At 50.6% G+C, this 56,754-nt stretch carries 57 protein-coding genes and 6 pseudogenes (1 of these 63 only partly in view); 24 read left to right on the top strand and 39 right to left on the bottom strand.

The genetic code is table 11. The features are described 5' to 3' along the window. The 5 genes from excA to GFB57_RS24815 form a co-directional block, all read left to right on the top strand. Positions 1-194, top strand: partial view of a plasmid IncI1-type surface exclusion protein ExcA gene (gene excA / locus GFB57_RS24835; protein WP_153754030.1) — the 3' portion only. Its footprint begins 439 nt before the window's first position; the window shows 194 of its 633 coding nt (coding positions 440-633); the start codon falls outside the window, past its left edge; it ends in the stop codon at positions 192-194. A gap of 310 nt (positions 195-504) precedes the next feature. Then, positions 505-1,713, top strand: coding sequence for a conjugal transfer protein TrbA (locus tag GFB57_RS24830; protein ID WP_153754029.1), 1,209 nt, complete (start codon positions 505-507; stop codon positions 1,711-1,713). Between the two features lie 52 nt (positions 1,714-1,765). After that, a complete protein-coding gene (locus GFB57_RS24825) occupies positions 1,766-2,965 on the top strand; it encodes a thioredoxin fold domain-containing protein (RefSeq protein WP_153754028.1) in 1,200 nt (399 codons plus the stop codon). A 3-nt stretch (positions 2,966-2,968) separates the two neighbouring features. Then, the gene (gene trbC, locus GFB57_RS24820) at positions 2,969-5,269 is read left to right on the top strand and encodes an F-type conjugative transfer protein TrbC (RefSeq protein WP_115490298.1); all 2,301 of its coding nucleotides are present in this window, start codon (positions 2,969-2,971) and stop codon (positions 5,267-5,269) included. A gap of 72 nt (positions 5,270-5,341) precedes the next feature. Further along, positions 5,342-5,611, top strand: a complete 270-nt coding sequence (locus GFB57_RS24815; RefSeq protein ID WP_115490299.1) for a hypothetical protein — start codon at positions 5,342-5,344, stop codon at positions 5,609-5,611. Positions 5,612-5,673: 62 nt separating this feature from the next. Here the strand turns inward: GFB57_RS24815 and GFB57_RS24810 are convergent, their stop codons facing one another. The 4 genes from GFB57_RS24810 to mobA all read right to left on the bottom strand — a co-directional run bounded on the left by GFB57_RS24810 (position 5,674) and on the right by mobA (position 9,592). Beyond that, positions 5,674-6,189: a type II toxin-antitoxin system YafO family toxin gene (locus GFB57_RS24810; protein ID WP_167335593.1), complete on the bottom strand. Its 516-nt coding sequence runs from the start codon at positions 6,187-6,189 to the stop codon at positions 5,674-5,676. Positions 6,190-6,209: 20 nt separating this feature from the next. Beyond that, a complete protein-coding gene (locus GFB57_RS24805) occupies positions 6,210-6,443 on the bottom strand; it encodes a hypothetical protein (RefSeq protein WP_040231217.1) in 234 nt (77 codons plus the stop codon). Between the two features lie 92 nt (positions 6,444-6,535). After that, a complete protein-coding gene (locus GFB57_RS24800) occupies positions 6,536-9,235 on the bottom strand; it encodes a relaxase/mobilization nuclease domain-containing protein (RefSeq protein WP_153754027.1) in 2,700 nt (899 codons plus the stop codon). A gap of 21 nt (positions 9,236-9,256) precedes the next feature. Continuing rightward, positions 9,257-9,592 carry a plasmid mobilization protein MobA gene (gene mobA / locus GFB57_RS24795; RefSeq protein ID WP_115490302.1) on the bottom strand — a complete coding sequence of 112 codons (336 nt, stop codon included), beginning with the start codon at positions 9,590-9,592 and terminating at the stop codon, positions 9,257-9,259. Positions 9,593-9,822: 230 nt separating this feature from the next. Here mobA and GFB57_RS24790 point away from each other — a divergent pair, with 230 nt between their 5' ends. Beyond that, complete coding sequence (locus tag GFB57_RS24790; protein ID WP_115490312.1) at positions 9,823-10,131, top strand: molybdopterin-guanine dinucleotide biosynthesis protein MobC; 309 nt, start codon at positions 9,823-9,825, stop codon at positions 10,129-10,131. Positions 10,132-10,210: 79 nt separating this feature from the next. Here GFB57_RS24790 and GFB57_RS24785 read toward each other — a convergent pair whose 3' ends face one another. The 3 genes from GFB57_RS24785 to GFB57_RS24775 form a co-directional block, all read right to left on the bottom strand. Next, a complete protein-coding gene (locus GFB57_RS24785) occupies positions 10,211-11,044 on the bottom strand; it encodes a DUF932 domain-containing protein (protein ID WP_115490303.1) in 834 nt (277 codons plus the stop codon). A 406-nt stretch (positions 11,045-11,450) separates the two neighbouring features. Continuing rightward, a complete protein-coding gene (locus GFB57_RS24780; RefSeq protein WP_115490304.1) occupies positions 11,451-12,020 on the bottom strand; it encodes a DUF5983 family protein in 570 nt (189 codons plus the stop codon). A 54-nt stretch (positions 12,021-12,074) separates the two neighbouring features. Beyond that, positions 12,075-12,221 (bottom strand): hypothetical protein, encoded by a 147-nt coding sequence (locus GFB57_RS24775; protein ID WP_048227658.1) that lies wholly within the window; start codon positions 12,219-12,221, stop codon positions 12,075-12,077. Positions 12,222-12,975: 754 nt separating this feature from the next. On the opposite strand from GFB57_RS24775, the gene GFB57_RS24770 reads away from it, so the two are divergent. Beyond that, a complete protein-coding gene (locus tag GFB57_RS24770) occupies positions 12,976-13,233 on the top strand; it encodes a helix-turn-helix transcriptional regulator (protein WP_040231225.1) in 258 nt (85 codons plus the stop codon). Here GFB57_RS24770 and GFB57_RS24765 read toward each other — a convergent pair. From GFB57_RS24765 to GFB57_RS24685, 17 genes and pseudogenes are all read right to left on the bottom strand, one after another. Further along, complete coding sequence (locus tag GFB57_RS24765) at positions 13,230-13,532, bottom strand: DUF957 domain-containing protein (protein ID WP_040231226.1); 303 nt, start codon at positions 13,530-13,532, stop codon at positions 13,230-13,232. The two genes, GFB57_RS24770 and GFB57_RS24765, sit on opposite strands and share 4 nt — an antisense overlap. Positions 13,533-13,576: 44 nt before the next feature. Continuing rightward, positions 13,577-14,068: an antirestriction protein gene (locus GFB57_RS24760; RefSeq protein ID WP_115490306.1), complete on the bottom strand. Its 492-nt coding sequence runs from the start codon at positions 14,066-14,068 to the stop codon at positions 13,577-13,579. A 79-nt stretch (positions 14,069-14,147) separates the two neighbouring features. Then, a complete protein-coding gene (locus GFB57_RS24755) occupies positions 14,148-14,966 on the bottom strand; it encodes an N-6 DNA methylase (protein ID WP_087879592.1) in 819 nt (272 codons plus the stop codon). A gap of 42 nt (positions 14,967-15,008) precedes the next feature. Continuing rightward, positions 15,009-15,365: a hypothetical protein gene (locus tag GFB57_RS24750; protein ID WP_040231230.1), complete on the bottom strand. Its 357-nt coding sequence runs from the start codon at positions 15,363-15,365 to the stop codon at positions 15,009-15,011. 902 nt (positions 15,366-16,267) lie between these two features. Beyond that, entirely contained in the window at positions 16,268-16,393 is a 126-nt protein-coding gene (locus tag GFB57_RS24745; protein WP_228553300.1) for a type I toxin-antitoxin system Hok family toxin, read from the bottom strand. Then, positions 16,335-16,484 (bottom strand): annotated as a pseudogene (locus GFB57_RS24740) (DUF5431 family protein); the annotation flags it as partial. The gene GFB57_RS24745 and the pseudogene GFB57_RS24740, both read right to left, overlap by 59 nt. A 174-nt stretch (positions 16,485-16,658) precedes the next feature. Next, positions 16,659-16,895 (bottom strand): hypothetical protein, encoded by a 237-nt coding sequence (locus GFB57_RS24735; RefSeq protein ID WP_040231234.1) that lies wholly within the window; start codon positions 16,893-16,895, stop codon positions 16,659-16,661. Next, positions 16,892-17,626 carry a plasmid SOS inhibition protein A gene (locus GFB57_RS24730; protein ID WP_115490308.1) on the bottom strand — a complete coding sequence of 245 codons (735 nt, stop codon included), beginning with the start codon at positions 17,624-17,626 and terminating at the stop codon, positions 16,892-16,894. The genes GFB57_RS24735 and GFB57_RS24730 overlap by 4 nt, the downstream gene beginning before the upstream one ends. After that, the gene (psiB, locus tag GFB57_RS24725) at positions 17,623-18,048 is read right to left on the bottom strand and encodes a conjugation system SOS inhibitor PsiB (protein ID WP_153754026.1); all 426 of its coding nucleotides are present in this window, start codon (positions 18,046-18,048) and stop codon (positions 17,623-17,625) included. The genes GFB57_RS24730 and psiB overlap by 4 nt, the downstream gene beginning before the upstream one ends. A gap of 43 nt (positions 18,049-18,091) precedes the next feature. Further along, positions 18,092-20,080 carry a ParB/RepB/Spo0J family partition protein gene (locus tag GFB57_RS24720; protein ID WP_153754025.1) on the bottom strand — a complete coding sequence of 663 codons (1,989 nt, stop codon included), beginning with the start codon at positions 20,078-20,080 and terminating at the stop codon, positions 18,092-18,094. Between the two features lie 67 nt (positions 20,081-20,147). Continuing rightward, on the bottom strand, positions 20,148-20,480 hold the full coding sequence (locus tag GFB57_RS24715; protein ID WP_077223967.1) for a DUF905 family protein: 333 nt from the start codon (positions 20,478-20,480) through the stop codon (positions 20,148-20,150). 792 nt (positions 20,481-21,272) lie between these two features. After that, positions 21,273-21,461 (bottom strand): hypothetical protein, encoded by a 189-nt coding sequence (locus tag GFB57_RS24710; RefSeq protein WP_048227667.1) that lies wholly within the window; start codon positions 21,459-21,461, stop codon positions 21,273-21,275. A gap of 42 nt (positions 21,462-21,503) precedes the next feature. Continuing rightward, positions 21,504-22,010 (bottom strand): antirestriction protein ArdA, encoded by a 507-nt coding sequence (locus GFB57_RS24705; RefSeq protein ID WP_115490274.1) that lies wholly within the window; start codon positions 22,008-22,010, stop codon positions 21,504-21,506. Between the two features lie 407 nt (positions 22,011-22,417). Beyond that, positions 22,418-23,197, bottom strand: a complete 780-nt coding sequence (locus GFB57_RS24700; RefSeq protein ID WP_153754023.1) for a hypothetical protein — start codon at positions 23,195-23,197, stop codon at positions 22,418-22,420. 364 nt (positions 23,198-23,561) lie between these two features. After that, positions 23,562-23,900 (bottom strand): hypothetical protein, encoded by a 339-nt coding sequence (locus GFB57_RS24695; RefSeq protein ID WP_110498935.1) that lies wholly within the window; start codon positions 23,898-23,900, stop codon positions 23,562-23,564. Continuing rightward, positions 23,900-24,361, bottom strand: coding sequence for a hypothetical protein (locus GFB57_RS24690; protein ID WP_110498936.1), 462 nt, complete (start codon positions 24,359-24,361; stop codon positions 23,900-23,902). The genes GFB57_RS24695 and GFB57_RS24690 overlap by 1 nt, the downstream gene beginning before the upstream one ends. A 354-nt stretch (positions 24,362-24,715) precedes the next feature. Further along, on the bottom strand, positions 24,716-25,459 hold the full coding sequence (locus GFB57_RS24685; protein ID WP_153754022.1) for a hypothetical protein: 744 nt from the start codon (positions 25,457-25,459) through the stop codon (positions 24,716-24,718). Between the two features lie 455 nt (positions 25,460-25,914). Here GFB57_RS24685 and umuD point away from each other — a divergent pair, with 455 nt between their 5' ends. Further along, positions 25,915-26,343: a translesion error-prone DNA polymerase V autoproteolytic subunit gene (gene umuD, locus GFB57_RS24680; protein ID WP_087879554.1), complete on the top strand. Its 429-nt coding sequence runs from the start codon at positions 25,915-25,917 to the stop codon at positions 26,341-26,343. Next, positions 26,343-27,614, top strand: a complete 1,272-nt coding sequence (locus GFB57_RS24675; protein WP_153754052.1) for a Y-family DNA polymerase — start codon at positions 26,343-26,345, stop codon at positions 27,612-27,614. The genes umuD and GFB57_RS24675 overlap by 1 nt, the downstream gene beginning before the upstream one ends. A 3-nt stretch (positions 27,615-27,617) precedes the next feature. On the opposite strand, the gene GFB57_RS24670 is transcribed toward GFB57_RS24675, so the two are convergent. Continuing rightward, positions 27,618-28,007, bottom strand: a complete 390-nt coding sequence (locus GFB57_RS24670; protein ID WP_115490269.1) for a plasmid partitioning/stability family protein — start codon at positions 28,005-28,007, stop codon at positions 27,618-27,620. Positions 28,008-28,011: 4 nt separating this feature from the next. Beyond that, complete coding sequence (gene parM, locus GFB57_RS24665) at positions 28,012-28,983, bottom strand: plasmid segregation protein ParM domain-containing protein (protein ID WP_115490268.1); 972 nt, start codon at positions 28,981-28,983, stop codon at positions 28,012-28,014. A 277-nt stretch (positions 28,984-29,260) separates the two neighbouring features. On the opposite strand from parM, the gene GFB57_RS24660 reads away from it, so the two are divergent. Together GFB57_RS24660 and GFB57_RS24655 are read left to right on the top strand one after the other, a co-directional pair. Next, positions 29,261-29,914 (top strand): AAA family ATPase, encoded by a 654-nt coding sequence (locus GFB57_RS24660; RefSeq protein WP_115490267.1) that lies wholly within the window; start codon positions 29,261-29,263, stop codon positions 29,912-29,914. Positions 29,915-29,961: 47 nt separating this feature from the next. After that, positions 29,962-30,246, top strand: coding sequence for a ribbon-helix-helix protein, CopG family (locus tag GFB57_RS24655; RefSeq protein ID WP_087879547.1), 285 nt, complete (start codon positions 29,962-29,964; stop codon positions 30,244-30,246). A 93-nt stretch (positions 30,247-30,339) separates the two neighbouring features. Here the strand turns inward: GFB57_RS24655 and GFB57_RS24650 are convergent, their stop codons facing one another. From GFB57_RS24650 to GFB57_RS24640, 3 genes are read right to left on the bottom strand one after another with little or no spacing between them, the layout of a single operon-like run. Continuing rightward, positions 30,340-31,116 carry a site-specific integrase gene (locus GFB57_RS24650; RefSeq protein ID WP_115490266.1) on the bottom strand — a complete coding sequence of 259 codons (777 nt, stop codon included), beginning with the start codon at positions 31,114-31,116 and terminating at the stop codon, positions 30,340-30,342. Next, positions 31,116-31,937, bottom strand: a complete 822-nt coding sequence (locus GFB57_RS24645; RefSeq protein ID WP_115490265.1) for a hypothetical protein — start codon at positions 31,935-31,937, stop codon at positions 31,116-31,118. Before GFB57_RS24645 ends, GFB57_RS24650 begins: the two co-directional genes overlap by 1 nt. 58 nt (positions 31,938-31,995) lie before the next feature. Then, positions 31,996-32,346: a hypothetical protein gene (locus GFB57_RS24640; RefSeq protein ID WP_115490264.1), complete on the bottom strand. Its 351-nt coding sequence runs from the start codon at positions 32,344-32,346 to the stop codon at positions 31,996-31,998. A 686-nt stretch (positions 32,347-33,032) separates the two neighbouring features. Here GFB57_RS24640 and GFB57_RS24635 point away from each other — a divergent pair. The 9 genes and pseudogenes from GFB57_RS24635 (at position 33,033) to virK (ending at position 45,175) form a co-directional block, all read left to right on the top strand. Beyond that, positions 33,033-35,654, top strand: coding sequence for a TrlF family AAA-like ATPase (locus GFB57_RS24635; RefSeq protein WP_153754021.1), 2,622 nt, complete (start codon positions 33,033-33,035; stop codon positions 35,652-35,654). 499 nt (positions 35,655-36,153) lie between these two features. Beyond that, positions 36,154-38,151, top strand: a complete 1,998-nt coding sequence (gene betT / locus GFB57_RS24630; protein WP_153754020.1) for a choline BCCT transporter BetT — start codon at positions 36,154-36,156, stop codon at positions 38,149-38,151. 63 nt (positions 38,152-38,214) lie between these two features. Then, positions 38,215-39,492, top strand: a complete 1,278-nt coding sequence (locus GFB57_RS24625) for a DUF2254 domain-containing protein (protein ID WP_153754019.1) — start codon at positions 38,215-38,217, stop codon at positions 39,490-39,492. Positions 39,493-39,745: 253 nt separating this feature from the next. After that, a pseudogene (locus tag GFB57_RS24620) lies at positions 39,746-40,642 on the top strand (Tn3 family transposase); the annotation flags it as partial. A gap of 1 nt (position 40,643) precedes the next feature. Beyond that, positions 40,644-40,763, top strand: a pseudogene (locus GFB57_RS24615) (hypothetical protein); the annotation flags it as partial. Between the two features lie 7 nt (positions 40,764-40,770). Next, positions 40,771-41,964 (top strand): IS91 family transposase, encoded by a 1,194-nt coding sequence (locus GFB57_RS24610; RefSeq protein ID WP_228553295.1) that lies wholly within the window; start codon positions 40,771-40,773, stop codon positions 41,962-41,964. A 367-nt stretch (positions 41,965-42,331) separates the two neighbouring features. After that, the gene (locus GFB57_RS24605; RefSeq protein WP_172694119.1) at positions 42,332-43,123 is read left to right on the top strand and encodes a polysaccharide deacetylase family protein; all 792 of its coding nucleotides are present in this window, start codon (positions 42,332-42,334) and stop codon (positions 43,121-43,123) included. Positions 43,124-43,125: 2 nt separating this feature from the next. Beyond that, entirely contained in the window at positions 43,126-44,214 is a 1,089-nt protein-coding gene (capU, locus tag GFB57_RS24600) for a putative hexosyltransferase CapU (protein ID WP_153754016.1), read from the top strand. A 4-nt stretch (positions 44,215-44,218) separates the two neighbouring features. After that, positions 44,219-45,175 carry a virulence factor VirK gene (gene virK, locus GFB57_RS24595; protein WP_153754015.1) on the top strand — a complete coding sequence of 319 codons (957 nt, stop codon included), beginning with the start codon at positions 44,219-44,221 and terminating at the stop codon, positions 45,173-45,175. A 363-nt stretch (positions 45,176-45,538) separates the two neighbouring features. On the opposite strand, the gene GFB57_RS24590 is transcribed toward virK, so the two are convergent. From GFB57_RS24590 to GFB57_RS24580, 3 genes and pseudogenes are all read right to left on the bottom strand, one after another. Next, the gene (locus tag GFB57_RS24590) at positions 45,539-46,543 is read right to left on the bottom strand and encodes an IS110-like element IS4321 family transposase (protein ID WP_000427623.1); all 1,005 of its coding nucleotides are present in this window, start codon (positions 46,541-46,543) and stop codon (positions 45,539-45,541) included. 99 nt (positions 46,544-46,642) lie between these two features. Next, positions 46,643-46,932 (bottom strand): annotated as a pseudogene (locus GFB57_RS24585) (Tn3 family transposase); the annotation flags it as partial. Positions 46,933-46,982: 50 nt separating this feature from the next. After that, on the bottom strand, positions 46,983-47,735 hold the full coding sequence (locus GFB57_RS24580) for an alpha/beta hydrolase (protein ID WP_004729622.1): 753 nt from the start codon (positions 47,733-47,735) through the stop codon (positions 46,983-46,985). 240 nt (positions 47,736-47,975) lie between these two features. Between GFB57_RS24580 and GFB57_RS24575 the strand changes: the two are divergent. After that, positions 47,976-48,323, top strand: a pseudogene (locus tag GFB57_RS24575) (EamA family transporter); the annotation flags it as partial. Between the two features lie 210 nt (positions 48,324-48,533). Here GFB57_RS24575 and GFB57_RS24570 read toward each other — a convergent pair. The 3 genes from GFB57_RS24570 to GFB57_RS24560 all read right to left on the bottom strand — a co-directional run bounded on the left by GFB57_RS24570 (position 48,534) and on the right by GFB57_RS24560 (position 51,246). Next, positions 48,534-49,307: an SDR family oxidoreductase gene (locus GFB57_RS24570; RefSeq protein WP_004729618.1), complete on the bottom strand. Its 774-nt coding sequence runs from the start codon at positions 49,305-49,307 to the stop codon at positions 48,534-48,536. A gap of 65 nt (positions 49,308-49,372) precedes the next feature. Further along, positions 49,373-50,074 carry a DsbA family oxidoreductase gene (locus GFB57_RS24565; RefSeq protein ID WP_001194072.1) on the bottom strand — a complete coding sequence of 234 codons (702 nt, stop codon included), beginning with the start codon at positions 50,072-50,074 and terminating at the stop codon, positions 49,373-49,375. A gap of 65 nt (positions 50,075-50,139) precedes the next feature. Next, positions 50,140-51,246 carry an alkene reductase gene (locus GFB57_RS24560; protein ID WP_006687059.1) on the bottom strand — a complete coding sequence of 369 codons (1,107 nt, stop codon included), beginning with the start codon at positions 51,244-51,246 and terminating at the stop codon, positions 50,140-50,142. Positions 51,247-51,459: 213 nt separating this feature from the next. Between GFB57_RS24560 and GFB57_RS24555 the strand changes: the two genes are divergently transcribed. Beyond that, on the top strand, positions 51,460-51,789 hold the full coding sequence (locus GFB57_RS24555; RefSeq protein ID WP_002431133.1) for a thioredoxin family protein: 330 nt from the start codon (positions 51,460-51,462) through the stop codon (positions 51,787-51,789). Between the two features lie 29 nt (positions 51,790-51,818). Here GFB57_RS24555 and GFB57_RS24550 read toward each other — a convergent pair whose 3' ends face one another. From GFB57_RS24550 to GFB57_RS24535, 4 genes are all read right to left on the bottom strand, one after another. Then, positions 51,819-52,157 carry a carboxymuconolactone decarboxylase family protein gene (locus tag GFB57_RS24550; protein WP_000888080.1) on the bottom strand — a complete coding sequence of 113 codons (339 nt, stop codon included), beginning with the start codon at positions 52,155-52,157 and terminating at the stop codon, positions 51,819-51,821. A gap of 4 nt (positions 52,158-52,161) precedes the next feature. Next, positions 52,162-52,743: a TetR/AcrR family transcriptional regulator gene (locus GFB57_RS24545; protein WP_000210409.1), complete on the bottom strand. Its 582-nt coding sequence runs from the start codon at positions 52,741-52,743 to the stop codon at positions 52,162-52,164. A gap of 141 nt (positions 52,744-52,884) precedes the next feature. Continuing rightward, complete coding sequence (locus GFB57_RS24540; protein ID WP_153754014.1) at positions 52,885-53,442, bottom strand: OsmC family protein; 558 nt, start codon at positions 53,440-53,442, stop codon at positions 52,885-52,887. Positions 53,443-53,627: 185 nt separating this feature from the next. Next, positions 53,628-54,212: a recombinase family protein gene (locus GFB57_RS24535; RefSeq protein ID WP_012695450.1), complete on the bottom strand. Its 585-nt coding sequence runs from the start codon at positions 54,210-54,212 to the stop codon at positions 53,628-53,630. Between the two features lie 159 nt (positions 54,213-54,371). Between GFB57_RS24535 and GFB57_RS24530 the strand changes: the two are divergent. Then, a pseudogene (locus GFB57_RS24530) lies at positions 54,372-55,256 on the top strand (DUF4158 domain-containing protein); the annotation flags it as partial. A gap of 1,016 nt (positions 55,257-56,272) precedes the next feature. Beyond that, on the top strand, positions 56,273-56,593 hold the full coding sequence (locus GFB57_RS24525) for a FlxA-like family protein (protein ID WP_049040620.1): 321 nt from the start codon (positions 56,273-56,275) through the stop codon (positions 56,591-56,593). Positions 56,594-56,754 lie beyond the last annotated feature (161 nt).

The following is a 56,754-nucleotide window of genomic DNA, read 5'->3' as shown; positions in this document are numbered from 1 at the left end:
TGCGCCTGTTCACAAAGTTCACATCGTTACCGATGATTCCTATTGATACCGGCGCTGCATCCAATATTGCTAACCATTTGCACGCAATGAACAATAAAGGGTACAGCTATAACTTTAACTTCAACGATGTCGTGAATAAAAAACGTGCCGAGATCGAAGCTCTGACAGGACTACCAGTTCCCGTTCTTGCCTGAAACACATCAACCACCCTCCAATAAATAGCCGGTTTAATTACCGGCTATTTTTATTTGCGTAGATCATTGCCCTGAAAATTCACCATAAAACAGACAATGATAATAAAACAACAATCAAGCTCCTTATTGATCACCACTCAAATAAAGGAGATCCATATCAGATCCACAATAATTTAATATTTGACCAATCAATATATTTTCACCTTCCGTTGTCACCAGTAAACACGCCTGCAGACTTTAGATAAGCCCAGGCGTTGTTGCCCTCTTTTATTCAGTTAGTCTTCATCGTTCTTATTTAGGGAGTTTATCCATGACATCCGCTCGCGCGGGAATGACTGACCCGCTTGAATTTCTCGGCGCCCTCGCCATCCTGGGTATTATGATTCTGCTTGTCGCATGGCTGTATCTGCCCGAGTTTGTGTACTGGTCATGTTTTATTTTGCATATCCTGTGGGGGATGGCGGACTTTGGCCCCTTCCACACCTGGGCCGCGCCGCGCTATAACCTGCTGGCCGTCACCGCCAACAATGCCGAATACGTCACGTACGATCAGTGGATCAATGTGATGAAGCAAACGACGGGGATCTTGATGATATTCCTCATTCCCCTGTCCACCGCATCCCTGTGGAGCTGGTTACACCATCCAGCCCGCAACTGGCAAACACGACGGGTACTCAACATAAGTACATTGCCGTTCGCCATGGAATCTATTTCTCCTGCAATTGCCCCCATCCTTAATGAGGGAGATGCCAGTCGCCTCTTACTGGATAAACGTCGTCCGGAAAGACGTCCGGCACAAACCCCGGAGGGTTTTGCAGAAGAACATCAACTCATCAGTAACATGCAGCTCGATGTTGCCCGCTGCCGCGCGGTTTTCATGGCGCAGCTGGGACGCCCTCTGAATGGATGGAAAAGCCTCGCGCCTCACGAAAAAACGCTGTTCGCAATCTTCGGCCTTCAGTTTTTCCTGGACGATCGCCCGGCCGCAACAGCGCTGATGGATGACCTGAACCGTTCCTGCCGTCTCAAAAGTCGCCGCGATAAGGGTAAATTTTCAGTACCAGTCTATGCGCTGGCCCGAACAGCCTTTAAGCGTGTCATCCAGAGTGAAGGAGCGAAACAGTGGCTGCATGAACATCATTACGTCAGAAGTGGCATGGTCTGGCTGTACGCACATGATTTACGACTGACACCACCTAACTGGTTATGGCTCAAGGGAGTGGACCGCCCCCTCTTCTATGCCCTGCACCGGGCAAACACCACCAAAGGATTTATTGAAGGAGCGGGTATCGTCGCCGTCGCCCGCACCGAGAGTGAGGCTATACGACTTGGCCTGCCCTGCCCGCAAGCCTGCGTCGATGAAGCCATTGAGGGGCTGCGCATCGATATGCTGTCCCTGGGTCTAATCTGGGATGAACCTCAGCCAGATCGAGACCGCAAGCGTCGCATCCGGACCAACTGGTCACTGACGGAAGATGTCATCACTCGCCCGGGAGGCGACGATGATCCCATCTTCTGAAAATCCGAACATATCTAACGCGAATTAACATACCGTCTACTGGAGTCTCCTTATGTCACAGAAAAGCACCTACACCACCTTTCGTTGTAACGATTTCATTTACGACACAATTGTGGTTTTACATCAAAGCGGAGACGGCGATCCTCAGGCCCTGCTCATATTCCGCGAACCACAGCGTATGGCCATTCATGATAAAAAACTCATTGCCTTTTATGAGCTTTCAAAAGAAGCCGTGACACTTCTTGATGACCCGATGCACGATGCGGTAGAAGTCTTCAACACCATTGCACTGCAACTCAAAACTCAGAGTAAGGCGGTGATAAAACGGCGAATTAAAGCCCTTGTCCTGTTTGTTGGCGGTGCGTTGATTGCGTCCTCGTTATGGTTCATGGGTACAAGCAACCATACCTCACTTAATTTCAGTGGCACAGAACTGACAATACCTGAAGGGCCTGTCCCTGTTCAGCCACGACAGTCTGCCGCTATTCAGGGACAACCTAAAATGACGGTTCTCCCGTCGACTGACAATACAGTCAGCCACGCTGTACAGGCTGAATCCGCCAACATGCAGAATATTATGAAGGAAAGCCATGAATCCTTGCCGGCCTCTCCTGCTGAAGCATTGCAGACGGCAGCAACACCGATAACTCCACCCACGCCAGTAACAACAGAAGCGACGGAACAGTCAGCCCGACAGAAGATGGTAGCCATACTGAAGCGCAGCGCCGATCGGGGTCTGTTCACAATCCCGCTCTCAACCGGGCATGAACGTACGCTGTATGCATTCCTCGATCCAACCTGTGCGGTTTGCAAAAGCATGGAACCAGAGATCGAACAGCTGGCACAACATTACAACGTGATCATTTTTCCTGTATCTGTAGTCAATGACGGTGGCGATGCCGTAGATAAAATCGTTCCGGTATTGTGCGAGAAAGACCTGACTGCCCGTGCTGTAGCATGGAGCGATCTTTTCCGCCCGGACGCTGGCATGCAGGTTCCTGGACAGGCGGCCTCTCAACAGGTGAGTTCAGACTGTTCCGTGTCGTCTCAAGCCGTAGTGGCCGTAAACGATACAGGCTTCCGCGCATTTGGTTTCTCAGGTACGCCGACAGTGCTGACTGACACAGGCATTCGCCTGGCAACAGGCATGCTGGCCGCACCAGATAAAATTGCTCACTTCATGAAAATTACCGATCCAATGACACAAGAACAGGTCGACCGTTTTGTGAGTTCCCTTAGCATCCAGGAGTAACCCATGAATAATACGCCCGTAAATCAGGCGCTAATGAAGCGCAACGCCTGGAATTCCCCTGTTCTTGAGCTTATGCGCGACCACCTGCTGTATGCCGGAATTATGGCTGGAAGTGTAGTGGCGGGTTTTATCTGGCCACTCGCCATACCGCTCTTTCTTTTGCTGGCCATAGTGGCCAGCATCAGCTTCGGTACCCACCGCTGGCGCATGCCGATGCGAATGCCAGTCCACCTCAATAAAGTAGATCCGTCTGAAGACAGGAAGGTACGACGCAGTTTTTTCAGAGCATTTCCCTCACTGTTTCAGTACGAAACAACGCAGGAAAGCAAAGGTAAGGGGATATTCTACATTGGCTATAAGCGAATGAATGATATCGGACGCGAGCTGTGGCTCACCCTTGATGATCTGACCCGCCATGTAATGTTCTTTGCCTCGACCGGTGGCGGGAAAACCGAAACCATCTATGCGTGGATGCTTAATTCATTTTGCTGGGGACGGGGATTCACCTTTGTTGACGGCAAGGCGCAGAACGACACGGCACGCACCTGCTACTATCTGGCTCGCCGCTTTGGGCGTGAGGACGATGTGGAGTACATCAACTTCATGAACAGCGGCATGTCCCGCAGTGAGATGATCCAGAACGGAGATAAAAGTCGGCCACAGTCTCACCAGTGGAACCCCTTCTGCTATAGCACTGAGGCCTTTGTTGCTGAGACGATGCAATCAATGCTGCCAACCAACGTACAGGGTGGAGAATGGCAGTCCAGAGCTATTGCAATGAACAAGGCGCTGGTCTTTGGCACAAAGTTTTACTGTGTCCGTGAAAACAAAACCATGTCATTGCAGCTGCTCCGCGAGTTTATGCCGCTGGAGAAACTGGCCGGGCTTTACTGCCGTGCCGTGGATGATCAGTGGCCAGAAGAAGCTGTCTCTCCACTCTATAATTATCTGGTAGATGTACCGGGTTTCGATATGGCCACCGTGCGCCAGCCTTCAGCCTGGACAGAAGAGCCGCGCAAGCAGCACAGCTACCTGACGGGCCAGTTTCTGGAAACCTTCAACACATTCACCGAAACGTTCGGCAATATCTTCGCTGAGGATGCCGGCGACATCGATATTCGTGACAGTATTCACAGCGACCGCATACTCCTGGTGTTGATCCCGGCCATGAACACGTCGCAGCACACAACCTCTGCACTGGGGAGAATGTTTGTTACCCAGCAGAGCATGATCCTGGCCCGGGACCTTGGACACAAGCTGGAGGGACTGGACTCCGAAGCGCTTGAAATCACCAAATACAAAGGCAAATTCCCCTACATGAATTATCTCGATGAGGTGGGAGCCTACTACACTGAGCGAATAGCCGTTCAGGCTACACAGGTACGCTCTCTTGAGTTCGCACTAGTAATGATGAGTCAGGACCAGGAGCGAATTGAAAACCAGACCTCAGCGGCCAACGTTGCAACCCTTATGCAGAACGCAGGCACCAAAATCGCCGGTAAAATCGTGAGTGATGATAAGACGGCAAAAACAATCAGTAATGCTGCAGGACAGGAAGCCCGGGCGAACATGGTCAGTCTGCAGCGACAGGAAGGTATCATTGGCACCTCCTGGATCGATGGCGACCACATCAATATCCAGATGGAGAACAAAATCAATGTGCAGGATCTGATTAAGCTGCAGCCGGGTGAGAACTACACGGTGTTTCAGGGCGATCCGGTTCCCGGAGCATCTTTCTACATCGAGCCTCAGGACAAAACCTGCAATGCGCCCGTCATTATCAACCGGTATATCACGATTAACCCACCGACCCTAAAACACCTGCGCAGACTTGTCCCGCGTACCGCACAGCGCCGTCTTCCGGCACCGGAGAACGTCAGCAGAATCATAGGTGTTCTGACAGAAAAGCCGTCACGCCGGCGTAAAGCGGCCAGAACTGAACCCTGGAAGATAATCGATACCTTTCAGCAGCGTCTGGCCAATCGCCAGGAAGCGCACAACCTGATGACAGAATATGACATGGACCACCGCGGGCGGGAAGAAAATCTCTGGGCAGAAGCGCTGGAGATAATCAGCACAACCACGATGGCGGAACGTACAATCCGCTACATCACGCTCAATAAACCTGAGTCGGAATCGGCGGAAGTAAACGCAGAAGACATTCAGCTGGCACCGGATGCAATATTGAGAAACCTGACACTCCCACAACCCGCGAGTGTTCCTCCGGCCCGGCATCGAAACGAGCCATTAATCCCCCCTAAACAGACAGATTCACCACAGCCAGATATGGAATGGCCAGAGTGACAGATCAAAAATTTGTCGGCTTTCAGGAACTGCTGCCGATAATCAAAATGATATAGCATGAAAGGAAATGAAATGAAGAAACTAATATTTGCCGCACTCTTTGGTTTTTCAGCCGTTGCCGCTGCAGCGCCCCAACCTGTTGTAGACGCCAATGCCGTGGCGCAACTGACTGAAATCCGTAGCATCCTCCTCTCGAACCAGCAGAAAGTGTACTCCTGCTCGGATGGCGAAAAAATTTATACTGTCGGACTGCACATAAAACATGACGGTTCGGAATACAAATGTGTTTTAAAGAATGACCATGCTGAATGGGAAGTCGTCCCGCGCATTGTATTCAACTAAAAAAGGCCGCGAAAGCGGCCTTTTTTGTTTCTGGCAAATGAACAGGTTTTTACTAAAAAAAATCAGCTTCTTACGCCAGTAGTTTGAAGTCGATAGCCCTCAGCACGTTTGGAAAGCGTTCCTTTAGTGTTTTCTTCACTTTGAAAAGAATGACCATCAGGTTCTTCAATAAATTTAAGGACATAAAAATAGTGAACATTTTGATGCTCAAAGTAGGAGTAAAACATAAGGCTATCACTACTTCTTTTAGACTGTTCACTCTGCTTCCAGCGATTGATATCCCAGTCATTCGTGCCGTCAAAGACATGCAAATGATGGAGTTTTTCACGCTTCGCTATCGGCTTGGGGAAAAAATTAGGCAAATCTTTACCAAACAAGTCAACTGCAGTAAGAAACTCCATTTGCACATGGTCTTGAGGGCGAGGAATATTACCGAGATCCGCACTTATTGTTTTGTATTCAATGAAATCTTTGTAAATGTCCTGAAAGTCATTAAGGCGTTCTTCAGGAATATCCAGCTTAGCATCTACGGCAAAGACAAGCTTGTGCCCATCACCTGAAGTTGATTCCATTCTCATACAACTTACATCCATGAGGTTTATGCCTTGTGCAATTTTCGCTCTGGTTTGATAGTCCCCTGGGCAGAAGGAACTCGCAACTGACGAACAGCCGCAGCTAAGCGGAGCATTTTTTCATTACTGGCGTCACCGACACCGGGTCTTTGTTTAACAGCCATTTTCACTATCTCCTTGCCGTTTTTTACGGCTATCAGGCTGGCCTGACAGAACTTAACCTCAAGAGATGAAGTTCTTTTATGCACTAATAATAGCATACCTCCCCCTCCAGGCATCAAGCTGTTTACGAAACATACGTTACGCGCTAAAGGGCGGGCTCTTACGCACAAATAGATAGGAATTTTAATCTTTACAGCGGTGAAGGCGGCTTCCAGCTTGACCCAGGCTCATTACGCGCGGGTTCCGAATTACTAACCTGACTCATCGTTTCAGAAAAACGAATTTCACTTTCAACACGTACCTGGTCGACGTCCGGCCGCGAGATCTGGTATTCACCTTCATCACGGTGATTCACATTGTGCCATGCCACCATTTTGGCAAATGCCGTATTGAACTGTTCATCATTCCCTTCTGGTGCCATCGCGACGGTCGGAGAACGGCTGAAGAGAACCGGTGCGACCTTGATCATATCCCGCTTAAGCGCATCATAATCGCCGGTGTTTCGGAAAATAACCCTGTCGCCATAGTCGGTACAAATGTGACGACCTGTCTCCGGATCACGGAACTGGACGCGACCATTTTTCTTCAGTGAAGCCTGCAGGCCAGGAACACCGGAATATATCGGTGTTCCGCCAGGTTCACAAATAACAACACATCTGCTGTCTGTCGTGGCTTTCACCGCATTACCACGACGATCCCTGTAATCCCATCCTCTCAGCTGCGATATCGCAGCCTTGTCACCTTTCACCGCTTCTGCTTCCACCCACTGCCGGTAAGACGGCGGATACCATTTCCCCTGTCCAATGAGTTCAGCACGTTCAGCCTTCATAGCTTCTTTCAGCGTAATCAGTGCCTGCATGCGTTGCAGTTCTGCAATATGGTAATGCAGCTTCCTCACCAGAGGGTCACGATGTTCGATGCGGATGCGCGCTTTACGTATCCGGCATTCATCATGAATCACCTGGTAGCGTTCACGACCATGCAAATCAGGACGCTGCCAGTTAGCCCGCCAGGCAGCATAGCGGGCTTTCAGATCTTCTCTCGCAGCTGCGCGCGCTTCACGGCGCTGGCGACGCAATTCAGGATCACGCTTCATGCCCGGAATATCACGATCACTCACGGCCAGCTCAGGGTTGTAACGGCTTACTGGCTTAATACGTTTAAAGATGTCTGCCGGAACCGGAACAAACGAACCTGCATGAGGTTCCGCACGCGCGAGCGTCAGATCAGGATGAACATGACTTGCCTTAACAGGCGTCTGTTCGCGATTGTAAGCATCCATGACTACCAGCCCCTGCTGCTCACGCACTAACAGCAACCCTTGTTTCGCGAACTGCTCATGACAGCGTTCCCAGGAAAAATGTTTACTGCTGATCAGCGTTTCAATCTCCTGACGACAGTGCGAAATCGCATAGCCCCAGAGGCTTTCCTTGTCGGAGAAAATCTCACGTTTCAGTGCTCCCTGCGGGCCCGAACCTGTACGCAGTTTACGCCATTCCCGATCGGAAACCGGAGTGGGTTCCAGACCGCCGCCGGTGAACTGCTCTGCAGGTGGAACCTGCTGGAAAATGTCTTTCGGTACCGGCTGCCAGCCACCTTTATACGAGTTCAGGACTGCTTTCGTCAGCGCTGGCCACACACGTTCTGCCCTGACGGGGGTGCGCGTTGGATCATATCCATCACAGATAACCAGTCGGTCATGTTGTTCTTTCAGATACAAACCAGACTGTGCCAGAAGCGTATGTACAGACTGTATAGTTCGCTGAGACGGGTCCTGATCAAGCGCAATCAGCGGTGCACGTAAACGGGCAATCGCATAGTCAGATAAGGATTCTTTCTCTGTCATACGTTCAGGACGCGACGACACAATAATCTTGTCTGGTTCGTAGCGACCCACAGCCGGAACTTGCGCAAAAATATCCTGTGCAGGTGGAATAAACTCACCCATTTTACGAATAAGTTTATCGGTATCGAAGGCGTGACCAAATGCAGAAAGCGTAACGCCAGGGCGTTCTCTGTTCCAGCCATCCTTCACTTTAAGCTCACCGTTATCCGCTGACAGGAACAAACCTTCTTTCGCAAAACGCTGATGGAGAGAGGACCAGCCGGTCACAGGGGATTCCCGCAGACTGGCAATTGCCGTATCGGCAACATACTCTTTCAGGCTCTGATTACGCCCCCGGGTCCAGGCACTTTGACGATCGCGTTCAACAGAAGTACGGCGAACGATACGGTTATCAGGCGCGATCACATAGCAACCATTATCCGGTGCGAAGCCATGCTTCAGTTCCAGTTCACGACAGGCCTTATGGAGTTTTTCCTGACTGTAGGAAAGCCAGTTAAGATAGCCCGTTCCAGGATGAACACGGTTCACTGCAACGTGGACATGAAGATTATCGGTGTCTGTGTGTATCGCAGCAACGAACTGATGGTCGCCCATACCCAGTCTTTTCAGGGAATGTCTGACTGAGTCATAAACCTGTTCAGGACGCGGACTTTCGTGTGATTGCCATGAAAGAAGATAATGGAAAACCGGGTCAGAGTTGCTGCGAGAATGCTTTGCCTGTCGTGCCGTAAATTCCATTTCTTCCGCAGCTGTTTCGATAGACGTACAGTTATGAAAGCAGGTTACACCGTAAAAATTCACCCATTCCCCGCCGTCCGGCATCACATCAACCAGCGAGATAAACGACTCATCGCGCAGCTTGGTGGCGTAGTCAACCAGACGGGAAAATCGGCTACTGTGCGGCATTTCCGGTCTGGTACCGGAGGCTTTCACAGCGTCCATTAAATCATCATCGCGCGGTTCATCACGCACGGAAACGTAAGACACCAGGTCCCCAAAGGAGGACTTTCCGTCTTGCCGTTTCGGTGGAATAACCGGGATCATGATGCTCTTCTTCTCTCCGCTCTAGTCGTTGCTCATCAGCTTTTTTCTGAGCGTGGTGGACAGTTCTGTTATTGCGACAAGAACCGTGGAGTATTCTTTATCCCCGACCCTTTTTCCTTCAACAAACAGATGCTTTTGCAGTCTTCCCAGCCTCAGTAGCTCCGTCATAAAGCTGTCGTCGATAACCGGAGTAACTTTTCTGTTCATCGCAGCATTTCGGATATAAGCCGAGATGCTTTGCCCAGTCGCTTCCGCTTTCCGTTCAATCTCTTCGATTTCATCGGGCGTGAATCTCAGGGTTCTGATCACGGTTTTCTGCCGTTTATCACTTCCCCTTCGGGATACTTTGTCGCTCATGCGTGCTCCTTACTCGGGTGTCGGGGCGGAGCCCTGACCAGGTGGTGTTTGTAATATCGTGCGCGCGCGGTATTACAAACACACATCCTGTCCCGTCTTTAGACCCAGTATACGCTTCGCTGCTGTTTTCGCCTAGTGGCAATTTGACGGCATCGGCAGTGCGGAGCACTGCCACTTTTATGGAAGAACTGATATGATTTTCAGGATTTTAAATATTTATGAGGTTTTCTATGAGCAGGAAGAATTTTTATTCAGACGAAGATATTGCACTGGCAAGAGAGGCGCTTTCCGGACTTCCTGATTTAACGCCTCAGAGAAAAACACAGAAAGAATTTCTGGACGGCATTAAGGATATGCTTCTGGCACTGATAAGAACAAAAGGATACACAGTGTCTGACATTAAAGAGACATTAAAATCCAGTGGTTATGAAATCAGTGAAAAGGCGCTGCGTGAATTAATCCGCGATGCAGGAAAAGCGAAAGACGGAAGGAAAGCAACCAGAAAACCGGCCGTAAAGACGGAACCTCTTCAGGAGTAACAGGCGCAGAATATTTTGTTACCTGCCGGACGATCCTGTGCAGACAGATTCGATACCTGTCTGCACCATTTTATCCCGGTCAGGATTTGAGTTCTTTCATCATTTCTGCCATTCCCCACAAAGCACGGTTAAGTTTGACATCCCCGTCAATGCCGGTCACAGCACGCGTGCGTTGCCTTTTCCCCTGCGCCGTTCTCCCCAGAAGGCCACCCTTCGTCATGTTCTCCTGAACACGCTGATACGTCGTCCAAAGGTCATTGGACTTGTCTTCATTGCGGCGAATGTTGAGTAAATCGGATGGTGCCAGTGGGATGTGCTTTCCTTCGGAATTTTCATCATAACGCCAGCCCAGCGCTGTCTGTGCAAAAATTTCCTGCTCCTCGCGTGTCAGCGCTGTACCTTTCATAATTTCTCTCGACTCGGTGATTTCGTCGAAAATCCCCAGAACCTCGTATGCCCCTTCTATGACCTGTCCCACGACATCACCTTTGTGCGGAACCCGGACCTCCCCGAACGTCTGCCCGCAAATCATCCCGTTGGTGCAGACGAACCGGAACATTCCCGGAATCATCTGGTAGCTGCTGCTGCCATCATGACTGTTCAGAAGAATAATTTCCGGCACTTCTTTACCAGTAATCTGCCCGGCCCGACGCAGACGCATCATATGTTTGGTGTGACCCCGTTTACCCTCATCGCGGGTACGTGTCTGGCAGGCAAAGAACGGCAGGAAACCTTCTTCGCGCAATTTTTCCAGAACGGTAATCGTTGGAATGTACGTGTAGCGTTCGCTACGTGAATCATGTTTGTCCTCGGAGAAAATACTCGGAACAACATGCATCAGTTCATCGTTCGTCAGTGGACGCTCGCGACGGATGACATTCATTGATGCAAAACGAGATGCTAAACGGGCCATAGTGATTCTCCTCATGATGATAAAAAAATTGCTTCTGCCGTCGCCTTTTTGATGATGATTCACCATCGCGGGTGGCCGTTCCCGTGATAAAGCGAACGGCCTGACCTGCAAGGAGGAGATGCAAGGGTGCAGCAGGAAGCCGCAGCGCAAGCGACCAGAGGGAGTGCGAACGGGTGAGTGATGTCCCCTTTCATAGACTCCGGGTCGGGCCAGAGTCTTTCACGGGTAAGGCAGCACGCGGTGAGCAAAGTACTCAAAAGGTGAAGCTGGAATTAAGCCAGCGGGCGAAGCCCGTTTCCTTTCTGGGGCCGGTAGCGGCCCCAGTCAGGGCGGCGCTGACGGAACGGCAGCTGCAAGCCCGTGCGCCGGAGATGGGGAATTATGACCGGCTCTTCCGGGCGAATACTTACCATTCAAAAACAGGTGCGCCTTCCACATGATCGCCCACGGCAGAGAAGTGGATCATGCTGACATCGGCCTGACGAATTGCGCAAAAGATGAATGCACGTGTGGTTCTCGAAATACCCATTTTTTTCAGTCTGTGTAACGGGTTAGTAACAGCATCGAGCCGAATCAGGTAGCCCACTCCGGTATTCATTAACCACCCGCTGTCTTCATCCCAGAACACGATGTTGTCGAGAATATTATGATCTTCCAGTGTGATGTGATTGATGCAACACTCCAGGACAGGGCGCATCATCATGCGTGAAAGCACAACACGAGGTCCCCATTTCAGAGAGTCGGTAACATCGTTCCATGACCACTCTTCATCATCAGGAACGGGAAGCGTCAGCAACCTGAAAGGTACACCAATTTTTTCTGCAAGAATTTCTCCCATTCCGATAACAGGATCATCACGTTCATTAAGGTCACAGCACGCAATAAATTCACCGTTCAGGTAAATGGCTTCCTCGCCGTTATCAAGCTGAATAGCTGTTACACCGAGTGGCGCATTTTGTAGATAATATTTTGTCATTGGTTATTCTCCGCTATGGCGCTCAAAAGCCGCCCCGTTGCGGGGCGGCGGCTGTCAGATGTAGCCCAACTCGGCGTTCACGGTAGTCATGAACTGCTGCCAGTATTCAAATCGCAGCGCAGGTACATGCGCGCGGCGGCCACTCTTCAGGGCGTTTACAAACGCCTTCGCCTGTGCGACTATTTGCGGGTCGAAAATCATAGTTAACTCCTTTGGTTTTGATGAGGACCAGTTGCATCTGGTCTGGAAGAAGCAGAGTTCGCGCTCTGCTTTTTTATTGCCTGTGATCCGGCAATCCTTTCTGCGTCGATGACGCAAGCCTTCAGTTGTTCACCCCCGGCTCCTTCTGCCGTCTCTTTTTTCTTCGGCTTCCGGGCCAGAACGAAACGCCCTCATTGCGCAGACGATCCGGCAGCGCCCGAAAGAGGCTGCAAGGGTTAAGGACTTATTTTTTCTGTGTCACACCGGAAAAAATCAGGCCTTAAGCAGCTCTGCTGCGACCCTTTCAGACGCTTACGGGAGATGCCAGTCTGCATCAGCAATGAGAGGCTTTCGTGCGTGCGGAGGGGAAAAAGGACGGCAGAAGAAGCCGGTGAAGCCGGCTTTCCTTAGCGGACGCCAGCGGCGGCCAGTGAAAGCGGCGCGGCCGGAACGGTCGCAGCAAGCGCGGGGTTGCCGTTCGACATCGGACACTAGCGAATAGCCCGAAACCGCTTGCGGGTTCGGCGGGGCCTGGCCGGTGCGTCAGCAGCTGCCCGGCGGAGTGTGGCCTGACGACCCGGCGCGCTGGCGCGACGGGGAGCCGAAGGGGGCGCGCCTTTCGCATTTTCCTTTCTCTTTTCGCTGTCAATTTCAACATCAAAAAAAGTGCAATATCTGCACCTTTTAACCTTCAAAAAAACCATAATTTCATTATAAAATAAGTGCAATTTCTGCACTTTTTTAAGGATAAATAATGACAGGTTACGAGCTTCGACTCTGGAGAAAAGGCCTCGGCTGGAGCCGTGACAAGGCGGCTGAACAACTGGATATCAGCCTGCGAACCTATAAAGACTACGAAAACGCGCCCCGCCTGAAACGCAGCATTGCGCTGGCAACAGTGACGCTATCACTACAGGACCAGCTGCCCCGATTCAGACAGAACCGGACCAGCGGCGACAAAATGCGTGAAATGCTCAATGTGATGATCGATGATGCGATCCATCCGGATTAACGGCCCTTCCCTGCGGGCCTCCCCTGCAACGTGTCCTGCACATATTTTTGCGCCATATTCCAGACTCGCGCTTCATCTTTGCTCAGTTCCTCTGAATCAATGGCTTCACAAGTATAGTAAGCATCCCATGGCGGCGGATGACTGACAGCTTTGGGCATATTCAGCAGTTCAACCGCCGCGCGAACTGACGGAAGCACATCACCCGAATCGATCCCTTCATCAAAAATTATCTCTGTGCCCATCGCCACGTTATCCTCCAGCCACGCCAGCAGGATTTCCAGTTTGTGGGGTTTGCTCATACGTCCTCTTTCGGTGTGGCCCGGCAATCGCCGGGCCTGATTTTTCAGTCAATGGCCCGGTAAATCAGATCGCGTTCCGGGTGTTTGATGATGCTGATATAGTCCTTCAGCGCGTCCTGACGGTCGACAAGGCCCTGACAGACTCTGGCCATCTCCGGCCCCATCTCGAAAACCTGCCAGTTGAGGCGGTTCAGGCACATCAGGGTTGCAATGATCCCGGTGGCCTCCGCTGAAACCTCAGCATCGAAGTAATTTCCCGGCATGGTCACGTGATACACCCCTTCCGGCGGTACCAGATATCCGGTCGGGCGGGTAATACAGTCCTCAGTCCATCCGTCAATTCGACCGCTGATACCACGCGGAACGGCAAAGTAACGCCAGAAACCTCCTTCATACTGGCTATGTACCTGTAACCAGGAGGCGACCAGCTGGTCGCCCTGCGGCGTGAAGAATAATTCTGGAATAAAGGCCAGACGCTGGCGCGGGTCAGTGATTTCAATGCTGGCAGTCGGGGCAATCATTGTGGAAGTCATCATTATTCGGCTTTCCTTAGCGGCCGCCAGTGGCGGCCAGTTTAAGTGGCGCTGCCGGAACGGCAGCTGCAAACGCTATGTGTCAGGCGGCATTATCGAGGCCGTACATAAAGTCCTTCATTGCTTTCATGCGCCTCTGGAACTCCAGCTTGTTTTTAAAGTCGTTCCAGTAATAAACCGGGGTATAGCGCACACGATGCAGGTTCATTGTCAGCGTGTTGCCTGTGATAACTTCCGCCGGGATACCCAGTAACGAAAGCTGAACAAACGCCATATCGGCGGCGATCGGGTCAATATCGATACAACTTCCGAACATGTGATTCGAATGGTCATATCCGGCATCTAACAGGCATTCGGCATAGGCGATAATCATCCCCGCCGCGCCGCTCGCGGGGTCACTGACGGTGACAAAACCCTCGCGGCGGATCGACTCTTTCACGCCGGGCATCATCATTCGCGCCATCATCGACTGAACAGAATACGGCGTGAAGTATTGCCCCATGCCATTAGATCCCAGCTCCAGCTCCATGAAAATCGCGCCGAGAAAATCATGAAATTTGGCATCGAGCGCGCATACCATCAGGATGAACAGCTCATGCATTTTCTGAATATCTGCGGCCTCGTAGCGCTCGCAGATTTTGCGGCTACGCTCGATATTCTCCGGTGTAAGAATCCGCGCCAGATCCAGCTCACTGGCAGAAAGCGTGATGAAATCGCAGAACACATCCCAGCGGCGCATATAACGCGCGGTATCGTTAAACAGGCGGATAAACTGCTTACGTGCTGCATCGACGTGCATCAACCCGATAATCGGCTTCTTTTTGGAAACCGGAACAATTGGAATAACGTTGTCAGACTCACGCGCCTGGTTGAAAAATTCTGCAAAACTCAGTTGTGACATAGTTCCCCCTGCTTGCCGCCCCCTCAGGGGCGGCTCCGTGTATCAGTGTGTTTTCTGGCTTTCAGGAATGAAGGTCGCTTTGACCTTCGCCACAATGACGGCGTGATTCAGGTGGCTGTAATCACGCAGACGGAAATAACGCTTGCCGCAGCGCACGAAAATATCAGTCACGTTCCCGCAATACATTTCCTGCATCATGAACGTTTCAGTGTCCTGCGCGGTGTCGCTACGCCAGTTCATTGGCGGCATCATCCCTGCCGCGTCATGGAACTTGTACACGTCGATTTCGACGGGGGCAGTGACAGCCGCTTTTTCGCGGGTCAGCCAGTAGGCGCGCTCGGCCTCGGCGGTCGCGTTCATGTCCAGCGTGTGGGTCGGTTCAGTCTGATATACGTGCATAGGGATCTCCTTTCTTTTTAATCACATCACCCGTTGAGTTACGGGAGCCGCGGTTTTGACGTTTTGCGGGAACCTGCTGAAGTTTCCCGGGTTGTTTCACTTCACCCGTTTGAGAACCTTCGCCGCAGGTGCAGCACGCCACCGGCCGACGCCGGAATCCGGGGCGGAAGCGCAAAGTTTTTACCTGGAAAAAGTTTTCGCTGGAGAGCGGCAGCGGCCCTGGATGACAAGGAGGACTGTGGCGTGATTCAGCACCCAGGAGGAGGCACTCAAAGGGAGAAACGCACAACGGAGAAGACGAGCCGGGACCCGCCGCAACGTCGATACGCGGCTGCGTAGCGATGTTGCCCTGTAGAATCCCGTCGCCGGCGACGGGATGGTGAGAGCGGCGTGGCCGGAACGGCCGCAGCAAGCGTGGTGTTTGACCTTCTCCATCGGACACTAGCGAGTAGCCCGAAACCGCCTGCGGGTTCGGCGGAGCCTGGCGGGTGCGTCAGCAGCTGCCCTGGCGGAGTGTGGCCTGACGACCTGGCGCGCTGGCGCGACGGGGAGCCGAAGGTGGCCGGGTCCTTCGCCTTTCTGGTTTGAAACAGGAGGAATCCGGGAGAAAATGGCACAGCCATCAGGGAAAGTGGAACAGAAATGAGCAGAGAGAAACAAAAGGCAGGAAGAAAGCGGAATACTACAGCAGGACCAGAAAGAGAACACAGACGGAGAGGAGGACTGGAGGCGCACAGCGCCTCTCCCCCGCCCTTTCGGGCTCCCCACTCAGGGTGTTCATGCCAGCAAGATGGGGAAAAGGGCCTCCCCGCAAACAGGGAAGCCCTTCTGAAAGCGCTTGCGGTTATGTTTCAACAACATCAATCCCCTGAGTGGCGGGGGTTTCCCCCCGCCGGGGTTAGCTACTTAGCGGATTCGTAAGCCAGTAATGCAGCGACCTCCCGTTCTCCGTCCTTCAGCCTGATTTCGCAAAGCGATTTTCGGGTCAGGTATGTGAATGCCAGCAGTGTTAAACACACTATCAGCACACACCAGATAACGGGACTTCGCGGCAGTTTCATGGCCTTCTTCTCCTTGCCTTACGGCATCTAAGAGGCTATCCTGATGGTGTCGATTCATGCAGGGGCCTCGGTTAATGAAAATTAACTGGGGCTTTTGTCTTTCTGCCTCACGACACAGGAACAAACCACCGGAACATCCTGAGGCAAAAAGCCTCAAGCGCCACCGCCATTATACCGTTCATCCCTCTTTCTGCCCAGGAGTATGGCAGCTAACTGTCTTAATTTATCCTGCTTATCCGTCTTCCCGGGGATCGCCCTCCCCTCTGGCCCACTCAGTAATCTGCTCATCCAGCACGGCAAGTTGCGGGTATACCGCCTCAGCCAACAGATAAAGATCTGTCTCCAGTCCGCCATGCCAGTCGGCCCATTCGGCAGACATATCATTCAGTTTGTCGACGATGGTCTGCAGCTTCTTACGCTGACTGCGTGCGAGTTTCAGTTCCTCACGGAATGGGTTTCGTTTTCTCACGGCCAGACCTCCCGGAGGGTGATCTTGTTCGGTACCATCCAGCGCTCAAGCTCGCGTTCTTCTGGCGAACTGACCGCCGCCACGTCGTGAACATCCAGCACAACCTCCAGCGCCGACAGGTTATACCCGCGAACCAGATCTGCCAGTGACGGGCAACGTTCTGTCCACGCCCACAGCATTTTTTCAAGATCGTAGTCCCGGATATCCTGTTGTGACCAGTGGGCATACCAGGTGCGGATAGTCTCCGGTGTGTGAAATGCCAGGTCGATTTCGGCCTGCCCGGTCAGGTTGTTATACTTATCTTCCCGGTCTCTGTCGCGGCGTGCCTCCTGACGACTGTATAGCTCATCTTCACGCTGGTAACGACTTGCCTGACGCTCCCCTACACTGAATGCCTGCTCCGGAAACAGCGATGTCACCATCGAGGTATCAAGCGGCGAATAACAATGCCGACCCCGCGAGCGAATAAGAGTATCAAATGCTTCCTCATACTGAGCGAGCGGGACTTTGTCGTCCTTGTACCAGTATACGCCGCGTACCTGGTTAATGGCGCGACCGCTAATTTTGCTGCTCCCACACAGGAACCGGAAAAAGGCCCGGGCATAAGGGTGCGGCGGATTACCGAACCGCCTGTCCTTCTGGGTTGTTTCCTCAACGTGCATAATCGCACGGAGTGCAGCTTCACGTTCTGGCAGTTGCGTCACAAGAGAGAGATGGCGTGGAATGCTCATACTGGTATCTCCTCTTTCAGAATCGACATGATGTCGCATAGTCCGTATCCATCCCAGTGAAGTCCACTGATCTGAAACAAAATGCGGCTGATTTCACTGGCATCGAAGAACGAGGACTGGTGAACACAGGCCAGACGCTCTCCCTGAGACATGGAAATCAGTACAAGCCAGTAATCACTGATTTCACCAGGGCTGCATACCACCACGTCAAAGCGGCCATGTTCAGGGGTAAAGCGAACCTGAACCGGAAACAAGCCGCCGAACTCACTGCGGAATTCTCCGTTCATGTCCCATTTGTCAGGGAGTGCGAAGGCATTCATGACGGCATTAGTTAGTTCACTGCGATACTGAAAACCCGCTGCTCGATGGGCTTCAAACTCTTCGGCGGTCATCGCGGCAAGACGGGAATGATGAATACTCATAGGGTATCTCCTTATTGCCGCCCCATCGGGGCGGCTCTCCATATCAGGCGGCTAATGCCGAGTGGTCAGTTTCAGTCTGTTTTTCTTCAATCGCTTTCGGCTGCGGAGCGCATAACCACGAAGGAACCCAGCAACTGTCTTTCAGACGATCCTCGGCAAGCTCGGCAGCATCGCCCTTCTTCATCTTCGCCGCATCGGACGCTGCCCCTTCCATTCCAGCCTCTTTCAGGGATTCGACAATCTGGTCATGCTTAACGCCTTTGAAATATCCGTCTTTGGTTGGATGCCACCAGTCGCGAAAGTTGAAATCGATCGCAGTCTCCAGCGCGTCAAGTTTGCTTCGGGAGGTATGACCGTTATCGCGAGTCTGAACACCGTCAACGGAACAGGCCGTACAAAACGCCATAAGAGACATGAGCACACCACCATCCAGCGAGAAGAACGAGGTTAAATCCTGTCGCCAGCCCTCTGGTAAAAGCGCCTCAAGACGCTCACCTTCGGTCCGGATTGCGGTATATGCTTTACCCTCCTTGCCCGACGGCGCATTCATGGTCTGTGAGTAATGACCGACAGTCACGCGAACACCAAATGGATTATCCTGCTCTCCACGCCCCGTAAAGACCTCAGCACACATACGCCATGCCAGCAGCGCCACGGCTTTGGTTGGTTGGTTCATCAACGCTGCCTGAACAGCAAGCGTCCTTTCAGACGACATTTTCAGCAGTTGCGGCGCGGTAACCCCTTCGGTGATATCTTTTTTGATCGAAGTCACCGCAGGTACAGGATCCTCCCCACTTTCCGTTTCTCCGTTCTCTTTTGTCGGAAGGTCTTCAATACGGCAGACACCGCGCTGAATGACCAGTTCGCCATACTGGTAGCTGACCACAACACCCGCAGAGGCTTTAATCCCATCCGTCCAGGCACGTTGTCCTGCTTCTTCCTGCATACGACAGATTTCGGCATCAAGCTCGTCAGCTTCATCACAGGCACTGTCAAACGTATTAAATTTCTCTTTCAGTTCATCCAGACGCGCCTGTTCTTCATCGGTATAGACGGTTTCTGGTTTTTCCAGCAGCAGGTAGTCTTGCCCGTCCTGACCATAACGACCTACCGTTTCCGGACGCCCCATACTCCACGACCAGCCCTCGCTCAGTTCGTGTTGCAGTGCAATCGTGTCCAGTTTTTCCTGTACAAGGCGCTGAACCAGTACGCTGTCAGCCGTTCCAGCCCCCTCTTCCTTGGAAAACAAATCTTCACGAACCACACCGCCAGCGGTTTCATATGCTTCACGACCCACAAAGAGAAAGGCTGAACTGGTAACAGAAATTTCGGTTTCTGTGATCGCACGTTTAAGTAAATGAGCCTGAACAGATCCCCACTGCGCGTAGACGCTGTCAAACACCTGAACCTGACGTTCCTGACTGGATTCGAGGCACAGAGCCTGACACTGCTCAACAGTGATTTCATCCTGTGCGAGCTTATCCAGCAGTGCTGGGGCAAGGTTTGCCAGTTTCAACATGCGCTGAACATGGCGGGAACCATAGCCCAGACCATCACCAATCTGCGCAGCGGTTTTGCCCTGCGCCGCCAGCTTACCAAAGGCCATAATTTGCTCGGCAGGGTGCATCGCCTCCAGTTCATTGTTTTCAGCGTAAGACGCTTCAACAGCCAACTCGTCACTGACACACTTAACCGGAACCTGATAATCGGCACCAATACGTCCCGTCTCGCACAACAGATTCAGTGCGGTGAGACGTCTACCACCTGCAGCAACTCCGGATTTGCCCTCCGGCAGCATGTGAACCACGAGGTTATGCAGAAGCCCGAGGTTTTCAATCGAGTTAGCCAGACGTTTAACACTGTCAGCGGTGTAAGGGATGGTACGCACGTTCAGCGGAGATTTAATAAGATCGGACAGCGGAACGTATGTGATAACAGCGGAATCAAGCGCACTTTTCAGTTCTGCGCTGATAACTTTATTCTTCGGATTGGCCTTTTTGGCTGATTTTGCTTTAACATTTGCTACTGACATCGTTATTTCCTCCATTTTAATGATTGTCGCGTTCTGCGGAGGTGCATCTCCGCAGAACACCTTTCGTTTACTGCTGTACTGCCCTGCCGTGACTTTTCAGGTAGCCGTTCAGTACCTGTCCGGCATCCGGCTGGAAATTCCAGACCCGTTCAATCAACTGCTCATGTTCGTCACGCATAACTAACTGAAAATGCGATGACTGGTCGTTTTCTAACGTCACATTGGAGTAATACGCAGACACGTTTTTCGCGTCTTCGCGTGTAAAAGCGCCCAACGGAAGCAGTGGCGCAGGAGCATTGACGACTTCGCCATTCAGCAGCGCCGCCAGCGCATGATCCTCAGCCGTAGGCTGCCGTAATGACTCAGGCTGATTCAGAAAATCCTTCAACGATTTGCACATCACAAAACCCCTCTGGTCTGGTTTTCAGAGGCAAAGCCTCTCCTGCCGTCCTCTTTCTGGTGTTTTCACACTCTGCGGAGGACCTTTCCGCGAGAGCGTAACGGGCACGGCCCGGTGAAGCTGTCCAGGATTAGCGGGAAATTTATTCCGGCTCGTCCGGAAAAAATTTGCTGATAAAGCCCCGGCGGTCCTGGCCAGCAAGACGGGTTGTGGCGGTATCAGCGACCGGAAAGGCACTCAGCAGGGAATGAACGCAGAGGAAGTGGCGGGAGAGAGACGGCAACGTCAACAACGTTGCCCCTTACACCCCGGAACGGGGTGCATCGAGCGCAGGAACGGCGCGACAGGGCGGCGCGACCGGAACGGTCGCTGCAAGCCAGCCTTTGACGTTGCGACAGCCTGGGATGGAAACCCGCTGCCCGAAGGTTTACCGGAGGGCCGGGCAGAGACAGCGCAGCTGGCTCGGTGCGAAGCATGACAGCCCCGGTTCCCGAAGGGAAGTCGCCCGGGTCAACCAGCCCGTGGAAAAAAAGTATCTGAAAGCCCCGGTTTTTATCGTTCTGGTTATGGTTCTGGCCACGCGGCCCACGCCCACGCCCACGCCCACGCCCACGCCCACGCAGGTCAGCATGTTTCAGAAACGACAGCAGGAAAAGCAGATTTCAGAACTGATTCATCACCGGCTTCACCGGCGGAGGGAATGCGCCGCAGGCGCTTTCCCCTGCCGTCATCCCGCAGGGATGACAGGGTTTTCCCGCGCGCGAACAGGCGGCTCATTGGCCGCCTCCGGGACTAATATTTAACTTTTTGCTGGATAAACTGGCCGCCGATAAATAGTTGCTCGCGACGAGTCAACAAATCACAAATATCGTCAAGGAGCATTGGCGTCGTTATGGGTCTGAGGCCTAATTCCCTGCGGCGTTCGTTTACCAGAGTTTTGTAGTGTTTCAGAATTTTGCGTGTTTCAGGTGTCATTTTCATAGGGAACCTTTTTCCGGCAGGGTTTCCCCTGCCTTATCAGAATTAGCGACGAAAAACATAGCCATCAATGAAGTTGAAAGTGTCGATAAACAAATCACGGGCAAACGCGTCATAGTCAAAGTAGCCGCGCAGGCTCTCAGGGATAGCCGCCAGCAGGCTGTGTTCGTTCACGTAGTCCACAGCAAAATCTTCTTCGCTCACGGCCTCGCCATAGTAGGCGTCTTCGAACGCGTCAAAGTCGCATTCGCCGCTGTATTCGGCCCACGCGATAAATGCCGCGTCCTTACCTACATCCTTCGCCTGTTTGTAGGCATCGATGAAATCCCAGTCCACAGAGCTTTCAGAGGCAAACTGAGAAGGAATGCCTTCCCAGTCCTGAAACATCAGTTCCGGGTCATGCTCATTCGCGTGGAGCGCGTGACAGGCTTCCAGAAAGTCTTCTTTCTCGTCGAAATCGGTCAAATCAAACCATTTTCCGGCCAGGCTGCCACAGTTGTATTTGTGATAAGTGCCAACGTATACCGCCGGGGTGGTGGTGATAGTGTTCATGGGTGTTCCCTCCATAGTCCAGGTTATCTGAGTACCGGCTTACGCCGTGCCGACACGACAGCCCGACGAAAAGCGGAGGATGCAAGGTCGGAAGCGGAGGCCGCAGCGCAGATAAAGCAGAGGCGGTCTGGACGGTTTTTCTGCGAATTTTTGAGCAGAAAAACAACGGGAAGAACGCCGATAATCATCAAAAATAACTGCGACCGGGTGACGGTGGAGGTGGCGCCAGCCACGTGCCTTGCATACGCAGCGGTCGGGCTAAAGTGAAGGCACGGCGTTAGCCGCAGACCGCACGAAATCTCATCCCCCGCGCGCCCGTAACAGCGTGGAGGTCGCGCTGGTATAGCGGAGCAGCGCGACATCCGATTCCTGTACAGAACTGCGGGGCAATCTGCCCCGCCCGTCGGTCACGCAGCAATCCGGATTCCGGAGAATGACCGCATCATCGCGTCAATTTCGACGCGGGCCTCGCTGACCGCATCACGTAACCAGCGGCGCTCAAACCATACGCGTGATGGGCTGTCCGGGTGACGCAGCGCGAACGGTACGTCCGTGACACCAACAACGCGACCGTGACATTCGAGACGGATCTGGAGGCGACGAAACGTTTCCTGCCCGTCGAGGACGGCTTTCAGGCGCGCGTCGAGAGTGTCGTTATCCCACTCGGTATCATCGCTTCCGGCTTCCACTTCAATCACGGAGAGCGTGAAGTTGCGCGTCCGGCGGGTAAACACCAGAGGATCAGCAGCAGGACGCAGGGCTTCTGTCAGGCGGTATCCGGCAGCGGCGACACAGCTACAGACATGGTTGATTTCGTCTCGCAGGGCTTTCAGGAGGCACAGGATTTGTTTTACCGACATCCCGGCAGGACAGTTATCGTATTCCAGCGAAATCGTGCCAGCGTGGGCTTTGCGGTGGCCCAGCGAGTTGCGGTAAAGACGAACAATCAGATCGCTCCCGCTAACTAATGGCAGCAGTTCATTCAGTGCGCTATCCGGCATCAGGCCACGCAGCGCAATTTCAGGCAACAGGCGCAGCAGATCGGACGCCCCCAGTTGGCCATAGAAAGCGACGCCTTCCCCACGCGAATAATTCAGGCTGGTATCGATATCCATCGTGGCTGGCCAGCCACGGGCAACCAGCGTGTTACGGGTGTGACGGTGCATAAAGCGATAAGCGGTGGTCATAGTTTTCTCCTTGTCTCGACGCGGCGACTGCTTCGCCGTGCCGATACGACAGCCCGACGATCCGCGGGAAATGCAAGGGCGGAACCGGAGGCCGCAGCGCAGATAAAAAGCAGAAACGGTCTGGACGGTTATCGAGCGAAACCTGAGCGAGAGAACGACGGGAAGAACGTTGAAAAACATAAAAAATTTACTGCGACCGGGCGATGGTGGAGATGGCCCGGCCATGTCCCTTGCATTAACCGCAGTCGGGCTATAGTGGAGGCACGGCGTTGACACCCGCCGCGACACCGGCGCGGCATAAAAAGCGGAGTCCACGACATCCTTATGGCTGATTTGGCGGGCTGACAATGCAGCCCGGCCACGGTTAGCGGGTGAATTCGTCCCAGTGTTCGTTGAACTGATTCTGAACCCGCGGGCTTGTCAGATCACCGGTAACAACCCAGGCATCCAGGAATTTAAGCCCCTGCAGGATAGAACTTTCAACATCATCAAGCAGTGTGATGCTGTTAAACCAGACCGACTTTCCGGAACGATAAGCCCATCGGCAGCCATCACTCTCTTCCAGGCATTCCTGCCACCAGGTTCTCCCCATATAAACAACCCCGGCTTCCGCCAGCGCCAGACTCTCCGCCTGGATCAGGAAATATGACGGAAACTCAAGATCAGAAACTTCGATATCGACGCCAATCAACCAGGTATTCATTATTTCTTTGCCTCTTCAATCGCCCACTGCAGGTGATCCCAGTTGAAACCGATATTGGCATCATGGCATTCATCAGCGAGTGCCATCGCAGCCTCAATCGTCTCGTTGTCCAGCGTGTTATCGAGCGAAAGGAAATCGTCGGCCAGCCAGAACGTCCCTGTACAAAGTGCATCCAGAGGATGTTGCTGCAATCTGGCAATCATCCCCGATACAGTCATTTCACGACGCCACAGACCAGGTGCCGGGAAAACTGCGTTGGCCACATCAAACCACTCCCAGTCTCCTGGCGGTACCGGCCATTTCACCATTTCGGTCTGAACGCCTGGTAGCCGGGACAGACGCTCAAGGATCTCCCCCAGGGAAAACTTATGGCCACTTACATCGTCACTGGCCAGACAGTGGCCATTGAGAAACACCGCATGCTGGCCATCATCCAGCGTAATACACGTCAGCTTAAACATATTTCCCTCCTTAACCCGGCACCCATCTGCGCCGTGCCGACACGACAGCCCGACGATCAGTGGTTAATGCAAGGGCGCCAGCAAGGCCGGTAGCCGGTAATAGCAGAGGCGTTCCGGACGGGTTTTCCGTGAAAATTGAGCGGAAAACCGACGGAAGGAACGGCGATAAGACGTTAAATCCTAGGCGGCCGGGCGCAGCTGGCGGCGCAGCTTCCCTTGCATTCACCACAGTCGGGCTATAGTGAAGGCACGGCGCACCCATGCCTGAAGATGGGATAACCAGACGCTGCCGGTTCAATGCCGGCAGTGGATGGCTGGGGAGAGATGATGAGCCCCGGTTTCCCGGGGACATATTCAGGAAAAACTAGCGCTAAGTTCCCGGTCGTGGATGATGCGTTGGCGCACCTCATCAGCCAGATCATGGAGTACGTTCAGAGGTAGCCAATGGCGTACTGGCGCTCCCGGACGAATAATGCAAATGCCGGCGCTGCGGTCACCTTCACGGACCATGTCAAAATCACGGTAAATCGCGAGGCCAACGGCAACGACTGCGGCCCCATGGTGAAAAATTTCTGTCAGCCATAGTTGCTGTTGTTCAGCATCCGGGCGCATCAGCGGCGGCATATCATTCCACGCTTCACCAAAAACCCAGAAGTGGCGTGTCTGGCGTTCAAAAATATTGATCCCTTCATACTGGGCTCCGGTCATGTCGTTAATAATGCCGGCATCAATGAAGATCTGACGGCACAGGACCATCAAATCGGCTTCAATCGCTTCAGCCAGGCCAATACCGACCGGGTTCGCCTCCTCAAAATCAATCCGAAAACAGGGATCACCTTTCAGGATTTCGCCGCTGACGCTTGCACACAGATTGAGATCACTGCACATCTGCTGCAGGCCATGGACCGCACGGACATCAAGATGGCCACGTGAAGCAATTGCCGGCAGCATCGCCATAATAGATTCGGTAGTGATATGGCCCGAAATAGTGAAGCAATAACAGTTCGCATCAGGCTGGACAACGACTGACGACGGCCAGTTGTTTTCTGACAGGATCTGACGGCTGCGGGTTGGTGCAAGAGTCATATAAAGATTCATAGGGTGCTCCTTCGTTTGATTTACCAGGCTTCTTCTGCCGTAGCTTTTTACGTACGGGAGGATGTCTCCCGCCATAAGTGACAGGCGGCAACGTGCCATCAGGCAAAAATCAAGTTCCGGAGGCAAAGCCGCAGCGCAAGCGACCAGAGGGAGTGCGAACGGGTGCAGTTGCAGGCGACTTTATTTTTGCCGGCACGGTGCAACTGTTTAAGCGATGGCTGGAGATAATCTGACTGCAATAGAGCAGCAAAGTGACTTCATTGGATATACCCACATCGTTATCCCCCGATTCTGTGGATAAGTAACCCAGCTCTCAACGAGAGCAAGATACCACATCACCGGTGGAGTTTTTCCAGGAACTACAGAGGGTTAAAGGCAGCAAAAAATCAATACTTGAAAGTGTCTTCAATAAGGCAATAATACTGTATATGCAAACAGTATTATTTGAGGTGGTTATGTTTGAGTTTATACGTGCTGACAGCAATCCTGAGTTGACGCCCATCCCTCTCTATAGCGATCGCTGCCAGGCCGGGTTCCCCTCACCGGCCCAGGATTACGTGGAGGCCGAACTAGACCTGAACCAGTACTGTATATCGCGGCCCAGCTCAACCTATTTTGTACGAGCTATCGGCAACTCGATGACCGACATCGGCCTGCATTCGGGCGACTTGATGATCGTCGATAAAGCCGAACAGGCTCAACACGGAGACATCGTCATAGCTGAGATAGAGGGAGAGTTCACGGTTAAGAGATTGCTGCTGAGGCCACGGCCTGGACTCCAGGCGATGAACCCAGCCTACCCAACTCTATGGCCAGACCCGGAGAACCTGCAAATTTTCGGTGTCGTAACTGCCTTTGTACACAAAACCCGGGGACATGAATGATGTTCGCCCTGGCAGATGTGAACAGCTTCTATGCGAGTTGTGAGAAGGTCTTTCGTCCTGACTTACGTGATAAACCAGTGGTTGTTCTTAGCAATAATGATGGTTGTGTTATAGCCAGATCGAAGGAAGCGAAGCGGCTTGGAATCAAAATGGGGATCCCCTGGTTTCAGCTAAAAGCAATGCAGTTCCCGGAGAAAGTCCTTACGTTTTCCAGTAATTATGAGCTGTACGCAAGTCTGAGCAACCGGGTCATGGCACATCTGGAAGAACTGGCGCCCCGCGTTGAGCAGTATAGTATCGACGAAATGTTCCTGGATATTCGCGGCATCGATGGCTGTACTGACTTTGAAGATTTCGGACGGCAGCTGCGCGAGCATGTCCTAAGAGGAACCGGACTGACAATTGGCGTCGGGATGGGACCGACAAAAACTTTAGCAAAATCAGCGCAATGGGCATCTAAGGAGTGGCCGCAATTTGGTGGCGTGCTGGCCCTGACTACTGGCAATCTCCGTAGGACGGAGAAACTGCTCTCACTGCAGCCAGTGGAGGAAATCTGGGGGGTTGGTCGCCGCATAGGCAAAAAGCTGAATACATACGGCGTGACGACTGCGCTGCAGCTGGCGCGCATGAACCCTGCCTTTGTACGCAAGAACTTTACCGTGGTGCTGGAGCGGACCGTACGCGAGCTGAACGGTGAGGCCTGTATATCTCTTGAAGAGGCCCCGCCCGCGAAGCAGCAGATTGTCTGCAGCCGATCATTCGGAGAGCGCATCACGACTTACGAAGCGTTGCGACAGGCTATCTGCCAGTACGCCGAACGCGCGGCTGAAAAATTGCGGGGAGAACATCAGTTCTGCCGGCACATATCGGTCTTTATCAAAACCTCCCCTTTCGCAGTCAACGAACCGTATTACGGCAACGTGGCCAGTGAAAAGCTTCTAGTACCCACACGCGACACCCGGGACATCATTAAAGCCTCAGTAAAAGCCCTGGACTGTATCTGGCTCGACGGGCATCGATATGCAAAGGCTGGAGTAATGCTGAATGACTTCACTCCTACGGGGGTAGCACAGTTAAATCTTTTCGATGACGTTAAGCCGCAGGAACGAAGCGAGGAGCTAATGAAAGCCCTGGATGGCATAAACCACTCAGGGCTCGGGAAGGTATGGTTTGCTGGGCGCGGAATAGCGCCGGACTGGCAGATGAAAAGAGAAATGCTGTCGCCGGCATACACAACTAAATGGACTGATATACCGTGCGCCTCAATTTGAGTATCAGAGGAAGCTCTTCATTTTTTCTCGGGCTTCTTCCAGTCGCTGCTGCTCATCATCCTCTACGACTTCGGGCTTGATTGCAGGAGCAAACTGCCCTGCTCCCAGTTCCTGAAGCACTGAGCGAATATCAGCCTGCGTAGGTTTCCATCCGGTAGTCTGACTGAGCAGCCCGGTCAGCTGGTCAGCTGTAAACTCCTTGTTCAGCATTGCGGCCAGAAGCGCGGGCAATCTAGGGTCCAGTTGCTGCAGAGCCATTCCGGAAATAAACGCATTCCGGAACAACTCGCCCCGGGCAGAACGGGGAACGGCTTCAATGACTTCCAGAGCCTGTCTGTCTGCATCCCTCTCAGGATGCAGATATAACGTGAATTTTTTCCGTTCCTCACTCACTTCATTACTCCCCTTTAAATACGGCGATCGCTTCTACCAGTGCGGTCTGTGGAGAGGACATCATAACCACTTTCGGACCCAGATGTTGCCATGCCGCCTGGACTGCCGTTTCGATAAGCGGCGCACCACCACCGACAATATAAACCCGGTTTACATGACGGAAATCGGCAAGATCATCCACCACTCTAGCCCCCAGACTGACGATTGCGCTTTCAATGGTATCCATCACCAGTGGGATTTTGCTCTCGTCATTAATCACCTGGCGGACAAAATCCATATCATGGCGGTGTTTTATCAATTCATCAGCCACCATGGCACTGGTATCACTTGAAGCCATACGAAGCGCACTGAGGGCACTCTGAGTGACCATTGACACACCAATACCCGAATTACCATGAATGGCACTGACCGCATCAAACTGCCCGACAATGACGCCAACATCGAGAGTCGTTCCGCCAAGGTCGATTACCAGCGATTTCTCGTAAGGCCCGACACTGTCTTTTACCAGACGGGTAAACACGGCAGGCAGGGATTCCGGCATAACTTCAACGTGTTCAATACTGAACGTCTCACCTTTGTTCAGTTTTACCGGCCGCATAAGGTTGTCGATCTTGCGTTGAATGTTGAGCTCATTCTTCTGGCATTCTTTTGTATAGAACTCACTGATAGGCAGTGTCACCGTCAGTGAAACAGCCTGTGGCTTCAGCCCGCTGTTAAGTAATGCATGATGTACAGCCAGAACATTCACATCAGTGTACTGATACTCAATATGAGTCGTCAGGATAGACTGATTGCTGACTTCATCATAGGTGTACTTCTTGCCATCGAGCTCGTAGTTAAAAGTCTGTCGATTTCCCAGCCCCTCTACCTTCCAGCCGGTACGGAATGAGTTCGCAGATACTGACGTCTGCAGCTTCTTCCCGGCATACCAGGCAAGTTTTACGTTTGTTGATCCGTCATCACAGAAAATATTCATTATCATTCCTTAGCCCAGACATCGATAACACTCAAAGTGAGTATTAACAAATATTCTCACGGCAGTGCAACTACTCACTTTGAGTTCCTTCGAGCATGATAATATCAAAACAAACTCATAATCAAATCATTTGAACATCGAAAACACATTATTTTAATATTACTTTGACATCAAAGTGAGTTGAGATGACTTTCACCAAAAAGCATCGCTATCGGTTGACATGACAGCCAAAAAAACTATTATCATGATATTGTTTTAATATTAAAAAGGGATTGCAATGATACTTACGATAGCTAACACAAAAGGTGGCGTAGGTAAGTCTACGCTCGCGGTCAACATTGCCGTAAAAAGAGCCCTTCAGGGGAAAAAAGTTTGGTTAGTCGATGGTGATAAACAGGGTTCGTCGCAAACAGCTATTTTGGTTCGTTCAGAGGACGGTGTTGAGCCAGGTATTGCTTGCTCGCATTACCCTGAAGGTCCGGTATTAAGGAGCCAGGTTTTACAACAGAAAGATAACTATGACGATATCATCATCGAATGCGGGGGCCGAGATTCCACTGCTATGAGGGCAGCTCTGACAATCACAGACGTCCTTTTAGTCCCTTCAGCACCGGGAAGTTTCGAAGCTTGGGCTATGGATGCCAACGCCGAGCTAATCAAAGAAGCGCGGAGCATAAGAGATGGGTTGGTCTGCTATTCGCTTTTGAACAAAGCAGATACTCAAGCCAGATCCTCCTACAACAGAGATATGCTGGAAATGATGGAAGAGTACAAAGAGGACATCCCAATCCTCGACAAAGTCATCTATCAAAGAAAAGTCTACGCCAATGCTGCAGGCAGTGGAAGAACCGTAAGTGAACTGAAATTACGTTCGCATGAAAAGATTGCAGTACAAGAGCTAGATACTCTCATATCAACACTATTTGAATAGTTAAATGCAATCAAAATAATATTAAAGTAATGTATAGGTGATATGAAATGGCGCTCCAAAAAAAACCCAAAAACCAGCAATCTGTTTCAAATAATGAGGCAGTAGAAAACTTCATAAACTCAGCCCCCGATGCAAAAATCCCCGCGTCGAAGGGAGTAGTTAAAGGTAAAAAACAGCAGATCACAATCACGATGGACCCTGAACTGATTAAGCGTATAGATGAAGCAGCTGCAGAGAACGGGCAATCCCGCGCTGCTTTCATTAATATGTCATGCATAAACATACTGGACTATGGTTTGCAAATTGCTGGCAAGAAGAAAATCAGCGACTAAAAACATCAAAACACAATGAAAGCAATATCTATTTGATGTTGTTTTAATATTAAAACAACATCAAATCAATCTTTTCTGATTCTTACTGTTATCTTAGATTTTTTTTATCATCGCAACAGCCTCAGCCCCAGACATCTGAAACTGCACCCTGTGCCTTGCTGCGACATCGAGAGCAAACACCTTCGTATACACCTCAGTTGAGCTGATGCTCTTATGCCCCATTAAACTCTGCAGTACCTTCAGTGGTATACCGGCATAAAGCATGTGCATGGCGTAGGAATGACGGAACGTGTGCGGTGTCACCGGCACGGAGAACGTCACCCCGTCGGCCGCTGCCGCTTCAACTGCTTCGCTGAGCCAGGTGCGGACCGTCCGATCGGTAATCTCCCAGATACGCGCCTTCTCGGTTCTGCCGCTTCGCTTATTGCGTCGTTCAAGAGGTATTTTCAGCGTGGCCACCATCATCTCCAGCTGGCTGACATAGTTCGCATCGGAAAGCGGAACCAGGCGATGCACCTGACTGCCGGCAGGCGATCGGCCGGCCGTTCGGGCCGCTTTCTCCGCCCGCTGCTTGAGTGTGGCCAGCTGCACGAACGGGTAGGGTGATGCCAGAGAAAAATCCCCTCGCGTCAGCGCCAGTGCCTCATTAATACGCGCGCCCGTATTCCACAGTGTTGCCAGCAGCATCTTGCGGTGCAGATCGGGAACATAGTGGAGCAGGGCACTCACTTCCGGAGCCAACAGGTATCTGGGCAGTTCGTCCTGAACGAGAGCCATCTGACGCAGGGCCAGCGCCGCCGGATAGTCGATGGACACAGGCAACTGAGCTACCGTTCCTGGCTGCTGCCCCAGGGTAACGAGTCCGGTCATCAGTGTGACTCTCCGGCTGACGATATATTCAGTGCTGATGCGATGATTTCCCGGTTTTCCTCATTACGCCAGTTACCGAAATAGTCAACTTCCTGACGCAGGGATATGTCAGCAGCCTCTATCAGGTTCGATATTTTCTGCAGGGTATTCTGCAGCTGCTGTGCTGATATCACCCGTGGCACATCATGTTCATCCACGCCGTTGCGGTGTACAAGATCATTTCGCCAGTCTGAGATGATGCCCAGTGGCTCAGTTGGCCAGACGGGAGGGATGTGCAGCACGGCCCCGAAATAGCGCTCAATGGTTTTAACGTTATGAAATGTCATTCGGGAAACATAATTTCGGGCTGCAGGCCTGAACAGTTCAACATCCATTGTGCGGGCGGCGGTTTTATCTTTATTAGTGACCTTAGGTGCGGATTTCAGATAGTACTCATTAAGGAAACGTTTAAGGGGCCAGTCATGCTCAAGCAGAGCCCTGGCGCAGTACATCAGGTACGCCTCCATTACAGTCACGGCATGGACGAAAGACATCCTGTACACCAGTTCAGGATGCTCCTTATCGAGTAGGATATACAGCTTCTTCAGCTCCTTCTTTGCGTGTATGTAACGCTGATGAACATTGTTCAGGGAAGCCACAAAGAGCCCGTGTTCATGTTCCCACTGAGCCTGATCGGCCATCGCTTCCTGCTCCCAGCAGTACAGGTTCGCGGCCTGCTCCCATTCTTCAGAGTTGGGATTAACATCCGGGTAATTCTCCTCAAGCCATTCATTAAACCGTTCAGCTTCCAGATCCTGCATATATTCCTTCATGCTACCCATATTGCTGTGACCTCTTATAGTGTCTTAATAAAGAAGAAATCCTGCCTTCCGTATGTATTCAGCGATCGGCAGCCAGTTCTTCAGCCAGCTTCACAAACCCTTTGTGCTCAGTCTGCAGGTAATGACTGTAAATCCGGGCATCACGTTCTGTCAGTTTTGATGGATTGCCGGTGAAGTAATGCTGCAGCACCGCAATACAGTGACTGTAGGTATCGAGATCGTATTCCCAGTCGCCCAGTTCCCCGACCGCATCCAGTTCCTGGCGAAAGACGTCATACTTCCGGCCGAGGACTTCAAGGCCGAGACTGGTGGCAGCATAAATATTGTTTTCGCTAGGTACAGCGATAGCATTACGGATCTTCTCAAACGCGTAACTGAAAGTATTTTTATCGTTCAGAGCGGTAAACATGTTCTTTCCTCAGTTGATTAATTAGCTGTGCAATTTTACCACACCTTAATCATCTCCGGATGAGAGGCACTCTGTTGCACAAGTGACTTTCACAAAACTAAATTTCACATAATGAAATAATAACCAAGCTTATAGCCACTCAATTAAATTACCGGATACCTGTTTTCCAGTGATCCGATTTTTTAGCTATAGCAATATTTCCGGAAGTGTACCACGCACACGGAATAAGCAAAGCGCCAAAATCCGCTGCCGCGCGCCGGGTCACGGGGGAGTGCGGAAACACAACATATAGCGTCATTAGCAGCTGAAAACACCGCTACATCTTGTGTCTGTGGGCCGCCGCGCGGAGGGGCGGGTGAGGAAGATCCGGAACCAGGGGTTTTCGGATCTCTGCGAGAAGAGAAAGAAACTAATACTACTGGAGCAATAATTATCAGTTATTGTTGCTTTAATTACATTATTGCCTGAAAGGCAACAATCATCACACTCTGTTGCAGAAATCAGCACACCGAAAAAGAAAGCCGCCCCTCTCATGCGTAACCCGTTACATGCGCTTCGGGTTCAGATCAAATATTGATTAACCCTTGACGGAAATAAAATGAAGCCGGTACGGGATCGCCGTAATATGAATAAAATTATTCAAAGCCTTCGGGCATTCATCAGCAACTGAATAAAGGTATCAAGGAATGTATCCTGTATTTGAGAATGGCTCCTGCTGGGTCAAGGTAGATTTTCATCTTCATACCCGTGCAGATAAAGAATTTCGCTATGCCGGAGAGTCCGACAGATATATTCGCGACTACGTCAGTGCCCTGAAAGCGGCTGGAGTGGGCGTCGGCGTGATCACCAATCACAATAAATTCGATCCCGGTGAGTTTAAGGCACTGCGCAAAGCCGCGCGCCGTGAAGGTATGGAGCTGCTTCCCGGCGTGGAGCTGTCCGTTAATGATGGCCAGGCCGGTGTGCATACGCTCGTGGTGTTTGCTGATGAGTGGTTTATCAATCCGCAGCAGACAAACCATATTGAAAGTTTCCTGACGGCCACGTTTGCGGGCGTTGATAATTTTGAGAACGAAAATGCCCGTTCAACAGAAAATATCACACAGACCATCCAGCGCCTTGACCGGTACGAACGGGATTACTTTATTGTGTTTGCCCACGTGGAGGCCCCTAACGGATTATGGGGCGGGCTGAGCCCTGGCAGGATTGGGGAGCTTTTTGATAACGAGCTTATCCGCCGGCGCGTGACGGGATTTCAGAAGGTGATGACCCACGACCTGCGGATCAAAATTAAGGGCGTGCTCGGTGAACGCTATCCTGCCGAAGTCCAGGGATGCGATGCCAAAACGCTGGATAACATTGGTGTCAGAAAAGTCGCCAGCTATCTGAAACTGGGGGATTACAGTTTTGAGGCTGTCCGCTTTGCGCTGCAGGATTTCCCGCACCGCGTCAGCAGGGAGAAACCGGCACTGAGCCACAGCCATATCCGCCAGATAGCATTCGAGGGAGCCGGTTCGCTGGGCGGAACTGTGGTGAAATTATCTCCGGAGCTGAACACCCTGATAGGGATCCGCGGCAGCGGCAAATCCTCCATCCTTGAAGGGATCCGGTATGCCCTGGACATTCCCTTTGGCGAGAAGGCTTCTGACCGCGATTACAAAGAAAATCTGGTCAGTAATTTACTCAAAAGCGGGGGGAAGATTACCGTTGAGGCCGTATGCCGTCACGGGCGGGCCTATCAGATAGTCCGTATCTTCGGTCAGGAGCCGCAGGTCATTTTTGACGGACAGGCCCGGCACGGGGTGGCGCTGCGGGAAACGGTGCTGCACAAGCCGGTGTATTTTGGCCAGAAAGATCTGTCCAATACCGGTGCCGGATTTGAACATGACCTGATTGAAAAACTGGTCGGGGAGCGCCTGGCCGCCGTGCGGAACAAAATCCGCCAGCAGGAAGACGCCGTCCTTGACAGGTTACGCGAGTATCGTCGTCTGAAAACATCAGGAGAAACACTCTGTGAATGGCAGGCGAAAGAGAAGGATGCGCAGTTTCGCCTGCGCTTTTATGCCCAGCACGGTATGGAAGAAAAACTGGCGCGTCAGACCACCTTCGGACGGGATGAGCGCTACCTCAGCAGTACCACTGCACGGGCAACCCGGGCGCTGGACAGTCTGCAGGACGTGATCAGGGAAAAACTCGATGAGCTGAAGCAGGATCAGAAACATGAGTCCGCCCATAACCAGGCGGATATTGATGATTATCGTGAGGGATATGACCGCTTTACCGCGCATCTCGGCTCCCTGAACACCATCGTGGACGGCGCCCGCCGGCTTCTCAGAGAACTCGATACGAAGCAGCAGGCTTTTCTGGAGAAAAAGCTGGCGCTGACGGAGGAATTTGCCGAAATAGAGCGTGGCCTAGCTGAAGAGCTGCGGCTGGCAGGCGTGGAAAAAGCCGATCCGGCTGACTTTCTGAAGCTGAAGGCCGGGCTGGAACTTGCGCAACAGAAAATTGCCGAGCTGACCCGGGCTAAAAGCAGTCAGGCGTTACTGGAGAAAAATCTGACAGAAGCGCTGAGCCGATTACATGAACTGTGGGTGGAAGAATATCAGGAAATTGAAGCCGTACTGGCCGGCATCAGCCAGGCCGGTTCGCCTCTGAAGATCGTGCCGTGCTTTGCAAACGACAAAAAAGCCATGCAGGCCGTTCTGAAAGAGGCCTTCACCGGCAGCCGGCTGCGGGAAAGTACCTACCAGACCGTGGCTGACAGCTTCAGAGATTTTGGCGAGCTCTGGCTGAACAGGGATAAACTGCCGGGGATTATCAGCGGTTCTGCAGAGACATTCAGCATGTATCTGGAACAGCAGATAGAATCGCTGATTGTCTGGCAGATCCCGAATACCTACACCATTGAATTCCGGGGTAAGCCCCTTGAACAACATTCGCTGGGTCAGCGCGCCTCCGCTTTAATGCTGTTTGTTCTGAATCAGCAGGATAATGATGTGGTTATCATCGATCAGCCCGAAGACGACCTGGACAATCAGACGATTTATGACGACGTGATTAAAATCATCCGGGCAATGAAACCCCGTACCCAGTTTATCTTTGCCACTCATAATGCCAACATCCCGGTGCTGGGAGATGCAGAGAATGTTTGTGCCTGTAAATATGCAGGCGGAAAGATCCAGACATCCGCTGGCGGCGTGGATGCCCCGCCTGTACAACAGCACATCATTTCTGTGATGGAGGGAGGGCGTGAGGCCTTCGAGCGACGCAGGGAAGTTTATGGCTCGTGGCTCAGCAAAACCTGATTCCATCATGCTTAAGGGCATGCAGAAAAAGCCGCAAATGCGGCTTTTTCAATTTTCCGATTATACCGCTTTTCGGATCTGCGAGAGAGTTGAGAAGAATTATTTCCATTTTGGAGAGGATAGGTAGACGATTGTTACTCGTTTTGGACAAGTCAGCCTGAAGGAAAATCAGCGACGAACCGGCACTGATTATTTGCATCCTGAACGTCTGTCCTTACCTCTGACATTGCGACCATCCTTAAAGCCCGCTTTACGCAACATCAGACGTTAGTAAGTCATTCTCAATATTGCTCTAATCAAAGTGAATCCCCAGATCTGATGCAATTTATGCAAATCAAATGCTCCAGAAGACGGCTGGCAGACTATCAACAGGATATCTGTATGGCCACTCTTGCACTCTGCATTCCGATTGACGCCGCATCGTAAGTTGAAGTTTGCTAATCTTTGAGATGTAGTACCCTCTATACAGTGCGGATTTTAATTAATGGAATAAATGATTATGAGTGAAAATGATACAATCCAAAAGAAGTCTAAAAGCCAGATTAACAAAGCGGTATTCTTTACATCTGCTTTGTTAATTTTCCTTCTTGTCGCCTTTGCCGCCGTATTCCCGGATGTCGCCGACAAAAATTTTAAACTACTTCAGCAACAAATCTTCACGAATGCCAGCTGGTTCTACATCCTTGCAGTGGCCCTGATTCTACTGAGTGTCTCGTTCCTGGGACTCTCACGCTACGGTGATATCAAACTGGGTCCGGACCATGCACAGCCTGATTTTAGCTATCACTCCTGGTTTGCGATGCTTTTCTCGGCAGGGATGGGGATCGGCCTGATGTTCTTTGGCGTTGCTGAACCTGTGATGCATTATCTTTCACCTCCTGTCGGCACTCCAGAGACCGTTGCGGCAGCGAAGGAAGCAATGCGCCTGACGTTCTTCCACTGGGGCCTGCACGCATGGGCAATCTATGCCATTGTGGCACTGATCCTGGCCTTTTTCAGTTACCGTCACGGTCTGCCTTTAACGCTGCGTTCCGCACTTTATCCCATTATTGGCGAGCGCATATACGGACCTGTAGGCCATGCGGTTGATATTTTCGCCGTTATTGGCACCGTCTTTGGCGTTGCGACATCGCTGGGGTACGGTGTTTTGCAGGTGAATGCTGGTTTGAATCATCTTTTCGGGGTGCCTATTAATGAAACGGTGCAGGTGATTCTAATCGTTGTCATCACTGGTTTAGCGACGATTTCGGTGGTGTCCGGCCTGGACAAGGGAATACGTATACTGTCTGAGCTCAACCTGGGCCTGGCAGTGCTGCTGCTGGCGCTGGTCCTGTGTCTGGGACCAACCGTGCTTCTGCTGAAGTCATTTGTGGAAAATACGGGCGGTTATCTTTCTGAACTGGTGAGTAAAACTTTTAACCTTTATGCGTATGAACCTAAGTCGAGCAACTGGCTGGGGGGCTGGACATTACTGTACTGGGGATGGTGGCTTTCATGGTCGCCGTTTGTGGGGATGTTCATCGCAAGAGTCTCGCGCGGTCGAACCATTCGCGAGTTTGTCACCGGCGTGCTGTTTGTTCCCGCCGGCTTCACGCTCATGTGGATGACGGTGTTTGGTAACAGCGCAATCTATCTCATTATGAACCAGGGGGCGGCTGATCTCGCCAATACCGTTCAGCAGGATGTCGCGCTGGCCCTGTTTAATTTCCTGGAGCATTTCCCGTTTTCTTCCGTGCTGTCATTTATTGCAATGGCGATGGTCATTGTCTTCTTTGTCACCTCGGCTGACTCCGGGGCAATGGTTGTTGATACGCTGGCATCGGGTGGCGTCGCTAACACGCCTGTATGGCAGCGAATTTTCTGGGCCTCGCTCATGGGGATTGTGGCAATCGCACTGCTGATTGCGGGGGGACTGAGCGCGCTGCAAACCGTGACAATAGCGAGCGCATTACCTTTCTCAGTGATTTTACTGATATCCATATACGGATTATTAAAAGCCCTGCGTCGGGATTTGACCAAGCGTGAAAGCCTGAGCATGGCGACTATTGCTCCGACTGCAGCGCGTAACCCGATTCCATGGCAGAGACGCTTGCGCAATATCGCTTATCTGCCAAAGCGCTCTCTTGTGAAACGCTTTATGGGCGACGTTATCCAGCCCGCCATGACGCTGGTTCAGGAAGAACTGAATAAACAGGGAACGATAAGCCATATAAGTGATACTGATGACGAACGAATTCGGCTTGAAGTCGATTTGGGCAATGAGCTGAACTTTATTTATGAAGTGAGACTTCGTGGCTATAACTCACCGGCTTTCGCCATGGCTGCAATGGACAATGACGAGCAGCAAGCTGAGCAACATCGATATTATCGCGCTGAGGTCTATCTGAAAGAAGGCGGTCAAAACTATGATGTGATGGGCTGGAATCAGGAACAGCTGATTAATGACATACTGGACCAGTACGAAAAACACCTGCACTTCCTGCACCTCGTTCGTTAATACAAAAATGCCGTCCTGCCGGGCGGCATTTATTTTCCCGAACTTAATACAAGGATATGCTGAATGATTTCACGCTGGCAATGGATTCTCAGGCAGACACTTAAAAAGCTATGGTTCAGGGCAACGTTATTCGCAATGGTAGCAATAATAACGGCCCTTTTATCTATTCTTTTTAGATCAATGATCCCAGAGTCAGTATCAGTGAAGGTTGGTGCGGAAGCAGTTGATAATATTCTGAACATACTGGCATCGAGTATGCTGGCGGTGACCACATTTTCACTGAGTATCATGGTCACCGCTTACGGTTCAGCCACTACTAATGTGACGCCCAGAGCCACGCGTTTAGTTGTAGAAGACGTAACCACACAAAATGTACTGGCCACTTTTATCGGTTCTTTTCTCTTCAGCCTGGTAGGGATTATTGCCCTCAATATGGGAGCCTACGGAGAAAGGGGTAGAGTCATTTTATTCATTGTAACACTGGTTGTCATTGCCTTAATAATCATCACATTGCTTCGCTGGATACAGCATTTGACCTCTCTGGGCAGGGTAGGTGAGACAACAGCAAAAGTAGAACAGGCGGCGATCGAGACATTTATTGCGAGAGCAAAAAGTCCATGTCTTGGCGGATATCCATGGCTTGAGAACAATGAACAACCAAAAGGAACTGTTGCCGTATATCCGGAGAAAATTGGCTATGTTGAATATATTGACATGGTCAAGCTCGGCAGTCTGCTGAGCAATGATCCTCGTCATGTATATCTTGTGGCGCAGCCAGGCAGTTTCATACATCCATCGATGCCAGTTTTGTACCTGAGTTCTGGTCAGGAGTCATCAATCTGTACCGATTTACTTGAAACGATCATTGTCTCGGATGTGCGTTCATTTGCTCAGGATCCCCGATTCTGTCTCAGCGTCATGGCCGAAATAGCCTGCAGGGCCCTTTCGCCCGCAGTAAACGATCCCGGTACTGCGATTGATGTCATTGGCAGAGGTGTTCGAATACTCTCCGCTTACGCGCAGAATAAAATAGATGAAACTGAAGTGATATATCCTTCAGTACATGTTGCGCCACTTCAGATCAAAGACCTACTGGAAGACTTTTTCTTACCTGTTGCACGTGATGGTGCGAGTATGAGGGAGATTCAGATAAGAGTCCTTAAAGGACTGTCTATGCTGAGTAAGGGTTGGCCTGGGATGTTTGCTGAAGCCGCACATATACTGGCATCTGAAACATTAGAGCATGCAACTCGTACTGATCATATAGCCCATGACGAATATCTTATAAAATCAATTTATTATAATTTATTCAGTGGCGAAAATCCTAATAAAAAACCATAGTTGCGGGACAAAGGATTTGTCCTCTGGCAAGGTGAAAGCAAAGCATTCCAGTGAGAATGAGCGTCTACTTTGAGCTGTGATTTCAACTGATGGACGCAACACAATTATTGAACTCACAGCGTGAAGCGGACGTAGCTAATTTTGCACAGCCCTCGATTAGAAAATTTAAGAATCCAGCCTTCAATGGTGTCATGGCGACAGGCAATACTCCAGTCCAGTGGCATATGAAGCCACATTGTCGCTGCCGGGAATTTGTTTCACCCATTATCGCACCGGAGAACAGGCAGAAGACGAAGCAGCGCTTATGGCAGCGATCCTTGCAGATGCAATGAATGCCGGAGCTGAACGAATGGCACAGAGTTCACGGGATGTCACCATTCACCGGATGATGGTCATGGTGGAGCGTCATTTACGCGCTGCAATCTATGCATCTACCACCTCGGTACTAGTCGACGCGCAGCAGGACCATCCTTTTGCCGCAATCTGGGGGGATGGTCACGTATCATCCTCGGACGGACAGTTCTTCCCGGCTGGCGGACGGGGTGAAGCCAGCCTTGAATACAATGCAAAATACGGCAAGCGGCCAGGCGCGTCGATTTATGGCTTTTTGTCGAACTGGTTTGCGTCCTTTTTCTCCAGAATGATCCTGGCCTCTGAGAGTGAGGCGCCTTACGTACTCGACGGTTTGCTTCACAACGAAAGTTCTGTGGAGATTCATGAGCATGCCACTGATACTGCCGGTGCGACTGAAACAACATTTTCGATGTTTCACTCCTTTGGCTACAGGCTCATACCCCGCATTCACAACCTCGGGAGTCGCAGGCTGTACGTCATTACGCCCTCAGAGGAGTACAGGCCACTTGATGCTCTGATTGCCGGAAGGGCCAGGATGGATGTTATAGAGCAACGCTGGGATGAAGTGCTGCGGCTTAAGGCTTCGATCGGAGCTGGTCTGATGCCACCGTCGTTGATACTAAAAAAGCTGGCTGCCTCCCCCAGACAAAACAGGCTCAACCAAGCCCTGCGTGAAATGGGACGTATTGAACGCTCTATTTTTATCTGTGACTGGCTGCTTGATACCCGCTTACGTCGCAGATCGCATGCCATCCTTAACAAAGGTGAAAGTCGTCAAGTGCTTGCCCGCGCCATAATGGTACTGGATTAAGCTGATGAAGCCCATGGACCCGCCACCGGCGATGGTCGCCAGCGCCATTCTCGGGCACCGCCACGATGCTCCAGCTCTTGCCCGACTGCAGGAAGCCGGGGATTAATCTACCCGTGTTTTCCGGTTTCAGCCCCCGCCCGCTTAAAAAACTGTTCACGGCTAACCAGTGCTGGACGTCTTTCCTCGACGCCGGTGGTTTGCGCGGTATCGAAGTCGAAGCCGTCACCAAAATGCTCGCCTGCGGGACCCGCATCGGCGGCGTGAAGGAATATGGCTGCGATAATCCTGACTGCCACCATGTTAAATATATCACCAACGCCTGCCACAGCCGTACCTGCCCCTCCTGCGGGAAAAAGGCCACTGACCTCTGGATTGCCGCTCAGCTTAACCGCCTGCCGGACTGCGACTGGATACACCTGGTCTTCACCCTCCCCGACTCGCTGTGGACTCTGTTTGAGGTCAACCGCTGGCTGCTCAACGACCTCTGCCGCCTCGCTGTCGATAACCTGCTGAATGCCGCCGGCAAAAGGGCGCTGGATATCGGTATTTTCTGCGCGATTCACACTTATGGACGTCGTCTCAACTGGCACCCTCATGTCCACGTATCTGCCACCTGCGGCGGCATCAATGCGCTCGGAAAGTGGAAGAAAATCAGCTTCCGCAAGGATGCCATGCGCACCCGCTGGATGTGTAATATCCGCCAGTTGCTGCTGAGCGTCTGGTCTGAAAGTATTGCAATACCATCCTCTCTCACCCATATCACCACCGAATCACAGTGGCGCAGCCTGGTTCTGACCACCGGCGGCGATTACTGGCATGTATACATGTCAAAAAAGACGGTCGGGGGCAAAAACACCGTGAAATACCTGGGCCGTTACCTGAAAAAGCCGCCGATTGCAGGCTCGCGGCTGGCACACTATGCCGGAGGCACCATGCTGATCTTTCGCTACCACGACCACAATACGGGAAAGCAGGCCACGGAAACGCTGACGCAGCGGGAAATCGTGGCGCTGCTGAAACAGCACATCCCGGAGAAGTTTTTACGGATGGTGCGCTATTTTGGTTTTCTGGCCAACCGGGTGTGCGGAGAAAAGCTGCCGGTGGTCTACAGCGCGCTGGGGATGGAAAAACCGGAGCCGAAGGTGTGCTATGCGCAGATGAGTAAGCAGTTCCTGCGGCGAGACCCGTTTGAATGCGTGCTGTGTGGAGGCAGGATGGTCTACCGTCGTGCAATATCGGGGCTGAATGTGGCAGGGCTGAAGAAAAATGCGCGGGATATCAGTCTGCTGAGGTATATCCCAGGCTGATGCAGAATAAATGTGCCTGTAATTCGGGGGGGAGTATAAAAAACAGCCCGCCGCGGTATAAAAATCGACCTCGTGTAGAGAGAAATACCGGAGTGATGGGAAAAACGGTTTACCGCACGAGGCATAAGTTGCGGACAGCAGTATCGCCTAGTTTTTCAATTTACTATACGTCAAGGTTCTTAGTGAGCCGTTTTTAAAAGAAATGATAAGATAACATTGTTTATAAATTGTTGATGTTTGATTTAGTAGCATATGAAATCCAGCAGCTTTATAGGGTTTTCCTTTTATCTCTGCTTGCTGGGTTCCAGAAACGTTAAATTTTAAACGGAGGGGGCTTTTGTTTAAGGCAAATCATGTTCCGGTATTAATGTATCATCATGTCAGCCATTGCCCTGGGCTGGTTACACTTTCTCCCGAGACATTCCGGAAACAAATGAAATGGTTGGCTGAAAACAACTGGAAAACACTGTCATCAGATGAACTGGAGTTTTTTTATCGGGGTGGAAAACTTCCCCGTAAAAGCGTTATGTTGACATTTGATGATGGATACCTTGACAACTGGTTTCAGGTATATCCTTTATTAAAAGAGTTTAATCTTAAAGCACATATTTTTTTAATTACCGGTTTTATTGGGAATGGTCCGGTTCGTCACTCTCCTGGAAAGGAATATTCTCATCGCGATTGCGAACATCAAATAGCAACCGGGAATGCTGATAATGTTATGCTTCGCTGGTCTGAAGTGAACGAAATGTTGCAATCTGGTCTGGTCGAATTTCATCTTCATACGCATACTCATACACGTTGGGATAAAAAGTTCAGTTCACGAGAAGAACAGTGTAAACATCTTCGACAGGACTTATTGAGCGGGAAAGAATATTTAAAAGAAATGACAGGGAAATGCAGTAAACATTTGTGTTGGCCGGAAGGTTATTATAACAAGGATTATATTCAGGTCGCTGAAGAACTTGGATTCTATTATTTATATACAACAGAAAGAAGAATGAATGCTCCTGCTAAAGGAACTGCTCGGATAGGAAGAATAAGCACCAAGGAACGGGAGAATTGTGCATGGCTGAAAAGACGACTTTTTTATTATACAAGACCGTTTTTTTCATCGTTGCTGGCCCTTCATAAGGGGCCAAGATTACCGGATGATTAATAATGAATATACTATTTACGGAATCATCACCGAATATAGGTGGTCAGGAATTACAGGCTGTTGCTCAAATGAAGGCCCTGAAGAAAATGGGGCATTCAGTTATGCTTGTCTGCAGGGAAAACAGCAAAATTGCTTTTGAAGCCAGTAAGTTTGGAATTGATATCACATTCGCGTTATTTCGAAACAGTCTTCACATTCCTACTGTATGGAGATTACTCGGAATAGTTCATAGTTTTCAGCCCGATGCAATCGTTTGTCACAGTGGACATGATAGCAATATTGTTGGTTTGGTACGGTTATTCACCAGGAAACATCCATTCAGAATTATCAGGCAAAAGACATATTTGACACGAAAAACAAAAGTTTTTTCAATAAATCATTTTTGCGATGAGGTGATTGTTCCCGGAACAAGTATGAAGACACATCTGGAGCAGGAAGGATGTCGAACTCGGGTTACTGTTGTGCCTCCAGGCTTTGATTTCCAGAAATTATACGTTGATTCCCGAAACAGTTTGCCTCCGAGTGTTCTTTCCTGGCTGGCGTCCCGAAGGGGATGCCCCGTTATTGCTCTGGTAGGAATGTTGCGCCCGGAAAAAGGGCACGAATTTATGTTGAATTTACTGTTCCATTTAAAAATGAATGGACGACAGTTCTGTTGGTTGATTGTGGGGTTTGGTTCGCCTGAACTGCGGGAGCATTTACAGTATCAGATTGGCAGTATGGGCATGCATGATGATGTTTTTATTGCTGACAATGTTTTTCCTGCCGCCCCCGTATATCGGGTTGCCAGTCTGGTGGTTCTGCCTTCAGAAAACGAATCTTTTGGTATGGTACTGGCAGAAGCATCGGCATTTTCTGTGCCTGTAGTGGCCAATCAGATTGGTGGAATCCCTGATGTTATTCAGAACAACCAGACCGGGACATTGTTACCAGCAGGTAATAAGCACGCATGGATGTGCGCCCTGAATGATTTTTTTAATGACCCTGGGCGTTTTTATCAGATGGCTCGCCTGGCAAAACAGGATATAGAAGAGCGGTTTGATATTAATAAAACTGCGTTAAAAATTCTCACATTAGCGAAGCACAAGTAACAATATGTTTTCTGTAAGTAACTTATCATTTATCGGTTTCCTTAAAAGGATTGCTTTTTCCTCAGATTCACTACCGGGGAAGTGGGAACACAGAAAATTTCGGTTCATGTACATTTTGCGATGTGCTATAAATCCGGTTGCCAGTATTCGATATTATTACGAACTGCGTTCCTTGCAGTGCATTGAGGATATTCTGGCAATACACCCCACGTTGCCAGCAAGAATTCATCGCCCTTATTTGCATAAAGGGGGAAGCGCCTGGACCCGGGGACAATATATTCTTGAGCATTATCGCTTTGTGCAAAATTTGCCAGAAAAATATTCTGAATTTTTGTTTCCACAAAAATCGGTATCATTAGTCCAATTCATCGGGAAAGATGGAGAGAATTTTGATATCCAGTGTTCTCCCAGTGGTTTTGACCGGGAAGGAGAGTTGACGTTGTCATTGTTTTTCAATAAAACAGTGATTGCCCGGTTAACATTTTCAGTCATTCTGACTCAAAATGGATACACCGCTTTTATTGGCGGATTGCAGGGAGCCCCTAAAAATACCGGACCTGATGTTATTCGGTGCGCAACCCGGGCCTGTTATGGGCTTTTCCCAAAACGGATTATTTTTGAAGCATTTTGTGCGTTGATGAAAGCTTGTAATGTCTCTGAGTGTCTGGCAGTCAGTGAGCACAGTCATGTTTTCCGGCAATTGAGATACCGGTATCAGAAACGCAAAACCTTTGTTGCGGTCTACAGTGATTTCTGGGAGTCTGTAGCAGGAAAAACCTGTGGTGACTGGTACAGATTACCAACACAGGTGGTTCGAAAGCCGCTAAGCGATATAGCCAGTAAAAAACGCTCTGAGTACCGAAAACGATACGCTTTGCTGAATTATATCCATGAAACTACTATCCGCTCTTTGGATGCATATCCTGTAAACTCAGAACATCAGGACGGCTTTGTTGAATAAATCAGATTTCGGGTAAGTCTCCCCCGTAGCGGGTTGTGTTTTCAGGCAATACGCACGCTTTCAGGCATACCTGCTTTCGTCATTTTGGGGTCCGCTTGGAAAACGGAATCTATGGTCACTCCCGTTTTTGCAACACCGATTTTGACGACAAGTTGGCTTGCTTGAATCTATCCGGCGTCTGAATGGGATTTTATTCCCGCGCCTTGATGAGTTCCGCGCCTGATGAACCTCCAGAAAATATACGGCTTCAATGAGCCTTTCCGTTTTACAGGTTCCTCAACAGGCCGGTGGGCCGTTAGTATCATCAATATCAGTATTCGCAAAACCAGATCAGTAATTCTTTAAACCGGTGTATTTCTGCCGTTATGCTACATAAGTTTGCTGTCGTGCCGTTAGGGCCCAGGCTATTCTGGCCAGCTTGTTTGCCAGAGCACAAGTGACGACAAAGTTGCTTTTCCGGCACAGTAAATCCCTGACCCAATCGGCCAATTTGCCAGACTGGTGTTCCAGTTTTTGTATGAATACCCTGGCACATTGAACCAACAAAGTTCGGATCTTTTTATTACCTCGCTTACTAATTCCCAGCAATGTCGTCCTACCTCCCGTGCTGTACTGCCGAGGTACAAGCCCTGTTGCCGCCGCAAAGTCACGGCTGCTGGCGTACTGCTTCCCGTCGCCAATCTCAGTTGAAATAGTACTCGCTGTCAGTGTTCCGACGCAGGGAATGCTCAGCAAGCGCTGTCCAACCTCATCTTCGTCCAACTTTCGTTTCAACTGGGATTCCAAATCTTTAATCTGCTCAACAAGATAGTGATAATGCTGTTGTAATTTCAGCAATAACTGGCTGAGGTAAAGAGGCAAACTATTATCCTCAAGAATGGTACTCAGTCGGCTAATAACGGCAGCTCCTCGGGGAACGCTAATGCCAAATTCCAGCAGAAAAGCATGCATTTGATTGGTTGTTTTTACCTTATCCTGAACCAGGGATTCACGGACACGATGCAGAGCCCGCATTGCCTGCTGAGATTCCGTTCTGGGCTGCACAAAACGCATAGACGGACGCGATGCAGCTTCACAAATAGCTTCGGCGTCGACAAAGTCGTTTTTATTGCTTTTAACGAACGGGCGGACAAATTGTGGTGATATCAGCTTTGGGGAATGCCCCAACTCTTCCAACTTGCGTGCCATAAAGTGAGAACCGCCACAGGCTTCCATTGCGATGGTTGTAGCGGGGCATGTCGCCAAAAATTCGATCAACTTTGGCCGGGTAAATTTTTTACGGTAAACAGCCTTCCCGCGACGATCCTGGCAATGAATATGGAAAGAGTTTTTACCCAGATCGATACCAATGAGCGCAATGTTTTCCATGATAGTTCTCCGAATGAAAGCCTGTCCTCAGCATAGTACCGGGAAGGAGGGAGTGACCATCTCATTAATTATCCCACGCTAAGACTATATTTTGTACAGCAGTGGAGAAGGATGAGAGACCAGCAGTTCATTAACAGGGACTCCTTTTTGCTTAAGCGGCTCAATGGTTCATTCTATATAAACCGTATTCCAGAGTGTTATCGCCGCCGTATGTAGTGTCAGCGCCGGTGGCGTGGTAACACTGATCCTCCCACCCCCAGATCCCTGATTTCATTCAGCCGGTGCATGAAGGATGCTCGCCCAAGGGCCTCACCCTTATTCAGCCCCGCCTGTATGCATCGGCCTAAGCCTTTATCGCAAAATCAGTCCAGCATAAACAGCGTCCGATCTCTGCAGAAAATCGCCCTCTGCGCTACGAGTTTGAACGCATTTACTCTGTTTATAGGTAACATTCGCTCCACGATATAATGATATCGGCAACGTATTCAGCATCCTGAGCATGAGTCAGAAGGTGATCCGCCTTACCCAACGAAATGAAACTCTTGGGATGCTTTGCTGCTTTGAATATTTTTTCGGCCTGCTCAATTAACACAGTATCATCTTCAGTCGCATGAAAAATAAGCAGAGGCTTGTTCATGGCGAACACCTTATGAGCGATTTTGTGTTCCTGAATATTGTCCAGCATCTGTTTCTTTAAGGTAAATACCCGCCCGGCCAGCTCAACGGGATAGGCTCCATGCTGGTTAATGTTTTCAACATCATCCTTAAAAAGACGTTTTACGTGTGTCAGTTCTCCGGGTGATCCTATGGTGACAACGGCCTTTGCCTCAGGAACTTCGCCGGCAATAGACAGAATGGCCGATCCCCCCAGGCTATGGCCGATGAGCAAAGAAGGCGCTTCGTACTGTCGGCGGAGATAATCTACCGCGCAAAGCAGATCCGAAATATTGGATGAGAAGTTGGTGTTGGAAAAATCCCCTTCGCTGTTTCCCAGACCAGTAAAATCAAACCGGAGAACGGCGATAGCATTCTCTGTCAGTTTCCGCGCAATACGCGCCGCGCCTTTGAGGTCTTTGCCACACGTAAAACAATGAGCTAACAGCGCAAACGCTTTAGGATTTTCAGGAAGTTCAAGCAATCCGGCCAGTTCTTCACCAGCCGCATTTTTGAACGTAAATTTTAGTTTTTTCATAGGATATTCCAGGTCTTAAACTGATTTCATATGTTTGATCGCAGGGAAAAATAATCTTCTGCTCTGCATCTGGCATTACGCGTTTTCCTTCCTCTACTGGGGATGTGAAACAGAATTCATTCCGAATGCCTGTCCTCACCTTCCAGTTTGAAAGCTGATTATTGCTTCCTGTTCGGTGATCACTTACGCTATGCTACCAACTAGATGGTAGCTTACAAGAATTTTATGAGGTCTCACTGAATGGCCAATTGCGCGCTCATTCTTAAAATATCCCTGGCAATGCTGGCGTTTGCTGCAAACTCTATTCTGTGCCGTCTGGCCCTGCAGGGAGGCCACATTGATCCCCTTTCATTCAGCAGCCTCAGGCTGGCCAGTGGTGCACTCGTCCTGTCACCTTTCTTGTTTTATCACGCAAAAACTACATTATCGCTGTGGCGTCCGCTGAGCGGATTTTACCTCATGGTGTACGCAGTGCTCTTCTCTGTCGCCTATATCCATCTCGATACCGGGGCAGGTGCGCTGTTACTTTTTGGTGCCGTACAGTTTGCGATGGTGATCCACGGATTATTTAAAGGGGAATCACTCTCCGTTACCGGCTCCTCATCGTGTATAACCCCTTTCTCTCTGGCCGTTTTGTCCTGTCAGGATGTCGTCAGAACCCGGCATAACACCCTGTGCCGGGAACACAAAAGGCACGGATGAACAGGTCGTGAATATTCTTAGTGAAGCCTGCTGATGACATGTCTGGCGACAAAAAAATGCCGCCCTTAAGGGGCGGCTTATGCCAGCGTCACGGGGTTATCGTCTGACCGCCATGATGCCCGCATCGACATCCCAGATAGCGCCCGTCACCCATGAGGTTTTGTCAGACAACAGGAAGAGAATAGTGTTTGCCACATCTTCGGCAGTTCCGACGCGTCCCAGCGGGTGGAAATCGTTCAGCGACTTCATAGCATCTGCGATATCCGCTTTGTCCATGAAGCCTTCGTATATCGGCGTATGAACAATCCCGGGAGACACCGCGTTGACACGAATACCCGCGCTGGCCAGCTCAATCGCCAGATTACGCGTCAGGGCATGCAGACCCGCTTTTGCCATTGAATAGGCCGAGGCCGGCGAGTCACCCAGTGCAGCCTGAGCACCAATCGAACCGACGTTGACGATAGACCCTTCGAGCTTCGCGGCGAGCATGTTCTTCACGACATCCTGTGTAATAAAGAACGTGGCTCGGTTCAGCGAAAGATACATGTCATAATCGGCAAAGCTGTGCTCGGTAAATCCTTTGGGCATGAAGATACCGGCGGCATTCACCATCAGGCTGATATCGCGATGGTGAGCATTAATTTCCTGACGGATAGTTTCCATACCTTCTTCGGTCATCAGGTTCGCCGCGATGACCGCAACCGGTCCCAGAGGGCTCAGTTCTTTTTGCACCGCTTCGGCTTTGTCTTTTTTATTCCCGGTCAGCACGACACTGCCGCCCGCTTCCAGTACCATGCGTGCCACGGCCAGGCCCATGCCGCTGGTACCGCCGACGACGAGCAGTTTTTTACCTTTGAAAAAAGTGTTCATTTTCTGACTCCATTACTGGTGGGTAAGACGTTGCCGGCAGCGTGAAACTGCCGGCGGTTGACGGATTAAATACTGCAGCCATCCGTTCCGCAGGTCTGACCCGCAGTGGCTGAAAATTCGGTTTGCTGTTCATCCCAGACCTGACGCAGGGCATTCAAAAAGTTATCTGCTGCCTGAGCCCCGCTGATGGCATATTTTTCGTTCATCACAAAAACCGGAACGCCGCTGAGGCCAATAGACTGTGCGTGGGCTTCATCGTCGGAAACGGTGGCGCGAAAATCGTCATTTTCCAGGGCGGCTTCAGCGTCAGCTTTCGGCATACCGGCTTCTACGGCCATGGCAACGAGCTGCTGACGGTCAAAGAGAGAGCGACCTTCGGTGATACTGCCATGATAAAAACGTTCTTCCACCGCGTCCGCAATTCCGGCCTTACGCGCGGCAACCAGCAGGGTGTGTGCATCTTCTGTATCACCAAACATCATGCCGTCGAAGTTGTAGATCAGACCTTCAGATTTACCGGCGGTGCCCACCTGATTCATCATCAGCTCCGCTGAATGCTGACTGCCCAGCTTTTTAACGATGGCATCCTTAAAAGGCATCGCGGGAGTACCACCGGCCAGACGGTAGCTGTGATGGCGGATCACCACCTGGTCGCGAAATTCAAAGCGATTCAGACCCTGTTCAAATCTTTTTTTAGCAATCCAGCACCACGGGCAGACCAAATCTGACCAGATATCGATGGTAAGGGTGGGTTTCAGCGTTTGCATAATGATTCCTCAAAGACGTTGGGCGGTCGGATCTCACTTATCAGAGAACCGCGACCGTATGGGATTTATTGCGCCTGCCAGACCGGGTAATCGGTATAGCCTTTTTCCGGGGAACCACTGACGCCGTAGTAGGTGGCGCGGTCACTTTCTGCCAGTGGCCAGCCGTTTTGCATTCTTTCAACCAGATCCGGGTTAGCGATGTAGGGCACACCAAATGCCACCAGATCCAGCTCATCATCTTCCAGAGCCTGCTCTGCGATATCACGGGTAAAACCGCCGGCAGCGATGATGGTGCCTTTAAACGTGTTGCGAAAACGGCGGCGGAAGCCTTCCGGAAGTGGCGCTTTGGTGTACACCGGCTGATAGTAAAGGTGTACGTAGGCCAGTTCCCGCTGACCGAGCGCGTCGGTGATGGCTGACCAGGTTTGCTCTTCACCTTCATACGGCGCGAGGTCATAAATGCGGCCGAACGGTGACAGGCGCACGGCAACGTGGCTGTTACCCACGGCTTCCGCCACGGCGTCAATGGTCTCCAGCAGGAAACGCTGACGATTTTCCACCGAGCCGCCGTATTCGTCGGTGCGGGTGTTCAGTTCGCTACTGAGGAACTGGTCAAAGATGAATCCGTTTGCCGCCATGATTTCCACGCCGTCAAAGCCGGCTTCCATCGCCAGGCGTGCGGAGTGCACGAAGTCTGCAGTGATGCGTTTAACTTCATGCGTTTCCAGCGCGCGTGGCTGGCTTGGTACAACCGGGCCCGGTTCTCCGGATTCGGTCAGCGCAAAAACGGTGGTATTGACCGCCTGAACGGTGCCCGCTGAAACCGGCGCTATGTGGCCTGGCTGAAGAGAGACGTGAGACATACGGCCGACGTGCCAGAGCTGCGCGAAAATACGGCCACCTTTGGCGTGAACCGCTTGTGTCACCTTACGCCAGCCCTGGACGTGTTCGTCGTTGTAGATACCAGGGGTATAAAGGTAACCCCGGCCTTCTTCTGAAACCGGCATCCCTTCGGTGATGAGCAGGCCAGCAGAAGCACGCTGTGCATAGTACAAAGCCACGACCTCATCCGGCACGTCATTCATGGTGCGGGTGCGGGTCATCGGTGCCATGACTACACGGTTTTTTAACGCCAGGCCAGACAGATTGTAGGGGGTGAAAAGCTTACTCATCGTATACCTCACAAAAAACAAAAAGGAGTATCCCGGCAGGGATTTGCACAGCCCGGCAGTATCATCGACTGGACGTCGCGCACTGGAGTTGCATAAACATCTGATGGGTGGCAATATACCAACCATCTAGTAGGTAGGTCAATGGCTGTGTCGTATTTTTTTGTCATAACGCAGCCATTTCTGAATTGTCACTCATTTTGCGAGGTCATCACCATGCGTACATTAACAGCTTATAACGAAGATAATTTCCGCCAGATAGAGCAGTACAAAGGAATATCGGTGGTACGTTTCTCTGCACCCTGGTGTCCGCCCTGTCAGGCCAGCGAAGAAATGTTCAGTCAGTTTGCAGACCGGCTCGATAGAGATATTCAGGTGGGGAAAGTCAATGTAGATCAGGCGCCGGTGCTGACAACCAAATACGAGATCTGGGGGCTGCCGTCTGTGCTGATATTTCATGAAGGGCAATTAGTTAAACGCATACCGGGTGTGAAACCTGCATCGGTATATGCTCAGGCTATTGCGGACATAAAAAAAGGGCAGTAATGCCCTTTTAACGTGGAATTTATTAATGCTTAACCGCGTGCCTGACCGACGGCATCCAGAGTGCGGGCTGAATAAATGACCGCCGCGCCAGCGTTGAGGTTAATCGCCACGCCCAGCGCTTCAGCAATTTCAGCGTCGGTTGCACCGGCTTTCACAGCTGCGTCGGCGTGAAAAGCAATACAGCCGTCGCAGCGGGTTGTGACTGCGCACGCCAGGGCAATGAGTTCACGCACTTTTGCGCCCAAAAGGTCAGTTTTGTTACCTGCGTTGCCCAGGGCAACCACGCCTTTCATGGTCTCGGGGGTCAGTTTGCCCAACTCGCCTAAACGTTGCATTAACTCTGAGCGATAGTTGTTCCAGTCCAGCATAGTGTCATTCTCCTGAATGAGGGGTATTAAGAAGCAGTTTTATATACTTAAGGCTGTTGGCGAAGACTTCGGGTCTGGCCGTTGCATGCGCCACTACGCTTGAGCCTTCACAGACATTAATGATCATCAAAGCAATATCTGATGGTTCGGCATGGGATGAAAACTCACCTGACTCCATGCCCGCCCTGACGACTTTTGTGAGCCACTCGATTTGCATATCGAAATAAAGTGATGTCTGTACAGTAATTGCCTGAGGCAGATTGGCGGTCTCTGCTGACAACGCACAACACAGTGGCAGTAGCGAAGCTTTATGGCTTTGCGCGAAGATATCGATGTAAGCCGCAATTCTTCTCTCCGCGCTTTTCTCAGTCGCCTCTATCTGCTCAAATACGCGTTGTGTATCAGAGAACGCCTGTATTACCACCTGCTCACCCAGAATATCTTTGGTCGGGAAATGGTGATGAATACTGGCCTTGGTGATACCCACTATTTTTGATAAATCAGCATAGCTGAATGCTGAATACCCTTTTTCGCGCATCAGGTGTTCTGCTTCGCTGAGCAGCCGTTCCCGTGTCATGGTTGTCATAATTACTCCATATAATCTACTAGTTGATAGATTATATTGTTGCTATTTTTCCGTAGCAAGTTGTATCACTGACTCAGTATCGTGCAGAGCTGAACGTCACTGCCATCCTGCATTCTGAATGGCAGCATTACATCTCTGACATCACGCCAGGCGTGTAATCATTTCAACCGGATTAGCCAGAGTATCGTGGATTGGCGAATTCTTTTGCATTTCGCTGACCAGCGCTTCTAACTCCTCGCGACTGGCGGTCTTGCTCGTAAGGTGAACATCGACGCGAATAGATTTCGCACCTTTACGCACGTTGCTGTCCAGCCCAAGGAAGCCGTTGAGGTTGATATCGAAATTAAGATCCAGCTCGATACCGTCCAGGTCGATCCCTTTTTCAGCAGCCATCATGGTAAGGGTGGCGGTATAACAGCCAGCCAGCGCCTGCATGATGTATTCAGTCGGGCTCATGCCGGTATCGGTGCCGAGTAAACCTGCGGGTTCATCACCGATATTAGAAAATTTCCCCACACGGCAGGTATCGATAACGCCGTTCTGGATTGTGGCGCCGGTCTCTGTGCGAACGGTTAATCCGCCGCTGGAACGGGCTTTCATCTGGAAAGTCAGGTTACCCAGGCCAGGCTGGCTGCGAACTGCTTCACGGGTATTGTGGATCGCAGCTGCGTCTGCAGAAGGTTTAACGGTAGTAGACATAATGGCTCCTGTAATTTCTTGATAAAAGGTATAGCTGGTGTAATCAGTACCAACCATCTAGTTGGTAGATTAATATCGCGAACCTCTTTTGTCTACTCTTTAATAAAAAATAGGGGGAAAAGAACCCAGCAGGCTGTTTTATTTCATAATAACCATTTGATTTTTTTTATAATCTTCCCAGCCGCTCACTCTTGCAGCAATCCAGCCTTTACCCGAAGGATAGTCTGGCGGGTGGTATTAAATTCCCGGGCAATAGCACTGATACTGATGCCAGCATTTAGGCGCTCTGTCACTGTTTGCTTTTGTTCCTCGCTCAGGATGGGGGGGCGACCGAAGCGTTTTCCAGCCGCTTTTGCCCTCGCAATACCTGAATACGTTCGCTCAAGCAGCAAATCCCGCTCAAACTCCGCTACAGCAGAAATTACCTGCATAGTCATTTTTCCGGCCGGACTGGTCAAGTCAACGCCTCCGAGTGCGAGACAATGAACGCGAATATCTAAAGCCGCCAGTTGCTCTACTGTTTTTCGGATATCCATCGCATTACGACCCAGACGGTCAAGTTTGGTGACAATCAGTACATCCCCATTTTCCATGCGATCTAGCAACCGGATAAATCCGGGGCGTTCGCTGGCAGCAACCGAGCCACTGATATGCTCCTCAATAAGTCGTTGGGATCTGATGGCAAAACCCGCCGCTTCAATTTCACGACGCTGGTTTTCTGTGGTCTGTTCCAGAGTTGAGACCCTGCAGTAGGCAAAAACACGTGACATGGGAAACTTTCCGTACGAAATGGATGTCCGAATTATAACGTGTGTCCGAAATTAATTTCACTAAGTTTCGGACATGTGCTGTAAGTGGTGTACGAAACCGACCGATTTCGGTCAGTGCAAAGTGATAACTTAAATGAACTATATGCAGGGGAGGCATTTATGCCACGGAGACAAATACTCAGTAGTGAAGAAAAAGAACGCTTGTTGGTTGTGCCGGATGATGACGTTCTTCTGACGCGCATGTGCTTTTTGAACGAACATGACCTCGCGCTTATTAATAAACATCGCAGGCCAGCTAACCGCCTGGGTTTTGCTGTTTTACTTTGTTATTTGCGAGGACCAGGATTTCCACCCGACAATAATGAGTCCCCTCACTACGGGGTTGTTTCCCGGCTTGCGGCTCATTTGAAACTTCAGCCTGATCTGTGGGCAGAGTATGCATCAAGAGAGGTCACCCGCTGGGAACATCTGGCTGAACTCTACCGCTACCTTGAATTATCTCCCTTCAGCCGGGCGCTGCAAAAAAACTGTATTCGCCACCTTTATCCCCACGCCATGCGGACAGACAGAGGTTTTTTACTTGCGGAAGAAATGCTCTCCTGGCTCCACAGTAATAAGATTATTTTCCCCTCTGTTGAGGTGATCGAACGAACCCTTGCTGAAGCAACAACGCTTGCTGACAGAGCGGTTTTTTCTGCGCTGACCGAGCAGCTTGAACCGGGGCAAAAAGCGGCACTGGACCGCCTGCTGGTATCTGAGGGTGAACAACCTTCACGACTGGCCTGGTTGCTTCAGCCTCCGGGAAAAATAAACGGCAAAAATGTCCTGCAACATATCGACAGGTTAAATGCGATAGAGTCGCTGGCACTGCCTGACGGTATTACGCTTTCCGTGCATCAGAACCGGCTCCTGAAACTCGCACGCGAAGGCAGGAAAATGAGTAGCCGGGACCTGGCAAAATTCACGGATGTTCGCCGTTATGCCTCGCTGGTTTGTATTATATCGGAAACCAGAGCCACCCTGACTGATGAAGTTATTGATCTGCAAGCCGTGTCGAGGGCGTCAACTCCTGGCTGGATGCCTTCATATCGGATTCCAAGCGGTGGTTTACCAAACCAGTATCATTCTCAAATGTGCTTGCATTTTCCTATCGTAGCAATCCGAAAGATTTAGATGATATCAAGTCCAGTCTGTAACGTCAGTGATATAAAAGGATATGATTGTCTGATGTCTGTCACTGACCATTTTACGGATAGAAACAGAGTAAAAATTCATATAGACAATTACTTAACAAAAATGAGGCAAATTAACCCCCTTATTTGTCGTTTTGTTCATGATAATAGACGCTATCCTACTGGAACCCTGACGTACACAGAACCAGGACACAAATATTCGACCATTCTTCCCCCGTGAGGAATGGTCTTCTTTTTCATCAATTACCCAGCAATTTCCCCGATAACTCTTGTATTTCCCTGCCCAGTATAGCGTAGTATTTAGTCCCAAAGAATAACGATTAGCAGCACCCGAAACACTTATGTTACATTGCGTAATGATAACGCAACATAGCTATCTAAACCTTAAACTGGTATGATATTTGCGAACTGGTGAATATATAACATCAGACAGTGTATTGAAGCGGTCCAGGGGATGTCACCGGGCCGTTTTTTTTATTTGAAGGTATTATTAACTGAAATACTGATAATGATATATTCAGAGATTTGAAGTTGTCCCTTAAAAGTACTGTAAGAAATTGATCTTTTAATACTTAATCTAAATAGGTTAGGTATGACCGTGCCCAGGGAACAGCCGTGAGGATGGATTATCGTAACTACAAATTGTGTAAACACAAAAAGAGTATGTACTTTCCGGCCTTCAGCCAAAAGATATTCACTCACCACGCTGTCCAGCGCGTTCAAAATCATGTCTGGTAATACGTTAAACTGAACCGCAACAAGCCAGTCTATATAACAGCCTGAAAAAAATGAAAAAATAAATCATAAGAATTCTAAAGTATATCTGCGTATATGCCGATACACCTATATATTTACCATGGAGGTTCTATGTCTATATCAATACAAACTAATACAAGTATAAAAAGTTCTAACAGTTCAGCTAATAGTGAATCATCTCAGATATCACAAATTTTAAAGAAGATACAGTCACTTACAGAAAAACTTGGTAAGGTGTCGTCAGAAGATGGTATGACAACAGATCAGAAGAAAGAGATGGTGGCTATCATACAAAAGCAAATTCAAAGTTTGTCTGCTCAATTACAACAGTTACTAAAACAGCAGGCTGAGAAGCAGGACAAGGAAACGCAGACTCAGTCAGGTAAAAGGGAAGATAAGAACCTCGAAAATACTATTGATGTTTATGTATGAATAGGTATTCCGGTGTGGACAACCCTCACAACCGTTGAATAATTTTGGCCTCGTGACGAGGCCTATTCAAAGGTCTCCGGACAGACGTCACCGAGATGACCGTGGCGCCGGACCCTTTAAATCATTCAATTAATAACCTTACTTGTAGAGGTTCTCTCACT

Origin of the sequence: Citrobacter sp. S39 (assembly GCF_009495675.1) — a bacterium.
Lineage (GTDB): Bacteria > Pseudomonadota > Gammaproteobacteria > Enterobacterales > Enterobacteriaceae > Citrobacter > Citrobacter freundii.
The sequence above is the reverse complement of the archived record's forward strand: the minus strand, read 5'-3'. Positions and strand labels throughout refer to the sequence as shown.

Excerpts from the sequence above, each read along its gene's own strand:
- GFB57_RS24560 (WP_006687059.1), bottom strand. The coding sequence starts at position 51,246 with ATGAGTAAGCTTTTCACCCCCTACAATCTGTCTGGCCTGGCGTTAAAA.
- GFB57_RS24815 (WP_115490299.1), top strand. The coding sequence starts at position 5,342 with ATGAAGAAACTAATATTTGCCGCACTCTTTGGTTTTTCAGCCGTTGCC.
- GFB57_RS24685 (WP_153754022.1), bottom strand. The coding sequence starts at position 25,459 with ATGAATCTTTATATGACTCTTGCACCAACCCGCAGCCGTCAGATCCTG.
- umuD (WP_087879554.1), top strand. The coding sequence starts at position 25,915 with ATGTTTGAGTTTATACGTGCTGACAGCAATCCTGAGTTGACGCCCATC.
- capU (WP_153754016.1), top strand. The coding sequence starts at position 43,126 with ATGAATATACTATTTACGGAATCATCACCGAATATAGGTGGTCAGGAA.
- GFB57_RS24570 (WP_004729618.1), bottom strand. The coding sequence starts at position 49,307 with ATGAACACTTTTTTCAAAGGTAAAAAACTGCTCGTCGTCGGCGGTACC.
- GFB57_RS24525 (WP_049040620.1), top strand. The coding sequence starts at position 56,273 with ATGTCTATATCAATACAAACTAATACAAGTATAAAAAGTTCTAACAGT.
- GFB57_RS24675 (WP_153754052.1), top strand. The coding sequence starts at position 26,343 with ATGTTCGCCCTGGCAGATGTGAACAGCTTCTATGCGAGTTGTGAGAAG.
- GFB57_RS24660 (WP_115490267.1), top strand. The coding sequence starts at position 29,261 with ATGATACTTACGATAGCTAACACAAAAGGTGGCGTAGGTAAGTCTACG.
- GFB57_RS24720 (WP_153754025.1), bottom strand. The coding sequence starts at position 20,080 with ATGTCAGTAGCAAATGTTAAAGCAAAATCAGCCAAAAAGGCCAATCCG.
- betT (WP_153754020.1), top strand. The coding sequence starts at position 36,154 with ATGAGTGAAAATGATACAATCCAAAAGAAGTCTAAAAGCCAGATTAAC.
- GFB57_RS24545 (WP_000210409.1), bottom strand. The coding sequence starts at position 52,743 with ATGACAACCATGACACGGGAACGGCTGCTCAGCGAAGCAGAACACCTG.
- GFB57_RS24765 (WP_040231226.1), bottom strand. The coding sequence starts at position 13,532 with ATGAGCAAACCCCACAAACTGGAAATCCTGCTGGCGTGGCTGGAGGAT.
- parM (WP_115490268.1), bottom strand. The coding sequence starts at position 28,983 with ATGAATATTTTCTGTGATGACGGATCAACAAACGTAAAACTTGCCTGG.
- GFB57_RS24550 (WP_000888080.1), bottom strand. The coding sequence starts at position 52,157 with ATGCTGGACTGGAACAACTATCGCTCAGAGTTAATGCAACGTTTAGGC.
- GFB57_RS24805 (WP_040231217.1), bottom strand. The coding sequence starts at position 6,443 with ATGCTATTATTAGTGCATAAAAGAACTTCATCTCTTGAGGTTAAGTTC.
- GFB57_RS24635 (WP_153754021.1), top strand. The coding sequence starts at position 33,033 with ATGTATCCTGTATTTGAGAATGGCTCCTGCTGGGTCAAGGTAGATTTT.
- GFB57_RS24830 (WP_153754029.1), top strand. The coding sequence starts at position 505 with ATGACATCCGCTCGCGCGGGAATGACTGACCCGCTTGAATTTCTCGGC.
- GFB57_RS24695 (WP_110498935.1), bottom strand. The coding sequence starts at position 23,900 with ATGAATACCTGGTTGATTGGCGTCGATATCGAAGTTTCTGATCTTGAG.
- GFB57_RS24710 (WP_048227667.1), bottom strand. The coding sequence starts at position 21,461 with ATGAAAATGACACCTGAAACACGCAAAATTCTGAAACACTACAAAACT.
- GFB57_RS24580 (WP_004729622.1), bottom strand. The coding sequence starts at position 47,735 with ATGAAAAAACTAAAATTTACGTTCAAAAATGCGGCTGGTGAAGAACTG.
- GFB57_RS24705 (WP_115490274.1), bottom strand. The coding sequence starts at position 22,010 with ATGAACACTATCACCACCACCCCGGCGGTATACGTTGGCACTTATCAC.
- GFB57_RS24750 (WP_040231230.1), bottom strand. The coding sequence starts at position 15,365 with ATGCACGTATATCAGACTGAACCGACCCACACGCTGGACATGAACGCG.
- GFB57_RS24655 (WP_087879547.1), top strand. The coding sequence starts at position 29,962 with ATGGCGCTCCAAAAAAAACCCAAAAACCAGCAATCTGTTTCAAATAAT.
- GFB57_RS24555 (WP_002431133.1), top strand. The coding sequence starts at position 51,460 with ATGCGTACATTAACAGCTTATAACGAAGATAATTTCCGCCAGATAGAG.
- GFB57_RS24645 (WP_115490265.1), bottom strand. The coding sequence starts at position 31,937 with ATGGGTAGCATGAAGGAATATATGCAGGATCTGGAAGCTGAACGGTTT.
- GFB57_RS24700 (WP_153754023.1), bottom strand. The coding sequence starts at position 23,197 with ATGACCACCGCTTATCGCTTTATGCACCGTCACACCCGTAACACGCTG.
- GFB57_RS24770 (WP_040231225.1), top strand. The coding sequence starts at position 12,976 with ATGACAGGTTACGAGCTTCGACTCTGGAGAAAAGGCCTCGGCTGGAGC.
- GFB57_RS24535 (WP_012695450.1), bottom strand. The coding sequence starts at position 54,212 with ATGTCACGTGTTTTTGCCTACTGCAGGGTCTCAACTCTGGAACAGACC.
- GFB57_RS24760 (WP_115490306.1), bottom strand. The coding sequence starts at position 14,068 with ATGATGACTTCCACAATGATTGCCCCGACTGCCAGCATTGAAATCACT.
- trbC (WP_115490298.1), top strand. The coding sequence starts at position 2,969 with ATGAATAATACGCCCGTAAATCAGGCGCTAATGAAGCGCAACGCCTGG.
- GFB57_RS24565 (WP_001194072.1), bottom strand. The coding sequence starts at position 50,074 with ATGCAAACGCTGAAACCCACCCTTACCATCGATATCTGGTCAGATTTG.
- GFB57_RS24800 (WP_153754027.1), bottom strand. The coding sequence starts at position 9,235 with ATGATCCCGGTTATTCCACCGAAACGGCAAGACGGAAAGTCCTCCTTT.
- mobA (WP_115490302.1), bottom strand. The coding sequence starts at position 9,592 with ATGAGCGACAAAGTATCCCGAAGGGGAAGTGATAAACGGCAGAAAACC.
- GFB57_RS24790 (WP_115490312.1), top strand. The coding sequence starts at position 9,823 with ATGAGCAGGAAGAATTTTTATTCAGACGAAGATATTGCACTGGCAAGA.
- GFB57_RS24640 (WP_115490264.1), bottom strand. The coding sequence starts at position 32,346 with ATGTTTACCGCTCTGAACGATAAAAATACTTTCAGTTACGCGTTTGAG.
- GFB57_RS24590 (WP_000427623.1), bottom strand. The coding sequence starts at position 46,543 with ATGGAAAACATTGCGCTCATTGGTATCGATCTGGGTAAAAACTCTTTC.
- GFB57_RS24730 (WP_115490308.1), bottom strand. The coding sequence starts at position 17,626 with ATGAGCATTCCACGCCATCTCTCTCTTGTGACGCAACTGCCAGAACGT.
- GFB57_RS24755 (WP_087879592.1), bottom strand. The coding sequence starts at position 14,966 with ATGTCACAACTGAGTTTTGCAGAATTTTTCAACCAGGCGCGTGAGTCT.
- GFB57_RS24780 (WP_115490304.1), bottom strand. The coding sequence starts at position 12,020 with ATGACAAAATATTATCTACAAAATGCGCCACTCGGTGTAACAGCTATT.
- GFB57_RS24785 (WP_115490303.1), bottom strand. The coding sequence starts at position 11,044 with ATGGCCCGTTTAGCATCTCGTTTTGCATCAATGAATGTCATCCGTCGC.
- GFB57_RS24810 (WP_167335593.1), bottom strand. The coding sequence starts at position 6,189 with ATGAGAATGGAATCAACTTCAGGTGATGGGCACAAGCTTGTCTTTGCC.
- psiB (WP_153754026.1), bottom strand. The coding sequence starts at position 18,048 with ATGAGTATTCATCATTCCCGTCTTGCCGCGATGACCGCCGAAGAGTTT.
- virK (WP_153754015.1), top strand. The coding sequence starts at position 44,219 with ATGTTTTCTGTAAGTAACTTATCATTTATCGGTTTCCTTAAAAGGATT.
- GFB57_RS24825 (WP_153754028.1), top strand. The coding sequence starts at position 1,766 with ATGTCACAGAAAAGCACCTACACCACCTTTCGTTGTAACGATTTCATT.
- GFB57_RS24775 (WP_048227658.1), bottom strand. The coding sequence starts at position 12,221 with ATGATTTTCGACCCGCAAATAGTCGCACAGGCGAAGGCGTTTGTAAAC.
- GFB57_RS24650 (WP_115490266.1), bottom strand. The coding sequence starts at position 31,116 with ATGACCGGACTCGTTACCCTGGGGCAGCAGCCAGGAACGGTAGCTCAG.
- GFB57_RS24715 (WP_077223967.1), bottom strand. The coding sequence starts at position 20,480 with ATGTGCAAATCGTTGAAGGATTTTCTGAATCAGCCTGAGTCATTACGG.
- GFB57_RS24625 (WP_153754019.1), top strand. The coding sequence starts at position 38,215 with ATGATTTCACGCTGGCAATGGATTCTCAGGCAGACACTTAAAAAGCTA.
- GFB57_RS24690 (WP_110498936.1), bottom strand. The coding sequence starts at position 24,361 with ATGTTTAAGCTGACGTGTATTACGCTGGATGATGGCCAGCATGCGGTG.
- GFB57_RS24605 (WP_172694119.1), top strand. The coding sequence starts at position 42,332 with ATGTATCATCATGTCAGCCATTGCCCTGGGCTGGTTACACTTTCTCCC.
- GFB57_RS24540 (WP_153754014.1), bottom strand. The coding sequence starts at position 53,442 with ATGTCTACTACCGTTAAACCTTCTGCAGACGCAGCTGCGATCCACAAT.